Origin of the sequence: Prauserella salsuginis (assembly GCF_024648885.1) — a bacterium.
Classification (GTDB): Bacteria; Actinomycetota; Actinomycetes; order Mycobacteriales; family Pseudonocardiaceae; genus Prauserella; species Prauserella salsuginis.
Genome location: NZ_JANBBF010000009.1, coordinates 1 through 55,177, shown reverse-complemented (window position 1 = coordinate 55,177; position 55,177 = coordinate 1). Strand labels below are relative to the sequence as shown.

The 55,177-nt window shown below is 68.9% G+C and carries 57 protein-coding genes, 1 tRNA gene and 1 pseudogene (1 of these 59 cut by a window edge); 35 read left to right on the top strand and 24 right to left on the bottom strand.

What is annotated here, in order from left to right; all coding sequences use genetic code 11:
* A protein-coding gene (locus LY40_RS07055) for a M20/M25/M40 family metallo-hydrolase (RefSeq protein ID WP_258936310.1) crosses the window boundary here: on the bottom strand, positions 1-1,400 show its 5' portion. It extends 16 nt beyond the left edge of the window; only the first 1,400 of its 1,416 coding nucleotides appear in the window; its start codon is at positions 1,398-1,400; the stop codon falls past the left edge of the window.
* Positions 1,401-1,769: 369 nt separating this feature from the next.
* Here LY40_RS07055 and LY40_RS07050 point away from each other — a divergent pair, with 369 nt between their 5' ends.
* The 3 genes from LY40_RS07050 to LY40_RS07040 are packed head-to-tail and all read left to right on the top strand — an operon-like array spanning position 1,770 to position 5,527.
* Positions 1,770-2,984, top strand: coding sequence for a thiamine pyrophosphate-dependent dehydrogenase E1 component subunit alpha (locus tag LY40_RS07050; protein ID WP_183781293.1), 1,215 nt, complete (start codon positions 1,770-1,772; stop codon positions 2,982-2,984).
* Entirely contained in the window at positions 2,984-4,012 is a 1,029-nt protein-coding gene (locus LY40_RS07045; RefSeq protein WP_183781296.1) for an alpha-ketoacid dehydrogenase subunit beta, read from the top strand. The genes LY40_RS07050 and LY40_RS07045 overlap by 1 nt, the downstream gene beginning before the upstream one ends.
* A 9-nt stretch (positions 4,013-4,021) precedes the next feature.
* A complete protein-coding gene (locus tag LY40_RS07040; RefSeq protein ID WP_258936309.1) occupies positions 4,022-5,527 on the top strand; it encodes a dihydrolipoamide acetyltransferase family protein in 1,506 nt (501 codons plus the stop codon).
* Positions 5,528-5,824: 297 nt separating this feature from the next.
* Here the strand turns inward: LY40_RS07040 and LY40_RS07035 are convergent, their stop codons facing one another.
* The 5 genes from LY40_RS07035 to LY40_RS07015 form a co-directional block, all read right to left on the bottom strand.
* Entirely contained in the window at positions 5,825-6,430 is a 606-nt protein-coding gene (locus LY40_RS07035) for an energy-coupling factor transporter transmembrane component T family protein (protein WP_183781302.1), read from the bottom strand.
* A gap of 196 nt (positions 6,431-6,626) precedes the next feature.
* Positions 6,627-7,295: an energy-coupling factor ABC transporter ATP-binding protein gene (locus tag LY40_RS07030; protein WP_258936308.1), complete on the bottom strand. Its 669-nt coding sequence runs from the start codon at positions 7,293-7,295 to the stop codon at positions 6,627-6,629.
* A 37-nt stretch (positions 7,296-7,332) separates the two neighbouring features.
* Positions 7,333-8,436: a thiolase family protein gene (locus tag LY40_RS07025; RefSeq protein WP_258936307.1), complete on the bottom strand. Its 1,104-nt coding sequence runs from the start codon at positions 8,434-8,436 to the stop codon at positions 7,333-7,335.
* On the bottom strand, positions 8,433-9,758 hold the full coding sequence (locus tag LY40_RS07020) for an AMP-binding protein (protein ID WP_258936306.1): 1,326 nt from the start codon (positions 9,756-9,758) through the stop codon (positions 8,433-8,435). The genes LY40_RS07025 and LY40_RS07020 overlap by 4 nt, the downstream gene beginning before the upstream one ends.
* On the bottom strand, positions 9,755-10,327 hold the full coding sequence (locus LY40_RS07015; RefSeq protein WP_183781314.1) for a biotin transporter BioY: 573 nt from the start codon (positions 10,325-10,327) through the stop codon (positions 9,755-9,757). Before LY40_RS07015 ends, LY40_RS07020 begins: the two co-directional genes overlap by 4 nt.
* 373 nt (positions 10,328-10,700) lie before the next feature.
* Between LY40_RS07015 and LY40_RS07010 the strand changes: the two genes are divergently transcribed.
* The 8 genes from LY40_RS07010 to LY40_RS06975 all read left to right on the top strand — a co-directional run bounded on the left by LY40_RS07010 (position 10,701) and on the right by LY40_RS06975 (position 21,799).
* Positions 10,701-11,573, top strand: a complete 873-nt coding sequence (locus LY40_RS07010) for an ABC transporter substrate-binding protein (RefSeq protein ID WP_258936305.1) — start codon at positions 10,701-10,703, stop codon at positions 11,571-11,573.
* An 81-nt stretch (positions 11,574-11,654) separates the two neighbouring features.
* A complete protein-coding gene (locus LY40_RS07005; protein ID WP_183781319.1) occupies positions 11,655-12,464 on the top strand; it encodes an amino acid ABC transporter permease in 810 nt (269 codons plus the stop codon).
* A gap of 77 nt (positions 12,465-12,541) precedes the next feature.
* Positions 12,542-13,255, top strand: a complete 714-nt coding sequence (locus tag LY40_RS07000) for an amino acid ABC transporter ATP-binding protein (protein ID WP_221213120.1) — start codon at positions 12,542-12,544, stop codon at positions 13,253-13,255.
* Between the two features lie 314 nt (positions 13,256-13,569).
* Positions 13,570-16,518 carry a YML083C domain-containing protein gene (locus LY40_RS06995; RefSeq protein ID WP_258936304.1) on the top strand — a complete coding sequence of 983 codons (2,949 nt, stop codon included), beginning with the start codon at positions 13,570-13,572 and terminating at the stop codon, positions 16,516-16,518.
* A gap of 88 nt (positions 16,519-16,606) precedes the next feature.
* The gene (locus tag LY40_RS06990; RefSeq protein WP_258936303.1) at positions 16,607-17,089 is read left to right on the top strand and encodes an SRPBCC family protein; all 483 of its coding nucleotides are present in this window, start codon (positions 16,607-16,609) and stop codon (positions 17,087-17,089) included.
* 278 nt (positions 17,090-17,367) lie between these two features.
* A complete protein-coding gene (locus LY40_RS06985) occupies positions 17,368-19,269 on the top strand; it encodes an NHL domain-containing thioredoxin family protein (RefSeq protein ID WP_372497723.1) in 1,902 nt (633 codons plus the stop codon).
* A 60-nt stretch (positions 19,270-19,329) separates the two neighbouring features.
* Positions 19,330-19,623, top strand: a complete 294-nt coding sequence (locus tag LY40_RS06980) for a GroES family chaperonin (protein ID WP_183785204.1) — start codon at positions 19,330-19,332, stop codon at positions 19,621-19,623.
* Between the two features lie 22 nt (positions 19,624-19,645).
* Complete coding sequence (locus LY40_RS06975; protein ID WP_258936301.1) at positions 19,646-21,799, top strand: VanW family protein; 2,154 nt, start codon at positions 19,646-19,648, stop codon at positions 21,797-21,799.
* A 108-nt stretch (positions 21,800-21,907) separates the two neighbouring features.
* Here LY40_RS06975 and LY40_RS06970 read toward each other — a convergent pair whose 3' ends face one another.
* The 3 genes from LY40_RS06970 to LY40_RS06960 form a co-directional block, all read right to left on the bottom strand.
* Positions 21,908-22,189, bottom strand: coding sequence for a GlsB/YeaQ/YmgE family stress response membrane protein (locus LY40_RS06970; protein WP_183781330.1), 282 nt, complete (start codon positions 22,187-22,189; stop codon positions 21,908-21,910).
* A 183-nt stretch (positions 22,190-22,372) separates the two neighbouring features.
* Positions 22,373-24,217: an acyl-CoA dehydrogenase gene (locus LY40_RS06965; RefSeq protein WP_258936300.1), complete on the bottom strand. Its 1,845-nt coding sequence runs from the start codon at positions 24,215-24,217 to the stop codon at positions 22,373-22,375.
* A 256-nt stretch (positions 24,218-24,473) separates the two neighbouring features.
* Positions 24,474-25,322, bottom strand: coding sequence for a response regulator transcription factor (locus LY40_RS06960; RefSeq protein ID WP_183781336.1), 849 nt, complete (start codon positions 25,320-25,322; stop codon positions 24,474-24,476).
* A gap of 331 nt (positions 25,323-25,653) precedes the next feature.
* Here LY40_RS06960 and LY40_RS06955 point away from each other — a divergent pair, with 331 nt between their 5' ends.
* Both LY40_RS06955 and LY40_RS06950 read left to right on the top strand, forming a co-directional pair.
* Positions 25,654-25,845 (top strand): hypothetical protein, encoded by a 192-nt coding sequence (locus LY40_RS06955; protein ID WP_183781339.1) that lies wholly within the window; start codon positions 25,654-25,656, stop codon positions 25,843-25,845.
* A 66-nt stretch (positions 25,846-25,911) separates the two neighbouring features.
* Entirely contained in the window at positions 25,912-26,244 is a 333-nt protein-coding gene (locus LY40_RS06950) for an MmcQ/YjbR family DNA-binding protein (protein ID WP_183781342.1), read from the top strand.
* 21 nt (positions 26,245-26,265) lie between these two features.
* On the opposite strand, the gene LY40_RS06945 is transcribed toward LY40_RS06950, so the two are convergent.
* The 3 genes from LY40_RS06945 to LY40_RS06935 all read right to left on the bottom strand — a co-directional run bounded on the left by LY40_RS06945 (position 26,266) and on the right by LY40_RS06935 (position 28,084).
* Positions 26,266-26,826 carry a dihydrofolate reductase family protein gene (locus tag LY40_RS06945; RefSeq protein WP_183781346.1) on the bottom strand — a complete coding sequence of 187 codons (561 nt, stop codon included), beginning with the start codon at positions 26,824-26,826 and terminating at the stop codon, positions 26,266-26,268.
* Positions 26,827-26,895: 69 nt separating this feature from the next.
* Positions 26,896-27,582, bottom strand: coding sequence for an alpha/beta fold hydrolase (locus LY40_RS06940; RefSeq protein ID WP_183781348.1), 687 nt, complete (start codon positions 27,580-27,582; stop codon positions 26,896-26,898).
* A 355-nt stretch (positions 27,583-27,937) separates the two neighbouring features.
* Positions 27,938-28,084, bottom strand: a complete 147-nt coding sequence (locus LY40_RS06935; RefSeq protein ID WP_183781350.1) for a hypothetical protein — start codon at positions 28,082-28,084, stop codon at positions 27,938-27,940.
* Between LY40_RS06935 and LY40_RS06930 the strand changes: the two genes are divergently transcribed.
* The gene (locus LY40_RS06930; RefSeq protein WP_183781353.1) at positions 28,083-28,463 is read left to right on the top strand and encodes a hypothetical protein; all 381 of its coding nucleotides are present in this window, start codon (positions 28,083-28,085) and stop codon (positions 28,461-28,463) included. The genes LY40_RS06935 and LY40_RS06930 overlap by 2 nt on opposite strands.
* Before the next feature lie 143 nt (positions 28,464-28,606).
* Here the strand turns inward: LY40_RS06930 and LY40_RS06925 are convergent, their stop codons facing one another.
* Complete coding sequence (locus tag LY40_RS06925) at positions 28,607-29,257, bottom strand: MBL fold metallo-hydrolase (protein WP_183781356.1); 651 nt, start codon at positions 29,255-29,257, stop codon at positions 28,607-28,609.
* 247 nt (positions 29,258-29,504) lie between these two features.
* Between LY40_RS06925 and LY40_RS06920 the strand changes: the two genes are divergently transcribed.
* Positions 29,505-30,113, top strand: coding sequence for a hypothetical protein (locus LY40_RS06920; RefSeq protein WP_183781358.1), 609 nt, complete (start codon positions 29,505-29,507; stop codon positions 30,111-30,113).
* On the opposite strand, the gene LY40_RS06915 is transcribed toward LY40_RS06920, so the two are convergent.
* On the bottom strand, positions 30,101-30,469 hold the full coding sequence (locus LY40_RS06915) for a hypothetical protein (protein ID WP_258936299.1): 369 nt from the start codon (positions 30,467-30,469) through the stop codon (positions 30,101-30,103). The two genes, LY40_RS06920 and LY40_RS06915, sit on opposite strands and share 13 nt — an antisense overlap.
* Before the next feature lie 299 nt (positions 30,470-30,768).
* On the opposite strand from LY40_RS06915, the gene trpS reads away from it, so the two are divergent.
* The 3 genes and pseudogenes from trpS (at position 30,769) to LY40_RS06900 (ending at position 33,245) form a co-directional block, all read left to right on the top strand.
* Complete coding sequence (gene trpS / locus LY40_RS06910; RefSeq protein WP_258936298.1) at positions 30,769-31,812, top strand: tryptophan--tRNA ligase; 1,044 nt, start codon at positions 30,769-30,771, stop codon at positions 31,810-31,812.
* Between the two features lie 82 nt (positions 31,813-31,894).
* Positions 31,895-32,209 (top strand): annotated as a pseudogene (cmtR, locus tag LY40_RS06905) (Cd(II)/Pb(II)-sensing metalloregulatory transcriptional regulator CmtR); the annotation flags it as partial.
* Between the two features lie 355 nt (positions 32,210-32,564).
* Entirely contained in the window at positions 32,565-33,245 is a 681-nt protein-coding gene (locus LY40_RS06900) for a cation efflux transmembrane domain-containing protein (RefSeq protein WP_372497729.1), read from the top strand.
* 57 nt (positions 33,246-33,302) lie between these two features.
* Here the strand turns inward: LY40_RS06900 and LY40_RS06895 are convergent, their stop codons facing one another.
* Positions 33,303-34,184 (bottom strand): LLM class F420-dependent oxidoreductase, encoded by an 882-nt coding sequence (locus LY40_RS06895; RefSeq protein WP_183781366.1) that lies wholly within the window; start codon positions 34,182-34,184, stop codon positions 33,303-33,305.
* Positions 34,185-34,447: 263 nt separating this feature from the next.
* Between LY40_RS06895 and LY40_RS26350 the strand changes: the two genes are divergently transcribed.
* The 5 genes from LY40_RS26350 (at position 34,448) to LY40_RS06870 (ending at position 37,542) form a co-directional block, all read left to right on the top strand.
* Positions 34,448-34,810: an SAV_915 family protein gene (locus tag LY40_RS26350; protein ID WP_183781368.1), complete on the top strand. Its 363-nt coding sequence runs from the start codon at positions 34,448-34,450 to the stop codon at positions 34,808-34,810.
* Complete coding sequence (locus LY40_RS06885) at positions 34,807-35,094, top strand: hypothetical protein (protein ID WP_183781370.1); 288 nt, start codon at positions 34,807-34,809, stop codon at positions 35,092-35,094. The genes LY40_RS26350 and LY40_RS06885 overlap by 4 nt, the downstream gene beginning before the upstream one ends.
* A gap of 9 nt (positions 35,095-35,103) precedes the next feature.
* Positions 35,104-36,369, top strand: a complete 1,266-nt coding sequence (locus tag LY40_RS06880; protein ID WP_258936297.1) for a WXG100 family type VII secretion target — start codon at positions 35,104-35,106, stop codon at positions 36,367-36,369.
* Positions 36,370-36,530: 161 nt separating this feature from the next.
* The gene (locus tag LY40_RS06875; protein WP_228725990.1) at positions 36,531-37,004 is read left to right on the top strand and encodes a hypothetical protein; all 474 of its coding nucleotides are present in this window, start codon (positions 36,531-36,533) and stop codon (positions 37,002-37,004) included.
* 166 nt (positions 37,005-37,170) lie between these two features.
* Complete coding sequence (locus tag LY40_RS06870) at positions 37,171-37,542, top strand: VOC family protein (RefSeq protein WP_258936296.1); 372 nt, start codon at positions 37,171-37,173, stop codon at positions 37,540-37,542.
* An 81-nt stretch (positions 37,543-37,623) separates the two neighbouring features.
* On the opposite strand, the gene LY40_RS06865 is transcribed toward LY40_RS06870, so the two are convergent.
* Entirely contained in the window at positions 37,624-38,385 is a 762-nt protein-coding gene (locus LY40_RS06865; RefSeq protein ID WP_183781378.1) for a TetR/AcrR family transcriptional regulator, read from the bottom strand.
* Positions 38,386-38,479: 94 nt separating this feature from the next.
* Here LY40_RS06865 and LY40_RS06860 point away from each other — a divergent pair, with 94 nt between their 5' ends.
* The 4 genes from LY40_RS06860 (at position 38,480) to LY40_RS06845 (ending at position 41,680) form a co-directional block, all read left to right on the top strand.
* Positions 38,480-39,424: an ATP-binding cassette domain-containing protein gene (locus tag LY40_RS06860; protein ID WP_183781380.1), complete on the top strand. Its 945-nt coding sequence runs from the start codon at positions 38,480-38,482 to the stop codon at positions 39,422-39,424.
* Complete coding sequence (locus LY40_RS06855) at positions 39,421-40,269, top strand: ABC transporter permease (RefSeq protein WP_183781383.1); 849 nt, start codon at positions 39,421-39,423, stop codon at positions 40,267-40,269. The genes LY40_RS06860 and LY40_RS06855 overlap by 4 nt, the downstream gene beginning before the upstream one ends.
* A 1-nt stretch (position 40,270) precedes the next feature.
* Positions 40,271-40,618, top strand: a complete 348-nt coding sequence (locus LY40_RS06850) for a nitroreductase/quinone reductase family protein (RefSeq protein ID WP_258936295.1) — start codon at positions 40,271-40,273, stop codon at positions 40,616-40,618.
* A 135-nt stretch (positions 40,619-40,753) separates the two neighbouring features.
* Positions 40,754-41,680 (top strand): SDR family oxidoreductase, encoded by a 927-nt coding sequence (locus LY40_RS06845; protein ID WP_258936294.1) that lies wholly within the window; start codon positions 40,754-40,756, stop codon positions 41,678-41,680.
* A 109-nt stretch (positions 41,681-41,789) separates the two neighbouring features.
* On the opposite strand, the gene LY40_RS06840 is transcribed toward LY40_RS06845, so the two are convergent.
* A complete protein-coding gene (locus LY40_RS06840) occupies positions 41,790-42,533 on the bottom strand; it encodes a class I SAM-dependent methyltransferase (RefSeq protein ID WP_258936732.1) in 744 nt (247 codons plus the stop codon).
* Positions 42,534-42,762: 229 nt separating this feature from the next.
* On the opposite strand from LY40_RS06840, the gene LY40_RS06835 reads away from it, so the two are divergent.
* From LY40_RS06835 to LY40_RS06825, 3 genes are all read left to right on the top strand, one after another.
* Complete coding sequence (locus tag LY40_RS06835; RefSeq protein ID WP_183781394.1) at positions 42,763-43,113, top strand: VOC family protein; 351 nt, start codon at positions 42,763-42,765, stop codon at positions 43,111-43,113.
* Positions 43,114-43,175: 62 nt separating this feature from the next.
* Positions 43,176-43,466, top strand: a complete 291-nt coding sequence (locus LY40_RS06830) for a DUF2283 domain-containing protein (protein WP_258936293.1) — start codon at positions 43,176-43,178, stop codon at positions 43,464-43,466.
* Positions 43,467-43,856: 390 nt separating this feature from the next.
* On the top strand, positions 43,857-44,345 hold the full coding sequence (locus LY40_RS06825; RefSeq protein WP_258936292.1) for a hypothetical protein: 489 nt from the start codon (positions 43,857-43,859) through the stop codon (positions 44,343-44,345).
* Between the two features lie 396 nt (positions 44,346-44,741).
* Here LY40_RS06825 and LY40_RS06820 read toward each other — a convergent pair whose 3' ends face one another.
* From LY40_RS06820 to LY40_RS06800, 5 genes are all read right to left on the bottom strand, one after another.
* Positions 44,742-45,341, bottom strand: coding sequence for an LppA family lipoprotein (locus tag LY40_RS06820; RefSeq protein ID WP_258936291.1), 600 nt, complete (start codon positions 45,339-45,341; stop codon positions 44,742-44,744).
* Positions 45,317-47,134 (bottom strand): alpha/beta hydrolase, encoded by a 1,818-nt coding sequence (locus LY40_RS06815; RefSeq protein WP_258936290.1) that lies wholly within the window; start codon positions 47,132-47,134, stop codon positions 45,317-45,319. The genes LY40_RS06820 and LY40_RS06815 overlap by 25 nt, the downstream gene beginning before the upstream one ends.
* A complete protein-coding gene (locus LY40_RS06810; protein WP_258936289.1) occupies positions 47,134-47,451 on the bottom strand; it encodes a type VII secretion target in 318 nt (105 codons plus the stop codon). The genes LY40_RS06815 and LY40_RS06810 overlap by 1 nt, the downstream gene beginning before the upstream one ends.
* A gap of 213 nt (positions 47,452-47,664) precedes the next feature.
* Positions 47,665-47,913, bottom strand: a complete 249-nt coding sequence (locus tag LY40_RS06805; protein WP_258936288.1) for a hypothetical protein — start codon at positions 47,911-47,913, stop codon at positions 47,665-47,667.
* Between the two features lie 258 nt (positions 47,914-48,171).
* Positions 48,172-48,245, bottom strand: a tRNA-Gly gene (locus tag LY40_RS06800).
* 143 nt (positions 48,246-48,388) lie between these two features.
* On the opposite strand from LY40_RS06800, the gene LY40_RS06795 reads away from it, so the two are divergent.
* The 3 genes from LY40_RS06795 (at position 48,389) to LY40_RS06785 (ending at position 51,146) form a co-directional block, all read left to right on the top strand.
* Positions 48,389-49,618, top strand: coding sequence for an oxygenase MpaB family protein (locus LY40_RS06795; RefSeq protein WP_258936287.1), 1,230 nt, complete (start codon positions 48,389-48,391; stop codon positions 49,616-49,618).
* Positions 49,619-49,642: 24 nt separating this feature from the next.
* A complete protein-coding gene (dcd, locus tag LY40_RS06790) occupies positions 49,643-50,224 on the top strand; it encodes a dCTP deaminase (RefSeq protein WP_183781402.1) in 582 nt (193 codons plus the stop codon).
* Positions 50,225-50,342: 118 nt separating this feature from the next.
* A complete protein-coding gene (locus tag LY40_RS06785; protein ID WP_258936286.1) occupies positions 50,343-51,146 on the top strand; it encodes a CAP domain-containing protein in 804 nt (267 codons plus the stop codon).
* A 105-nt stretch (positions 51,147-51,251) separates the two neighbouring features.
* Here the strand turns inward: LY40_RS06785 and LY40_RS06780 are convergent, their stop codons facing one another.
* Together LY40_RS06780 and LY40_RS06775 are read right to left on the bottom strand one after the other, a co-directional pair.
* Complete coding sequence (locus tag LY40_RS06780; RefSeq protein WP_258936285.1) at positions 51,252-52,880, bottom strand: acyl-CoA dehydrogenase family protein; 1,629 nt, start codon at positions 52,878-52,880, stop codon at positions 51,252-51,254.
* Entirely contained in the window at positions 52,859-53,470 is a 612-nt protein-coding gene (locus LY40_RS06775) for a TetR/AcrR family transcriptional regulator (protein ID WP_183781408.1), read from the bottom strand. The genes LY40_RS06780 and LY40_RS06775 overlap by 22 nt, the downstream gene beginning before the upstream one ends.
* Positions 53,471-53,709: 239 nt before the next feature.
* Between LY40_RS06775 and LY40_RS06770 the strand changes: the two genes are divergently transcribed.
* Positions 53,710-54,861 (top strand): choice-of-anchor I domain-containing protein, encoded by a 1,152-nt coding sequence (locus tag LY40_RS06770; RefSeq protein ID WP_258936284.1) that lies wholly within the window; start codon positions 53,710-53,712, stop codon positions 54,859-54,861.
* Between the two features lie 85 nt (positions 54,862-54,946).
* A partial coding sequence (locus LY40_RS06765) for a transposase (RefSeq protein WP_258936283.1) occupies positions 54,947-55,177 on the top strand: 231 nt, incomplete at its 3' end.

Below are 55,177 nucleotides of genomic sequence, written 5' to 3'. Positions count from 1 at the left end.
GCGTGGATGATCCGCGCGACGGCCTCGGTGACGCGTTCGGTCTGTTCCAGGTGCAGCCATTCGTCGGGCACGTGCGCGTTGTTGCCGGGGCCGCGCGGGCCGGTGACGACGAACTGTGCGTCCGGATAGGCGCGGCCGAACAGGCCGAGGAACGGGATCGTGCCGCCGAGGCCGAGCGCACGCCACGGCAGGCCGAACACCTCGTCGCCGACCTCGTCGAGGGTCGACTCCAGCCAGCCGGCGCGCGGGTTCGCGTTCCATCCGGTGGCCGCGTCGGTGCGGGTGATCTCGACCTGGGCGCCGAACGGCGGATCGGTGGTGAGCACCCGGGTCAGCGCGGCCAGTGCGGTGTCGGCGTCGACCGTGGGCGGCAGGCGGAAGCTCAGCTTCACGCTCGTGTAAGGCCGCAGCACGTTGCCGGCCTCCGGCAACGGCGGCAGCCCGTCGGCGCCCGTGACCGACATCGTCGTCGACCACGTGTTCGCCAGCACCAGGTCGGCGACGTCGTCATGCGCGTAGCGCATGCCGTCGACGAGCGGCAGCGTCGGAGCCAGGGCATCGCCCGCGGCGTGGACCTCGGCGAGCCGATCCGTCGGCACCTCGGTGACGAGTTCGGGCAGGTGCAGCCGCCCGGTGCGCGGGTCCTCCACCCGGTCGAGCAACTCTCGCAGGATGCGGAAACTGCTGGGCACCAGACCGCTGCCGTGCCCGGAGTGCACGCCCGAGGTGAGCACCCGGACGGACAGGTCGAACGAGACCATCCCGCGCAGCGACGTGGCCAGCCACAGCCGCTCGTAGTCGACGCCGGAGGTGTCGAGGCAGACGACCAGGCCGACCTCACCCAGTCGCGGCCGGAGGTGTTCCAGGTAGGCACCGAGGTCGCGGCTACCGGACTCCTCGCAGGTCTCCAGCAGGACGACCGTGCGGGCGTGCGCGCCGCCACCCGCGTGCAGCGCTTCCAGGGCGGTCGCCGCGGCGTAGGCGGCGTAGCCGTCGTCGCCGGCGCCCCGGCCGTACAGCCGGCCGTCCTTCACCACCGGCGTCCACGGCCCCAGACCCGGCGACCACTCGCCCGCGGCGGGCTGCTTGTCCAGGTGGCCGTAGACGACGACGGTCTCGTCGGTGCGGGCGTCGCCGGTGGCGGGGACGTCGAGCAGCAGCACCGGGGTGCGGCCGGGCAGTTCGACGACGTCGGTGCTCGCGCCGGGCACATCCAGGGCGTCGAGGTAGCTGCGCACGTGGTCGACGGCGGCGTGCAGCTGCCGCGTCGTCTCCCACTCCGCGTCGAACGACGGCGACAGGGCCGGTATCTCCACCAGTCGCGACAGGCCCTCCAGTGCCGCACCCGAATCGGCCGACCACCGGCCACGGACCGTTTCCCGAATCACCGCCGTATCCATGCCGTCATCCAAACATGCCGCGAAGGTGTGACGCGGGTCGCTCACGTCTCGCACGGCTCGCGACGGTGCGGTCACCGGTCGTCGTGGTGTCACGGGTGCGGTGCTGGCCAGGAGCGCAATGGACGCCAGACTTTCGGCGGCCTCACCGTTGGTAGTCCGAGTATTTTCCCAGTTCACGGCCGCATTCCCGACAAAGATTCGGCCACGGGGCCTCCGCAAACCTCCCCCGTTCGTGCCAGGATGACGACGTGAACCGTCACCGCCGACGGACACCGGCGCGGCCACACCACAGGTACGTGCCGGCGGTGCCGGCGGCGAGTCGCCACGGTCGCCACAAGCGGCCGAGCGGCACGACCTGGAGGAGAAACCATGCCGTCCCCAGAACAGTGGACGCGACCGGACCCGGGCGCCGGCCCCGCCGCGACAGCGGCACAGCCATCCCCGGAGCAGGTGATCGCGGGTTTGCGAGCGACGACAGAAGGCGGTGCCGAGCTGACACAGCTGCTGACGCCGGAAGGTGAGCGGCTGGCCGACAGCCGGTTCGACCCCTATCTCGCCGATATCGATGCCGAGGCACTGCGTGGGCTCTACCGCGACATGGTGCTGGTGCGCAGGGCCGATCGGGAATCCAACGCCATGCAGCGCCAGGGCCAGCTCGGTATCTGGGTTCCGCTGCTCGGGCAGGAGGCCGCGCAGGTCGGCTCCGGCCGCGCGCTGCGGCCCGCCGACATGGCGTTCCCCAGCTACCGCGAACACGGCGTCGCGTACACGCGCGGCATCGACTTCCGTGACCTGCTGGGCATTTTCCGCTGCACCGACCACTCGGGCTGGGACCCGGCCGAATACGGCTTCCACCCGTACACGATCGTCATCGGCAACCAGGTGCTCAACGCCGCCGGTTACGCCATGGGCCAGAAGTTCGACGGCAAGGTCGGCAACGCCGACGACGTCGACAACGAGGCCACGATCGTCTACTTCGGTGACGGCGCCACCAGCCAGGGTGACGTGCACGAGGGCTTCGTGTGGGGCGCGGTCTACGACGCCCCGGTCGTCTACTTCTGCCAGAACAACCAGTGGGCGATCTCCGAGCCGACCGAACGCCAGTCGCGGCTGCCGCTGTACCAGCGCGCCCGCGGGTACGGCTTCCCCGGAATCCGGGTCGACGGCAACGACGTGCTCGCCTGTCTGGCCGTGACGCGGTGGGCGCTCGACGAGTGCCGCCACGGCAACGGGCCGGTGCTCATCGAGGCGTTCACCTACCGCATGGACGCCCACACCACGACCGACGACCCGACGCGTTACCGGCTGTCGGACGAACTCGAGGCGTGGAAGCTGAAGGACCCGATCGAGCGGGTGCGCGTCCACCTCGCGCGGGCGGGCTGTGCCGAGCAGGACTTCTTCGACGGTGTCGACGCCGAGGCGGACGAGTTCGCCGCACAGCTGCGCGACTTCTGTTTCAACATGCCCGATCCGCCACCGGAACGGATCTTCAGCGAGGTGTACGCCGACACCCCGGCCGCACTGGACGCCCAGCGCGAGGAGTACCTGAGCTACCTCGCCGGTTTCGCGGGAGGTGAGCACTGATGGCGGCACCTGTCCAGTCCCCTGTGGACACCCAGTCGGCGAGCACCCAGACCATGACCATCGGTAAGGCGCTCAACAACGGCCTGCGCGCGGCGATGGAGGCCGATCCGAAGGTTCTCGTGATGGGCGAGGACGTCGGCAAGCTCGGCGGCGTCTTCCGGGTCACCGACGGGCTGCAGAAGGACTTCGGCGAACACCGCGTGCTTGACACGCCGCTGGCCGAGTCGGGCATCGTCGGCACCGCCATCGGACTGGCCGTGCGCGGCTACCGGCCGGTGTGCGAGATCCAGTTCGAGGGCTTCATCTTCCCCGCATTCGACCAGATCTCCAGCCAGCTGGCGAAGCTGCGCTACCGCACGCAGGGCAAGCTCAAGGCACCCGTCGTGATCCGGGTGCCGTTCGGCGGCGGGATCGGCGCGGTCGAGCACCATTCGGAATCGCCCGAGTCGCTGTTCTCGCACATCCCGGGGCTCAAGGTCGTGTCGTGTTCGAACCCGGTCGACGCCTACTGGATGATGCAGCAGGCGATCACCTCGGACGACCCGGTGATGCTGTTCGAGCCGAAGAAGCTGTACCACTCGAGCGCGCTGAAGGCCCCCGTCGACACGACGGCCACGCCCGATCCGCTGCACAGCTCGCGGGTCGTCCGCCACGGTGACTCGGCCACGATCGCCGCCTACGGTCCTTCGCTGCCGGTCGCGCTCGACGCGGCCACGGCCGCCCAGGAGGAAGGCCGCAGTCTCGAGGTGATCGATCTGCGCACGCTGTCGCCGCTCGACCTCGGCCCGGTGTTCGAGTCGGTGCGCCGCACCGGAAGGCTCGTCGTCGTCAGCGAGGCATCGTCCGAGGTTTCCCTTGCCTCCGAGGTGGCCGCCCGTGTGCAACAGGAGTGCTTCTACTCGCTCGAAGCGCCGGTGCAGCGGGTGACCGGATTCGACACGCCGTACCCGCCGGCCAAGTTGGAGGAGCATTTCCTGCCCGATCTGGACCGGGTGCTCCACGCCGTCGACAACGCACTGGACTGGTGAGGAGGATCCATGCCTGAGTACAAGCAGTTTCCCCTCGCCGACACCGCGGAGGGGCTGACCGAGGCCGAGATCCTCGGATGGAAGGTGCAGCCGGGCGACGAGGTGACGGTCAACCAGATCGTCGTGGAGGTCGAGACCGCGAAGGCGGCTGTCGAGCTGCCCATCCCGTGGGCGGGCGTCGTGACCGAGCTGCTCGTCGAACCCGGGCAGACGGTCGAGGTCGGCGCGCCGATCCTGACGGTCGACGTCGATCCGCACGGCACCGCTCCGGCCTCGGACGACGCCGCCGCGCAGCCGGCGGCCAACGGTGCGTCCGCGGGCGGTGCGGCTTCGGGCGACGGTTCCGATGCGGGCGACGGCGACGAGATGAAGCCGCTCGTCGGCTACGGCTCGAAGACGACCAGCACGAAACGGCGGCCTCGGAAGCCCGCGGCCGGTTCGGGTTCCGGCGGTGCCGGGGCGAACGGCACGGGTGCGAACGGCGGCGGTGCGAACGGCTCTGCACCGGCGACGCAGGCGCCGGCCCAGTCGGCTCCGCAATCCGGGGCTCCGCAGTCCGGGGTTCCGGCGGCCGCGCAGGCTCCGGCCACGTCGGCCGCCCCGGCGTCGGAGGCGGTGGGGTCGGACGCACGCGGCGGGTACGTGCCGTTGGCGAAGCCGCCGGTGCGCAAGCTCGCCAAGGACCTCGGCGTGGACCTCCGATCGTTGACCGGTTCCGGCGACGGCGGGGTGATCACCAGGGAGGACGTGCAGCACGCCGGTGCGGCCCCGGCGGAGCAGGCCCCCGCGCAGGCCGCGACATCCGCCGATGCGGGTGCGCGTGAGCACCGGGTGCCGATCAAGGGCGTGCGCAAGGCGACGGCCGAGGCGATGGTGCACAGCGCGTTCACCGCACCGCACGTCACGGAGTTCCTCACGGTCGACGTGACGCCGATGATGGAGCTGCGGCAGAAGCTCAAGTCCCACCCGGAGTTCGCGGGCGTGAAGCTGACTCCGTTGGCGTTCGCCGCCAAGGCCGTGTGCCTGGCGGCCAAGCGCACGCCGGAGGTCAACTCGCTGTGGGACGGCGACGCAGGCGAGATCGTGTTCAAGGACTACGTGCACCTGGGGATCGCCGCGGCGACGCCGCGCGGACTCGTGGTGCCGAAGGTCCGCGACGCCGACGGCATGTCACTGCCCGAGCTGGCCGGTGCCATCGAGGAGCTGACGGCAACGGCCCGTGACGGCAAGACGCAACCCGCGGACATGCTGAACGGGACGTTCACGATCACCAACGTCGGCGTGTTCGGCGTCGACACGGGAACGCCGATCATCAACCCCGGTGAGTCGGCGATCCTGGCCGTCGGGGCGATCCGCGACATGCCGTGGGTCGTCGACGGTGAACTGGCCGTGCGCAAGGTGATGCAGTTGTCGCTGAGCTTCGACCACCGCGTCATCGACGGCCAGCAGGGTTCGCAGTTCCTCGCCGACGTCGGAGCACTGATGTCCGACCCGGCGATGGCGATCACCTTCTAACGCCGAACCCTCCAGGAGGCGAAGCCCAAGATGCCCCCAAGGTGCCGCCAAGGGCACCTTGGGGGCATCGAACACAGCCACGTGCCAGCGAGGGGTGGTGGCCGGGCCCGGGGATGCGCCGGGCGCGTGTCCTGCACTCAGCACGCCGTGTCCTGCACTCAGACCCGCGTGTTCCGCTCCCGCCCGACCACCACCCCTACACGACGCTCGGGGCGCGGCTGTCTCTTCGTGCGTGTTCTGCGTTCGCACCTGTGGATCGGTGCACATCACGGGTACCGAACGCGTCCGAAACCGTACTCAGCGGTCTCCGGTGCCGCGGGCGGCGAGGGCTTCGCCGAGCTGGTCGGCGTGCCGAAGGGTGCGGACCAGGAACGGCACGACGAACGCCGTCGGGCTGCGGTCGGCACCGCGTGCCTTCGCCGCGGCCCGTACCTCCCCTGCGATGCCGGACAGGGCGGCGATCGCCTGCACCGTCAGCCCGACGAGCAGTCCCACCATCTCCGGTCGCACGCCGAACCGCCGCAGCGGCCGCATCACGCGCTCCACAGTGGACACCACATCGTCGACGCGCGTCGTCAGCGTGAACAGGCTCGCCGCCGCCAGGGCCGTCACGAGCCGCAAGCACACGGTCGCTGCCGTCATCGCGCCGAGCAGCCACCACTGCACCGCGAACACCACGACCGACACGATCACCAGCGTTCGCACCAGCGGCCACCACCGGCGCCGCGGCACCCGCGCCACGACGTAGCCGGCCAGCACCACCGTCAGCAGTCCGCCCAGCCACGACGGTGAGTCGAGGACGACGACCGCGGCGGCGAGCGCGACCACGGCGAGCAGTTTCGGCCCGGCGGGTGCGCGGTGCAGGACGCTCCCGCCCGGTTCGTACAGCCCCAGCGGTGTCACGCCGACCACCTCACGGCAGCCCCGAAGGGCACCTTGGGGACAGAAAACGCAGCCACGCGCCAGCGTGTCGATGAGGGGTGGTGGTCGGGCCGGCGGGCGGGGGCAGCCACGCGCCAGCGTGTCGATGAGGGGCGGTGGCCGGGCCGTCGGGCGGGAGCACCGAATGTTCCTTTGATCAAGTGCTGCGTCGGCCCCGTCATGACACCAGCCGCCGGTAGTAGTGGACCGCGGCGGCGGGTTCGTCGTCGGCGACCACTCGGCCGTCGTCGAACACGAGCACGCGGTCGAAGCCGTCGAGCAGATCGAGATCGTGGGTCACGAGCACGACCTGTTGCCGCAGTCCGGCCAGCAGGTCGGTGAACCGGCGTTTGTTGCGCAGGTCGAGCAGTGTCGTCGGCTCGTCACAGACGAGCACGTCGGGGTCGAGCACGAGCATGGAGCACAGTGCGAGGAGTTGCTTCTGTCCGCCGGAGAGCTGGTGTGCGGGGTGTTCCGGGTCGAGATCGTACTCGGCGAGCACCTCGGCCGCCCGGGCAGCACGCTCCTTTTTGGACAACCCGCTGCCGCGCAACGAGAAGGCGACGTCCTCGCCCGCGGTCGGCATGACGATCTGCGAATCCGGATTGGTGAACACGAATCCGACGTGTTTGCGGACCTTGCGTCCTTCCGATGCGGTGTCGAGGCCGTTGACGCGCACGTGACCGCGGGTCGGCACGACGAGGCCGTTGATCATCCGTGCGACGGTCGACTTGCCGGAGCCGTTGGCGCCCACGAACGCCACTCGGCGCTCGTCGAGTTTCATATCCACATCGGACACCACGGGTTTCGTGTCGTACGTGTGCCCGACACCCTCGAATTCGATCACCGCGCACCCGTCCACATCACGGCGTCCTTCGTCCACATCACCGCACGACCGTCCACATCGTCGCCACTCCGACTCCGCCGCCCGCGGACAACGCGGCCAGTCCCGTCGAGCCCATGCCCTGGCACACGAGCCGCGAGAACAATCGCACCACGAGCACCGCGCCGGACGCGCCCCACGGGTGGCCGAGCGCGATCGCGCCGCCGTCCGGGCTCACCGCCGGTTCGTCGATACCTACGGCGTCGATGCAGGCAAGTGTCTGCCCGGCGAACGCCTCGTTGAACTCGACGACGTCTGGCACGGAGCCGAGGACGTCCCGCATCGCAGGCACCGCACCAAGGCCGAGACGGGCCGGGTCGCATGCCCTGGTCGCCGACGCCACGAGCCGCAGTCCGGGCACGCCGAGTCGCGCGCGCAGGCGTTCGCTCACCACGAGCACCGCCGCGGCGCCGTCGTTGACCCCGCACGAGTTGGCCGCCGTCGCCGTGCCCCCATCGGTGAAGGCGGGCCGGAACCGTGCGAGGCGTTCGACCGTGAATCCGGAGCGGGGACGTTCGTCGGCGGCGATACCGCCGACGGGAACGAGTTCCCGGTTGAACCGACCTTCGCTGCGGGCGGCGACGGCGCGGGCGTGGCTGCGCGCGGCGAAGGCGTCCTGACGTTCGCGGGAGATGCCCGCTTCGGCCGCGACGAGGTCGGCAGCGGGACCCATGTCGGGATCGCCGAACTCCGGCGGTGCGAACGGTGCGCGCGAGTACGGCGTCGGCGGATCGGTGCGCCACGCGCGCTGCGGCGCGGTCGACGCGCTTTCGACGCCACCCGCCAGGTAGGCCTCGCCCTCGCCCGCGCGCACGGCCGCGGCCGCCTGCGCGATGGCGGCGAGCCCGCTCGCACACTGCCGGTCGACCGTCACGCCGGGAACGCCGACGCCCAGTCCGGCTCGCAGCGCAGCCACGCGCGCCGGGTTGCCGCCGGGGCCGAACACGTTGCCGAGCACGACGTCATCGACCGTGTCGACACCCGCGTCGTCGAGCGCGGCCCGCAACACCGGCGCGGCGAGCTCGTCGACGGTGTACTCGCGAAGGCCACCGCCGTCCCGGCCGATCGGGGTGCGCCGCGCGGCGATGACCACCGGCTCGGTCACGACTCGGTCCCCGCGATCGGTCCCGGTGAACCGGTATCCGGCACCGCTGTCTCCGGGGCGGTCAGCGGGACGCCGTCGAAGGTGCCGTCCTGCAGTTGTCGCTGCGCAACGTCCCGGGCGGTCTTGCCGGACGCGGTGCGTGGCAGCGACGTGGTCCACAGCCACCGCCGTGGCCGCAGCTCGGGGCGGAGGGCGTCGCGCACGGCGGCGCGCAGTTCGGCCAGTGCCGGCGGCTGCCGGGCCTGCACGACCGCGGTCACGAGCAGGCCGAGCCGCGGGTGCGGGGTGCCCGTGACCAGCGCGTCGTCCACACCCGCGACGGTACGCAGCGCGTCCTCGACGGGTTCGGCGGGCACCTGCGTGCCGCCGCTGGCGATGACGGCCGATCCGCGCCCGTCGACGACGAGGCCGCCGCTGCGGGTCAGTTGCCCGTGGTCGCCGTTGCTGAGCCACTCGGCTGCGGGTTCCAGGGTCCCGCCGCGCAGGTAGCCGCTGAAGGCCAGCGGCGACCGCACCCACAGCACGCCGTCGGAGACGTCGACGTCGACACCGCCGGCCGGGCGCAGCTCGCCGTCACGGCGGATCGCGATCAGGGACAGTTCCGCCGAGCCGTAGTACTCGACCAGCCGTGCCTCCGGGAAGGCGCGGGTGAAGCGGTCACGCAGCGCATCGCCGAGGTGAGCGCCGCCGCAGACGACGGTCCGCAGCGCCGAAGGGCCCGGCCTGCGTTCGGCGTCCGCGACCAGCTCGGCGAGCATCGCGGGCACGAGGTGCACCGTGGCGGCCTCGCGGGCGTCGGCGGGCCGCCACTGGTCGTGGAGGCGCAGGTCGGCGCCGCACCACGTGGCGTGCAGCGCGCCGAACAGGAACAGCGACGAGCTGAGCGGACCCGCCACGAGCACGGGCCCTTCGACGGGACCGAGCGCCTCGAAGCTGCGGATCCAGGAGGAACGCGTGCGCAGGCCGACCTTGGGCGTGCCCGTGCTGCCGGAGGTGGTCGGCAGGTAGAAGTACGGATCGCCGTCGCCGCCGGTGTGGCCACTGTCGAACACGTCGTCGCGGGCGATGGGTTCCGCGGGATCGGGGCTGCCGTCGACGATCAGCGCAGGCCGTGCGTCGGCGAGGACGGCGGCGCGGTCGGCGGCCGTCCACGTCGGTTCGAGCACGAGCGTCGCTGCGCCGAGGAGATCGGCTCCGAGCAGCCACGACAGCACGTCGCCGGTGCCCTCGACGGCGATGCGGGTGCCGACCCCCACGCCGCGTTCCGCGAGGGTGCGGGCGGCAGCGTGGGCCGTGGCGGGAACGTGGGCCGTGAGGGTCACTCGGAGCGGGCCGTCCGGGGCAGGGTTCCGGGCAGGGCGCGGTGGACGACGGCCGCGATCACCGCCGTCGCCGCGACCTTGCCGAGGTCGCCGGGCACGAACACGAGCGACTGGACAGCGGCCGCGCCGAGGTCGCCGATGTAGGCGCCGAGGAACGGGATACCGATCAGGTAGTCGGCGAGCAGCCCCGCGAATGTGGCGAGCCCGATGACCGGCAGGTTCGGCTTGGCGGCGCGGCTGACGATGAGGCCCGCGACGAGCGCGGACAGGATCCAGCCGAACAGGAACCCGCCGCTCGGGCCCACGAACGGTGCCAGCCCGCCGCGCCCGCCGGACAGTAGCGGCAGGCCGATGGCCGTCAGCGCCAGGAACAGGACGACGGCAGCGGTGCCGCGGCGGGCGCCGAGCAGCACGCCCGCGAGCAGCGGACCGGCGTTCTGGATGACCACGGGAACGCCGGACGCGCCGAAGTAGATGCCGGGGAAGATTCCGAGCACGGCGATGAACGCCGCGAAGACGACGATGCGTGCCAGGTCGGCTGCGGGCAGCGAGACGCGTGGTGCGGGCATGCTGGCAAGGTAACGCCACCGCGGTCCGAATGGCGGTAGACGTAAGTCACTCCCAGGTCCCCGGCGGAGGGACGGCTCCCCGCGCGTCGAGGGGCGGTGGCCGGGTGACGGGTGAATGCAGGACAGCGGGTCCGAGTGACAGCGGGCCCGAGTGCGGGACACGGCTGTCTGAATGCAGGACACGCGGGTCGGAGTGCAGGACACGCGGGTCTGAGTGCAGGACACGCGGGGTAGTCGGTGGCGGGTGTCGGGCGGGCAACGCGGGCGTGATCGGTATCGAAACCGCTATGTAACGACCCGGCTAGTGCCAACTACCCATATGGAGTGGCACTATTCCCTCACCGACCAGTGCCCACTACTAGGAGTGAAGATCGTGGTGCTTAACCCCCGGCGTAAACCCACGCAGCGCAAGCTCCGTTCGCTCGCCGTGCTTCCCGTGCTGGCGCTGGCCGCTACCGCGGCCGGCTGCGCCGAGGAGGTCAACACCGCCGGTGATAGCCAGGCGGGCGACAAGGTCGAGCTGATCAACGATGGCCAGCTGACCGTCTGCGCCCACCTGCCGTACGAGCCGTTCCAGTTCCGCAAGGGCGGCGACACCGTCGGCTTCGACGTCGACCTCGTCGACCTCGTCGCCAAGGACCTGGGCGTGAAGCAGAAGCTGGTGGACACGAGCTTCGAAGGCATCGAGACCGGCCAGGTGTTCGAGGCCGGCGACTGCGACCTCGCCGCCGCCGCCATCACGATCACCGACGAGCGCGACCGCGTCATGGACTTCTCCAAGGGCTACTTCGACGCCGACCAGGCGCTGGTCGTGAAGTCCGATTCCGACGTCGCCGGCCTCGACGACCTTGAGGGCAAGGTGCTCGGCGTGCAGCAGGGCACCACCGGCGAGGAGTACGCGACCGAGAACAAGGACAAGTACGGCTACGAGACCCGCCAGTACGAGGACCTCGAGCTGCTGCAGCAGGGTGTGCAGAACGGTGCCGTCTCGGCGGGCATCAACGACAACTCCGTGCTGCTGTACGCGACGAAGTCGAAGGACGCTCTCGAGGTCAGCGCCGAGTTCGACACCGGCGAGCAGTACGGCATCGCCGTGGCCGACGGCAACGGTGCGCTCCAGGCGAAGATCGATGAGGTCATCGACGCCGCCAAGCAGGACGGTCGGTACGACGAGATCTACAAGAAGTGGTTCGGGGAGGCCCCGCCCGAGGACGACGGCGAGGGCTCGGACGAGAGCGGCAAGTAGGCACAACTATCGTTCCTCGAGGGGCCGGCCTCCGTCGTGGGGCCGGCTCCTTGCGATGGGCAACGTGTGAGGAGTCGGTTCATGCCGATGTCGCCGCGCAAGCGGGCGCAGGCCTTCCGTGGCGTGCAGTACGGGATTCTCGTGCTGGTCGTGGCGGCCGTGGCGTTCTTCGCCGACTGGGGAACGCTCGGCAACGCGTTCTTCAATCTGGAGGCGATGAGCACCCAGTTCCCGGGGATCATCACCACGGCGCTGGTCAACACGATCATCTACACCGGGCTCGGGTTCGCGCTCGGGCTGGCCGTGGGGCTCGTCCTGGCGTTGATGAAGCTGTCCCCGGTCGCGCCCTACCGGTGGATCGCCACCGCGTACATCGAGTTCTTCCGCGGGGTGCCGGCGCTGCTGGTGTTCATCGCGCTCGGGTTCGGTGTGCCGCTGGCGTTCCAGATCCAGTTCGACACCTACTCGACGGCGGCGATCGCGCTCGGCCTGGTCGGGTCGGCCTATATCGCGGAGACGCTGCGCGCCGGCATCCAGGCCGTGCCGAAGGGGCAGGTCGAGGCGGCCCGCTCGCTCGGCATGTCGCAGTCGCGTGCCACGTTCACGGTCGTCATCCCGCAGGCGTTCCGCATCATCCTGCCGCCGCTGACCAACGAGCTGATCCTGCTGACGAAGGACTCGTCGCTGATCTACCTGCTCGGCCTGCTCGGTACGGAGTACGAGCTGGCGAAGTTCGGCCGGGAGGGCATGAACGCGACCAACTCGATGTCGCCGATCCTGCTGGCCGGCCTCTGCTACCTGCTCATCACGGTGCCGCTCGGCTACCTGTCGCGGTACCTCGAACGCCGCGCGGGCCGCAAGCGCGACGAAGGACTGGAGGTGACGGCGTGAGCGCCGACACGGGTGACGCGCCCGCCGCGAGCGGCGGGCCGATCGTCGAGATCACCGGCCTGCACAAGGCGTTCGGCATGCTCGAGGTGCTCAAGGGCATCGACGTGAGCGTCGAGCGCGGTGAGGTCGTGTGCATCATCGGCCCCTCGGGTTCCGGCAAGTCGACCCTGTTGCGCTGCGTGAACCTGCTCGAGGAGCCCAATTCCGGCCGCGTCGTGGTGAACGGCTTCGAGCTGACCGACCCGGACGTCGACATCGACAAGGCGCGGCGTTCCATCGGCATGGTCTTCCAGGCGTTCAACCTGTTCGGCCACCTGTCGGTGCTCGACAACCTGACCGTCGCGCAGCGCAAGGTGTTGAAACGGGAACAGGGCGAGGCCGAGCGGATCGCGCGCGAGAACCTCGAGAAGGTGGGTCTGGCGGAGAAGGCCGGGGCGATGCCCGAGCAGCTCTCCGGTGGGCAGCAGCAGCGGGTGGCGATCGCGCGGGCGCTGTCGATGCAACCCGCGGTGATGCTGTTCGACGAACCGACGTCGGCGCTCGACCCCGAGCTGGTCGGCGATGTGCTCGGGGTGATGCGCCAGCTCGCCCACGAGGGCATGACGATGCTCGTGGTCACGCACGAGATGCAGTTCGCACGCGAGGTCGCCGACAAGGTGCTGTTCATGGACGGCGGCGTCATCGTCGAATCGGGCCCGCCGTCCAAGGTCATCGCCGACCCGGTCGAGGACCGCACCAAGACGTTCCTCAGCCGCGTCCTCAACCCGGTCCACGCCTCCGAGGTCGAGTGACACCACTGACCGGGTGAGCCCCTCTGATGCCCCCGAGGGCACCCGAGGGGCGCCCGAAAGGGCGCCCACCCGCCCACCTCTCATCGCCACGCTGACGCGTGGCTGCGTGCGCCGACCACCGTGGCCTTGGTTAGTCCCTTGTGCGGGGCGGGGCTGCGAGATCGCTGAAACAGGTGATGTTTCGGGCGGTTGCGCGGTAAGTTGTCGCTCTGCGCGGTCGCATCGGTACCGGGTGTCGCCTCCCATCTCGGCCGCCCGCACCGTGATCGGGGGCCGGCTCCGGTCGGCAGGTGACCAGAGAGGGGCGTTGCGCAATGCCGAGCATCCGCCGACGAGGTGGTCGCGACGAGGGCGACGACCATCCCGACGAGGAGTCCCGTGGCCGCCTCCCCGACACGTCGGCCGACGACTCCGACACACCCGACTCCGATACACCGGGCTCCGACGACACCCCGGACTCCGACACCTCATACGCCGACACCTCGACCATCGACCACCCGACCATCGACCACCCGGCCGCCGACCACCCGACCATCGACCACCCGGCCGCCGGCGCCATGGATGGTCACGTCGACATCACCTCCACGCGCTGGGTTCCCGCTCCGGACATCGATCGGCGCGACGTCCCGTCGCCCTCCGCATCGCCTGACTCCACGCCACGCCACGCCACGTCCCGCGACGCCCCCGGCACCGGAAGCCCCGGCACCGGAAGCCCCGGCACCGGAACTCCCGGCGCCAGAACTCCCGACGCCAGAGTCCCCGACGCCAGGACGCCGGGATCGGGCTTGCCGATTCCGCCGAAGCCGGCGTTCGGTGTTCCCCGCGCCCGCAGACCCGGCAGGACCGCCAACGCCGGAAAGCCGGGCAGGCCGGGCAGGTCGGGTGCCCCGGACGAGGCTGCCTCGCCCGACGACGGCGATCGCTACGACCCGTTCGACCCCGACTCCGAACCGGATCACGTCGTCGATGCCTCCGAACTGGTCCCCCAGGTCCTCGACAGCGGCCTCAGCGGGCTGTTGCGCTGGCGGAAACAGTCGACGAACGCGCCGATCGTGCAGGTCGAGAACGCCTACATCACCGGGCGCCTGGATCTGCGCGGTGCCGACCTGCGCTACCTGTTCCGGTTCGAACGCTGCCGGTTCGAACATGCGCCCGATGTGCGTGAGGCCAAGCTCCTCGGCCTGGTGTTCCAGCGTTGCCGCCTGCCCGGGCTGCTGGCTCGCAACCTGCGTACGGGCAACGACCTCCGGCTGATCAAGTCCTACATCGAGGCGGAGGCGGGCGGCACCGACGGCGAGACGACGATGCGCCGCGCCGACGGGGTCGACCGCGGCATGCCCGACGCGGCCGTCAACCTGACCGACGCCGTCATCGAGGGTTCGGCGGTGTTCACGGCGACGCGGATCGTCCATCCGCAGGGCAAGGCGCTGCATGCCGACCGGCTGCTCGTCACCGGTGCGCTGCTGGCGTACCGGCTGGACGCGGAGGGCGAGGTGCGCATCCCCGGGCTGCGGACCGGCGGCAACGTCAACTTCTCGGGTGCGCTGTTGCGCAATCCCGACGGGTTCGCGTTGAACGGGAACGGCGCGGTCGTCGGCGGCAGCCTGTTGTGCGAGGTAGACCGGACCGGCGGCGAGCTCGGCGAGCAGCGTTTCCGCACGCGTGGGCTGCTGTACCTGCCGAGCATGCGTGTCTCCGGTGATCTCAACTTCCGCGGCGCGGAGCTGAAGGTCAAGCAGGGCGGGGTCGGCGTCGACACGTGGAAGACGGGCGATTGGTACGTCGATCCGTATCCGGCGCTGATCGCCGACCGGCTGCACGTCGAAGGCAACGTGGAGCTGTCGGACGGCTTGGATGTCGACGGTACGCTGCGCATGGTGAACTCGCGGCTCGGCGGTTCACTGCGGCTGGCCGAGTCCCACATCCGCGTGCTGCCGAGTCGCAAACCGCCGTTCCGGGACCGCGCGGTGCACCTCGACGGCAGCGAGATCAGCGGCGATCTCGACAGCAAGGGCATCCGCGCCAAGGGGCAGGTGCGCATCGCGGATGTGACGATCCGCGGCAACGTCCACCTCACCGACGGCACGTTCAGCCACCCCGGCCGGGACGTGCTGTCGCTGCGCCGCAGCAGCGTGTCCGGCAACCTCAAGATCCGGCGGTGTCACGCCGAGGGCACGTTGCGGCTGATGGGCATCACGGTGGGCGGCAGTATCGATCTGCAGGGCACCGAGGTCGGCAAACCGGAGCGCAAGGACGACGGCAGCTGCGACTGGGCCGTGGACCTGCGGTCGGTACGGGTGGCCCGCAGCGTGCTGCTCACGGCCGAGGAGAAGCGCCCGTTCACCGCTCGCGGTGGGGTGACCATGGACGGGGCGCAGATCCAGCGGCAGCTCGACGTCACCGGTGCGCAGTTGTGCGGAGCGGTCGACGGCACGGACGATCCCGCGACGGTCGCGTTCGACGCCGGTGACACTCACGCCGACGAGTTCGTCCTCGCCCCCGGCAGTCCGCCGCTCGGGAAGGTCGTGCTGCTGCGGGCCCATTGCGGCACGCTCACCGAGGACGCCGATGCCACCGACACGGGCGCCACCGGTGCCGAGGGGAGCCTGTGGTTGGCGACCGGTGGGCTGGACCTCGAGGACTTCCGCTACGACAGCCTCGGCACGCCGATCGGGATCGACGACACCGCGGAGGTGCGGCGCAGGCTCCGGCTGTTGCACGACGCGATCGGCGGCTACCGGCCGGGCCCGTACGACCAGTTCGCGGCGATGCTCCGTTCGTCCGGCAACGAGGAGCATGCGGACTGGGTGCTGGCCAAGAAGCAGCAGTACCGGTACGAGTCGCTCGCGCACGGCAAGCCGGTCGTGGGCCTCGGGGTGCGGCTGTGGAGCCTGCTGCAGCGGTGGACGGTGGGCTACGGCTACCGCCCGATGCGGGCGGTCGTGCTGCTGCTGTTGCTCCTGGTCGCGGGCAGTGTGTGGTTCGGCGTGGGGGTCGACGGCTGCATCCGGGACGGGGAGCTGCTGGCCGTGGACGGCAGGCGGTGTGCGGTCAACGCCGACGACACGGGCCTGAACTGGAACCCGGTGTTGTTCACCGTCGATCTGCTGGTGCCGATCGTCGACTTCGGCAACAAGGGCAGGTGGCATCTGAGCGGGGCCGACATGTGGGTCGCGACCGGTTTCACGGCGATGGGCTGGGTGCTCGCGACCACCGCGGCCGCCGGTATGGGCCGTGCCCTGCGGCGTAACAACGTGAAATGAGCTGCGGGTCGCACGGCTGCGCTATGGCGACGGGCGCAGGGTGGCCGGTAGACACTCCCCGGTACGTCGTCACGCGAGAGGAGCGGCCATGTCGACCGCGAAGGAGCCCGACGCCTCCGGTTCGATCCACATCGACGCCTCGTCGGAACAGGTGTATTCGCTGGTCAGCGATCCCGGCGTGCTGGCCGAGCTCGCGGGCGAGTACGAGGGTTTCCGTTGGTTGGGCGGGGCGACCGAGTCGGTGCCGGGCGCCCGGTTCCGCGGCCGCAATCGGAACGGTTTCTTCCGGTGGAGCACGACGGCGACGGTGACCGACGCCGCGGAGGGTGAGAAGTTCGCCTTCGACGTCGCGGTCGGTCCGCTGAAGGTGGCCCGGTGGCAGTACGACTTCGAACCGGACGGTGACGGTTGCCGGGTCGTCGAGAGCACGTGGGACCGCCGCCCCGGCTGGGCCAGGGTGGTCACGGGCGTGGTCGTCGGCACGATGGACCGAGCTGGTATCAACAAGCGCAACATCGACAAGACGCTCGCGGGCGTGAAGCGGCGTGCGGAGTCCGTGACGGCCGGTTGACCCCTGGCGCGAACCTGCGGGAGGTGAGCCCGCCGGAGGTTGAGTCCGGCGGGCTGGTGTCGCCGCGCCCGCCTACTCGGCCGAGGTGACCAGCCGGCGGTCGCGGATGACCGCGCCCGGTGATGGCCGGTGTGTGTGGCCCCCGTTCGGCCCGCGCCCGATCGGCGCAGTGCGGCCGTGACAGCTGACGTGCGGAAACACCCTCCGCATTCCCTCACTCGAGGGTGATCGCTCTCGCGGGTGTAATGCCGCACGCGGGGGCTCACCTTTCCGGTCCGATGACGTTCACTGGAAATGTGAGTGACACCGACCCAGTGCCCGCGAGCAGCGCCGCGCGGCAGCATGTCCGCGCGCCCGAGCTCGCCGGCACCGACTGGCTGAACACGGGTGGCGAGCGGCTCCGCCTCGCAGGCCTGCGAGGGAGGATCGTCCTGCTCGACTTCTGGACGTCGGGGTGCATCAATTGTCAGCACGTGATCGACGAACTCCGCCCCATCGAGGACGAGTTCGCCGACGTGCTCGTGACCATCGGGGTGCACTCGCCGAAGTTCACGCACGAGGGTGAGCGCGACGCGATCGCTGCGGCCGTCGAGCGGTACGGCGTACACCACCCGGTGCTCAACGACCCGGACATGACGACGTGGCGGCAGTACGCGATCAAGGCGTGGCCGACCCTCGTGATCGTCGACCCCGAGGGTTACATCGCGCATGTCGCCGCAGGTGAGGGTCACGGCGAGGCGCTGCGCCGCGTCGTCGGCGAGCTGGTCGAGACCCACGACGCGAAGGGCACGCTGCGCCGCGGCGGCAACCCGTACGTGGCCGACGAGACGGCCGACACCGAACTGCGCTTCCCCGCGAAGGCCGTCGCGACGTCGGGCGGCCGGCTGCTCGTGGCCGACACCGCGGGGCACGGCGTCGCCGAGTTCGCTTCGGATGCCGAGACGGTCGTGCGCCGCTTCGGCAGTGGCGAGCGCGGCGGCCGCGACGGGGCGTTCGACGTGGCGTCGCTGGCCGAGCCGTCGGGTCTGACGTTGTTGCCGGAGGCGGTCGCCCAGCGGGTCGGCTACCACCTGGTCGTCGCCGACACGGCGGGTCACACCCTGCGGGGCGTCGACCTGTCGAACGGCGCCGTGACGACCGTGGCCGGCACCGGTGAGCAGTGGCGGGACGGTGACGACGCGGGCAAGGCACTCGACGTCGACCTGACCAGCCCGTGGGACGTGTGCTGGTGGGACGAGGCCGACGGCGGCCCCGGCGGTGTCGTCGTCGCGATGGCGGGCAACCACACCCTCGGCCTGTTCGACCCGGTCGATGCCACGGTGCGCAGGCTGGCGGGCACGACCACCGAGGGGCTGCGCGACGGCCGCGCCGACGAGGCGTTCCTCGCGCAGCCGTCCGGACTGGCCGTGGGCCGCAACCGGATGTGGTTCGTCGACGCCGAGACCTCGGCGCTGCGGTGGATCGAGGGTGACGGCCACGACGGCTACGCCGTGTACACCGCCGTCGGCACGGACCTGTTCCACTTCGGCCACCGCGACGGCAAGGCCGCCCACGCGCTGCTGCAGCACCCGCAGGGGGTGGCCGTGCTGCCTGACGGCACCGTCGGCGTCGCCGACACCTACAACGGTGCGATCCGCCGCTACGACCCCGCGACGGGTGAGGTCGTCACGATCGCGTCGGGGTTGGCCGAACCGGCCGGCCTCGTCGTCTCCGGCGGCGTGGTGTTCGTCGTCGAAACGGGCGCGCACCGGCTGACGCCGCTGGAGATGTCGGACGCCGATCAGGTCGCGGGCGAGGCGCTAGAGGTGCGCAGGCCCGCGACGGTGTTGGCTTCGGGAGCGGTGCAGCTGAACGTGGTGTTCACCCCGCCGCCGGGACAGAAGCTCGACGAGCGTTACGGCCCGTCGACCCGTCTCGAGGTGAGCGCGTCCCCGCCGGAACTGCTCATCGAGGGCGACGGCGCCGACACCGACCTGTCGCGCCTGATCCGCCTCTCGGACGAGGTGACCGAGGGTGTGCTGCAGGTCGTCGCCCAGGCGGCCAGCTGCGACATCGACGCCGAGCACCCCGTCTGCCGGGTCACCCGCCAGGACTGGGGTGTGCCGATCCGCGTCGAGCGCGGTGGTGACGGCGAGCTGAGCCTGGTGATGTCCGGGAACCCGGGTCCGTCGGGGGCTTAACATGAACGCGTGGTGGAACCCCGGAACAACGCGGATTCGAACGCGAAGCTCGAAATCCAGATGCTGCACGACCGGCTGCTCGTGCGGCAGCCGTCGGACGACGGTGAGCGGCGCAGCAGCAGCGGCATCGTCATCCCGGCGACCGCGCAGATGGCAAGCCGGCTCTGCTGGGGCGATGTCCTCGGTGTCGGCAACAACGTACGCAACATCAAGATCGGTGACCGGGTCCTGTTCAACCCCGAGGACCCGCTCGAGGTGGAGATCCAGGGCGACGCCTATCTGGTGATGCGTGAGCGTGACATCCACGCGATCGCGAGTGAGCGGACCGAACAGGGCACAGGCTTGTACTTGTAACGCCGACCACGCGGGAGGGCTGGTGCGCGACGAGTTGGACCGGCCGTGGGAACACCCGGCCCACCCCGAGGGCGGCTCTGCCCACTCCCCGCGTGAGCACGGCGAGGCCGGTCACGGCGGGTACGAGGTCCATGAGGACGACGGTTCGCTGAACCTGCCGGACAACTGGCTGCTCTCGCACGACCCTGCGTGGCCCGCCGACAACACCGACCCGGAGGCCACCGGTACGGACCTGCCCGCCGCGGCGTTCTCGGCGTATCCGAGCGTGCGGTACCGCGACGAGGTCGCCGCGGGCAGTGGCGAGGTCGGCCTGGCCGATGAGCTGCTCGGACCGGCCGACCCCCGCAAGCCGCCCGCACGCACGCGGATCCAGCGCGGCATCGGCAAGGCGTTCATGATCTTCGGCGGCACGGTCGTCGCGCTGCTGTTCGTGTACTTGGTGGACCTGATCACCAGCTTGGGCGACGTGCCGCGCGGGGTGACCGTGGCGGGCGTCGAGGTCGGTGGGTTGAATCGCGCCGACGCCGAGGAGAAGCTGCGCGATGAGCTCGGCCCGCAGCTGACGGACCCGCTGCCCGTGCGAGCCGGTGACGTCACGACCCGTCTCGACCCGGCCGACGCGGGCCTCGGCCTCGACTGGGCCGGCACGGTCGAACGTGCGGGCAACCAGCCGATCGATCCGCTGTCACGGCTGACGTCGCTGTTCACCACGAGGGAGATCGGCGTCGTGTCCTCGGCCGACGACGACGTGCTGCGCGAGGCGATCAACGGTCTGGCCGCGGGCGAGATCAACCACGAGGTGCGCGAAGGGGACGTCGGGTTCCGCACCGTGGAAGGCAGCGCGGTCGAACCATTCCCGATCATGCCGCGGCAGGGGCAGCGCCTCACCGACGTCGACGGCGCGATGAAGCAGATCAAGGCGGACTGGCTGGCCGACAAGGGCGTGACGCTCGACGTCGACGTCACGCCGGCGAAGACGACCGAGGAGGCCGTGCGGCGGGCACTCGAGCAGACGAAACCGCTCGTGTCCGGCCCCGTGACGGTGCGCGCCGACAAGACGACGGCCACGCTCACCCCGCGGCACATCAGTGACGCGATGCAGCACGAACCGTCGGACGAGGGCGCGCTGCAGGTGACCCTCGACCGGGCGAAGCTGCAGGACGTGCTGATCCCGCGGCTGGGCGAGACCGAACGGCGCGCGTCGAACGCCGAGCTGGTGTTCGCGGGCTCGCGGCCCTCGGTCGAACCGTCGAAGGAAGGCAGGCAGATCGACTGGCAGGAGACGTTCGCGCCGTTCTTCACCGTGGCGGGCAAGCAGGAGGGGCGCACGCTCGAGGTCGTGTACCAGGTGCAGGCGCCCGACGTGAGCACCGAGGAGCTGCGCAAGCTGGGCATGAAGGAGGTCGTCGGCGAATTCACGACCGGCGGGCTCTCCGGTGCCGCAGCGCGGAACGTGTCGACGATGGCCGCCGCGGTGACGGGTTCCGTGGTGCGCCCCGGTGACACGTTCAGCCTCGAGGCGGCGACCGGCCCGCGCACGTCGTCGAAGGGCTACGTCGAGGCGCCGCTGTACTCCGGCGGCACCGGCCCGCGCGTCATCGGTGGCGGCGTGTCACAGCTGACGAGCACGCTGTACAACGCCGCGTACGAAGCCGGGTTGAAGGACGCGGGCCACAGGGCGCACCCGACGTTCGTCGACCGCTACCCCGCGGGCCGAGACGCCGTGTCACACCTGCCCGACGGCTCGTCGGTCGACATGTCGCTGACCAACAACCTCGACAGCGGTGTCGCGGTGCAGGCCTGGACATCCGGCGACAGCGTGACGGTGCGGTTGTGGGGCACGAAGCAGTACCGCGTCAGCGGGTCGACGAGTGACCGCACCGACGTGAAGTCCCCGCCGGTCAAGCGGGACCGCGGTCCGGGCTGTGAGGAGACGTCGGGTGCGGAGGGCTTCACCGTCACCGACACGCGCGTGGTGAAGGCACTGCGCGGCGACCGTGTCGTGGACCGGCAGTCGACGACCGTGACCTACCGGCCGGTGCCGCGCGTGGTCTGCAAATCGGGTGACGGCGGCGGCAACGACGGGGGCGACGACGGCGGCGACCCGCGACGCCCCGGGTGGCCGTTCCTTCCGGGTGACGAGCGTTCGCAGCAGGTCGACCGCAGTCGAGGCTGAACAGCCGGCAGGCCGGGCCGGGCCTCGGCAGCGTCACGACCCGCGTCGTCTACTCGTCTCCGTTGCCGCCGAGGCCCCTGCCGCCGCCCGCGTGAGCTCGTGGACGGCTCAGCGGTCGACCTTCTTGCGGTCCTTGCCCGCGAAGCCTGCGACGAGGGAAACGCCGATGGCGGCGACGACGACCTGGGTGATGAGTTCGAGCCAGTCCCAGCCGTCGGTGTCGGCGTAGCCGAGGCCGCGGGCGATGGCCGTCCCGACGAACGCCGCGACGATACCGACGAGCAGGGTCAGCCAGATGGCGATCTTCTGCTTGCCGGGTGCGACGAGCCTGCCGAGCGCGCCGATGATGAGCCCGACGACGATCGCCGAGATGATGCCCGAAATCTCCATGCCGAGCCTCCTGCGTGTCTGCGTGCGCTCCCGCCCGCCGACGGCGGGCGGCAGTCTGTGCGTACCCAATGATCGCACTGCCAACCCGCAGTTCAGGCGAACGAACACGAAAAGGGCACCCCGGCGCGCGAATCGAGTCGCGGCCGGGGTGCCCTTTTCGGTCGTGGTGTTCGATCGCGGGGATCAGAACGCCGCTTCGTCGACCTCCATCAGGTCGTTGTCGGCGGCCTCCGCGATGGCGCGGCGGGCCGTGAGCTCCGGCAGCACCTGCTTGGCGAAGAACGACGCCACGGCGACCTTGCCCTCGTAGAACGACTTGTCCTTGCCGCTCGCCTCGTCGAGCTTGCCCAGCGCGATCTCGGCCTGCTGCAGCAGCTTCCAGCCGACGATCAGGTCGCCGGCCGAGAGCAGGAACCGCACGCTGTGCTGGCCGACCTTGTAGACGTTGTTCACGTCCTCCTGCGCCGAGGTCAGGTTGCCGATCATCGAGCCGAGCATGCCCTGGACGTCGTCGAGAGCCTGCTTGAGCAGCTCCCGCTCCTTCTTCAGGCGCGAATCGGGCTCGGACGCTCCGCCTTCCACGAACTTCGAGATCTCGCCGGCGATGTAGGTCAGCGCCTGGCCCTTGTCGCGGACGATCTTCCGGAAGAAGAAGTCCATCGACTGGATGGCCGTGGTGCCCTCGTAGAGCGAGTCGATCTTCGAGTCACGGATGTACTGCTCGATCGGGTAGTCCTGCAGGAAGCCGGAACCGCCGAACGTCTGCAGCGACTGCACCAGCTGCTCGGTGGCGCGCTCGGAGCCGACGCCCTTGACGATCGGCAGCAGCAGATCGTTGACGCGCTCGGCGAGCTTGATCGACTCCTCGTCGGAGCCAGGGTCCTCCTGCGTCCACACCTGGTCCTGGAACGACGCCGTGTAGAGGTACACGGCGCGCATGCCCTCGGCGTAGGCCTTCTGCAGCATGAGGCTGCGGCGCACGTCCGGGTGGTGCGTGATCGTCACGCGCGGGGCGCTCTTGTCGGTCTGCTTGGTCAGGTCCGGACCCTGCACGCGCTCCTTGGCGAACTCGAGCGCGTTGAGGTAACCGGTCGACAGCGTCGCGATGGCCTTCGTGCCGACCATCATGCGCGCGTACTCGATGACCTGGAACATCTGCGCGATGCCGTTGTGCACCTCGCCCAGCAGCCAGCCCTTGGCGGGCGTGCCGTGCTGGCCGAACGTCAGCTCACACGTGGTGGAGACCTTCAGGCCCATCTTGTGCTCGACGTTGGTGACGTAGGCGCCGTTGCGCTCGCCGATCTCGCCGGTGTTGGTGTCGAAGTGGTACTTCGGCACGAGGAACAACGACAAGCCCTTGGTGCCGGGGCCGTGACCCTCGGGGCGGGCCAGCACCAGGTGCATGATGTTCTCGGTCATGTCCTGGTCGGCCGAGGTGATGAAGCGCTTGACGCCCTCGATGTGCCAGGAGCCGTCCTCCTGCTGCACGGCCTTGGTGCGGCCCGCGCCGACGTCCGAACCGGCGTCCGGCTCGGTCAGCACCATCGTGGCGCCCCAGGCGCGGTCGATCATGAGCTGCGCCCAGCGCTGCTGCTCCTCGGTGCCGTTCTGGTCGACGACCATCGCGAAGTTCGGGCCTGCCATGTACATGTACAGCGCCGGGTTCGCGCCGAGGATCAGCTCGGAGGCGGCCCACTGCACCGTCGGCGGAAGGCCGAAGCCGCCGAGCTTGTTGGTCAGGCCCAGCCGCCACCACTCGCCGTCCCACAGCTGCTGGTAGCTCTTCTTGAACGACTCCGGCAGCGTGGCGGAGAAGGTCTTCGGGTCGTACACCGGCGGGTTGCGGTCGGCGTCCTCGAACGACTCGGCCAGCGGTCCCGTCGCGAGGTTGTTCAGCTCGGACAGCACGCCGCGGGCGGTGTCTTCGTCGGACTCGGCCAGTACGCCTTTGCCGAGCCGGTCCTGGATGCCGAGGACCTCGAAGAGGTTGAACTCCAGGTCCCGCACGTTGCTCTTGTAGTGGCCCATGTCGTCGCTCCGTACGAAGGTTGTTCGGGTGTGGCGGCCGGGGCGCTGTTCGTACGTCCATACACAGCCCGTGTTGTGGACAGCTCCGGACAACACGGCCCTACTCGCCGGTAACTTAAGGATATTACTACTAAGTAATCGGCGGCAAGTCGTAGCGGTGTTTTCTGGGTCTCGTCTCCGCTCTTCCGTCCTTTCGGATGGTCGCGACAGCGTGACTCCGGGTGAACCGCGAGTGGCCCGGGGCGCGGTGGCCGCGTCAGGCCGGTGCGGTCGGCGGTGCCGACGACGTGTTCGCCGCCGGGGCGTGCTGGGGCGGAGTGTGCGCCTGCGGGGCATGTTGCGGCGGCGGTCCCGGCGAGCTGTCGGCCGACGGCGCCGTGTTCTCCTCGGGGCGCGGGATGAGGATTCCCGACCGGAACGCCTTCGTCACCGCGTGCGTACGGTCTCGCGCCGACAGCTTGCGCAGGATGCTCTTGACGTGCGTGCGCACGGTTTCCACGGACAGGAACAGCGTCTTGGCGATCGCCGAGTTCTCCAGACCTTCAGCCACCAGCTGCAGCACCTGGTACTCGCGTCGCGACAGTGGCATCTGCTGCTTGCCGCCCGTGCCCGTCGCGTCGGCCGCAGGCTGCCGCTTCGGACGCGCCGTCAGCGCGGCGAGCGCCGGATCGGTGTAGCGGCGGTCGATGTGTGCCCGCCGGATCGCCTCCGCGAGGCGGCGGGGCTCGGCCGTGCGCGGCACGGTCGCGTGGGCACCCGCGGCCGATGCAGCCGACAGGAACTGCGGGGTGCGGTGCGCATCCCGAACCAGCACCACGACGACCAGCGTCGGATCGCCGTCCCGGAGCAGTCGCACCAGGTGGCAGTGCGGATCGAAGCCCGAGTCCAGGATCACGATGTTCGGCCGCAGCTGTTCACACAGCTGCAGCGACGCGTGATGACTCGCTGCGTGGCCCGCCCACTGCAGTCCCGGCGTCTTGCTGACCAGGACGTTCAGGCCTTCCCGGAAGACCGGGACCGGGTCGAGGGCCGCGACCGTGAGGGTTCGCGTTCCCGAAGGTCCCAGGCCGCCTGCTGGGCGGCTTCTGTCGATGCTTTGCGCCATAACCACTCCGTCTCCGCACGTCCTCGCGGACGTGTTCGCCGCCGTGTCGCCACGGTCCCCCGGCGAGATCTGCTCGCTGTCGTTCGCAGCTGTGACTGGCGAGCCTCGACCTCATGACGCGATGAGCCGATGTTTTATTCAGTTCCTAGGCGGAGTGTGCCCTTTCGGTCGGCTACGCGCTGGTTGCGGCGCGCAAACGGTTGATACATCGCTGGTCACAGCCGGTTCGTGGAGACGTTCCGTAGCGATCCGGGCGGTGGGGTGGCGCCGAGGGTGACCGATTGCCTATGCTGTGTGATCTGCCACACAGGCCGGCATCAAAGGAGATGGCGTGTACTTGGCATCGGTGCTCGGGCTTTTCGTCCTGCTGCTTGCTGTCGCCGCGGTCATCGTGACGTGGGAAGACCGCCGCGCTGACCGTCAGCGTGCCCGCAGCAGGGACGCGCAGCTCGCGGCCCTCGGCGAGGTCGACCCGCTTGCGCCCGCGAGATTCCAGGCCGAACTGCGGGAACGCTCGTCGTAGCCGGCCACGCCCGGTGAGCGGGTGCCGGCAGGAACAGACGCCGACCGGTAAGAGGGGTGTGCCGGGATGCCGAAATGGGCCGACGTGGTGACGTTCGCGACCGCGTTGCCGGAAGTCGAGGAGTCGACCTCGTACGGCACGCCCGCACTGAAGGTCAACGGCAAGAGCTTCGCGCGACTGCGCACCGACGCCGAGGGCGGGCTGGTGCTGCTGTGCGGCCTGGACGAGAAGGAAGCACTACTGGCCTCCGGTGAACCGGCCTTCTACACCACGTCGCACTACGACGGTTACGGCGCGATCCTCGTCGACCTCGACATCGTCGACGAGGCGCAACTGCACGAACTGATCGAGGAGTCCTGGAACCGCAAGGCACCCGAACGGGCGAAACGCCGACGTTGACCCGCCGGCCGAGCTGCGGTTTCAGCTCGGGGTGTGGCAGGTGTAGGTGATGCCGCCGGGGAACGACTTCATGTCACGCAACGCCATTCGGGGCAGCGTGAAGCCGTCGGGGAACAGCCTGCGCCCGCGCCCCTGCACGACGGGATAGCCGAAGAGGCGGTACTCGTCGACGAGGCCTGCCCGGATGAGCGAGTGGCAGAGCGTGATGCTGCCCGTGACGACGATGTCCGAACCCGGTTGTTCTTTGAGCTCGCGGATCGCCGCGACCGGGTCGTCGGTGCCGATGAGGTGGGTGTTCTGCCAGCCGGGGTCGGTCAGCGTGCCGGTGACCACGTACTTGTCGACCCGGTCTAGGAAGTCGGCGACCTCGCCGGTCTGGTTCGGCCAGAAGCCGCGGAAGTCCTCGAACGTCTGCCTGCCGAGCAGGACCGCGTCGCACCGGTCCTGATGGCGGCGATTCTCCGCGACGAGCTCGGTGTTGTCGGCTGTCGGGTCGAACTCGACCGTCGGGTCAGACCAGGAATCGAGCATCTCGACGCAGCCGTCGAGCGTCATGTTCTGCGTGATGGCGAGCGTGCGCATGATGGCCCCAGGACGTCGGCGTCGGCGGCGGTGCGTGGCTCGGCCCAGGATGCCCGACGGGTCCGACCTTCAGTCGAGGGCGCGGGCCAGCGTTTCGACGGCCGCTGCGACCGGTTCGGGATCGTCCACCGTGGCGAGGTGACTCGCCGGGAGTGACCGGACGGGCAGGTGGCGGGCGCGTGCGTGCTCGGCGGCACTGTCGTAGGGGGCCGACAGCCGCAGGTAGGCGCTCGGTGGCTCATCGGTGTGGGGACGCGGCTCGCGGAGGAACCGCACGGGCACGCGCGGTTCGTCGGGCAGGACGGCGTCGCGGAGGGCCTCGCTGGTGAGTGGGCTCGGGTCGAACCACGTGTGCCAGGGCTGCAGGAGCAGTTCGGTGCGGTCGCCGGTGTCCTCGACGGTGGCGCCGCTCGCCAGGGTGTCGTAGAGCTCGGCGGGTGCGGTGTCGTGCCAGCTCCGGCCCGGAGTGGGCAGGCCGGCGTCGACATAGACGACGTGACTGCCGGGGCGGGGCCGCGCGAGATGTGGCAGGAGCGGGCCTGCGCCGCTGTGCCCGGCGACGAGCAGTGGCTCGCCGGGAACCTGGGCCGCGAACCGGGCGGCGATGCCGTCGTGGCACGGCGTGGCCCGCAGGCCGTCGCGTAGATCGGGGACGACGACGCGATGTCCGCGTGCGACGAGCACGTCGGCGAGCGGGCGCATGCTCCCCGGCCCGAGGAACGGACTGTGCACCAGCGCAATCGTGCGCATACCCATGCACGCCTCCTGTGGCGGACGAACCCCGTGGACCCCGTGGTTGCGTCCACCCGTCTCCCATCGCCACCCGAAGGGGAACGCTCCGCGTGGCGGTGTTCGATCGGATTCAACCAGGTTGCCCCGGGGAACGGGTTCGTCGCACGGGATGGGCACGAACGGCGCCGGCCGGTTCGGGGCTACCGGTCCGGCGCCGTTCGTGTCCGGTCACCGACGGCCTGCATCGCCTGCGACGTCGCGGACTCGTCACGATTCGGGACGGAACCGGGGAGGTTCCTTCGTGGCGATCGGGGGTGTCCGCGGCGCGCGCCCGGGGTTGGCGTGCTCGGCCGACGTGTACGTGGTGCCTGTCGCGGTGTTACCGCGAGGGGCTCGGTGACAGCACCACGAGCGAAAGCAGCAGCAGGAACGCCAGTCCTGCCACCAGGAATGCGGGCACGCCCGTGACCGACCATGCGGCCAGTCCTGCGATTCCGAGCGCACCCGCCGAGGCAGATGTCCACATGGGCCATCTCCATCTCGCGTCGGGGATGTGTATGGGGTCATCCGGCGTATCGCCGCACTTCCCCTGTCCGTTATCACGCCGTGACATCGAATGGCATGCATCACCCGAATGGTGGCTGTGGTCGGGTCCTCTTGTGCGCTTCGCCTGCTATATCCCGATTCTCGTGCGCGCGATCGGTCGTCACCCGGATGGTTCGGACGTTGCAGCGGTGGGGATGGGTGCGGCGGTCGAGGTTGGGGCGGTGATCGAGGTTGGGGCGGTGATCGAGGCGGGTGTGGCGGTGTGGCGCGCCGCGGTCGCAGCGCCGTGCTGGAACCGCGGCGCCGTGGCACTAGAGCTGTCTGGGCGTGACGCCGTGGCCGTGGCGCCGCCGTGGTGACACCGCCGTGGTTCCGCCGCCGCGGTTGTGGTGCCGCCGCGGTCCCGTCGCTACGGCGGCCCCGCCACGACCCCGTCGCCGTGACGCGGCAGAGCACGGCGTCCGGACGCTCGTGTATCGCCCGGGCGTCCGGACACCGTGTGTCAGCTGCTGCTCGCCGCTTGTGGTTCGAGCGCGGCCAGTGCCTCCTGTACGCAGTCCGCCCACCTGCGCTCCCCCAGTTCGGTCACTCCGGAGTCGCCGGCGAACGCGCTGGAGACGACGACATCGGGTTCCAGCGTCGCCAGGTCGCCCAGGCTCGACGTGAGCTGAGCGTGGTCGCTCATGCCGGGGATGTAGCCGGCGCGCCAGTGGCCGTTCGGGTCGACGTAGAGCGTGTCGCCCGTGAACAGATACGTCCGACCGGAAACGGGCACTAGGAAGCAGGCGCTGCCGGGGGTGTGTCCCGGTGTCGGGATCACGTCGATTCCCGAGGCGGTCACGTGCCTGCCTTCGAAGGCGTCGTCGACCGGGGTGACCTCGCTTGCCAGGTCGGCTTCGGTCGCGTGGGTGTGCAGGGTCGAGCCGAAGCGTTCCTTGATCGTCCGGAGCGACGGTGCGATCTCGTCCTGGTGGCTCAGGTAGTGGTCGGCGACTCCGCCCAGCTCGGCCATGCGGTCGAACTCGGTGTCGTGGGTCGTGTTGTAGAACAGCACGTTGCCGGCCGGGGCGAGCCAGAGGTAGGCGTGGGTGCTCAGCCCGGGGAACGGGTACTCGGGTTCGGTTTCCCACAGGTCGTCGGCGATCTTCCTCATCTCGGTTCCCTTCTCTCGTTTGAAAGGAACGCTAGGACTTCGAGTTAACTTGAAGTCAACACTCGCCGATCCCAGCACCCGCCGTCCCATACTCGCCGGCCCCGGTGCCCACGACGCCGACCGTCCACACGGTGGCGGCCGCTCGTGCCGCCGCGAGCCGGTGCCGGTGCGGGAACGCGGAATCCGGCACCACCGACGTGTCGGTTCTCGTAGGATCCGCGGTGCTGCCCGACGTCCGAGGAGTGTCATGACTGACCCCGTTCGTGCCCCGGCCATGCCGCCCGCCCAGCGGCACGGCGAGATCTACCGTCATGTCGCCGACTCGTCGGCACAGAACCGCCTCGCGACGACCTACCTGTACACGGGCGTGTTCGAACTGCTGGTCATGGGCGTGCTCGCGTTCTTCCTGGAGCCGCCGGTGCGCTGGCTGCTGCTCGCGTTCGGTGTGGCCGGATGTGCGATGTTCACGCTGGTGCTGTATCCGCGGGCGAAGCGCAGTGCGAATTACGCGGGCGACGACCTGATCGACCTGATCGTCACGCCGTCGGGTCCGATCACGCGTGGCGGTTTCCAGCTCTCGTGGCGTGAGTTGTCCCAGTTCCGGTTGGAGGTCCTGACCAATATGGGCGGGAAGGGCAAGGTCGGTATGCACGCCCTGCTCGTACTCGCCGACGGTGCGGCGGTGAAGGCGCGCACGACGACGGAACCGCAGCGGAGCGTGTTCACCGGGCAGAAGATCAAGGCCAACCTGGGTGTGCCGGACAAGGCTGAGGCCGAGCGGGTGCGGGACCTGCTGGAGCGGGCGTGCGCCCAGGGCGGTGTGCCGTTCGACTACCGCGAACGTCACTCCAGCTGACCTCCCCCGCCGCGGCGGGGGACGATGCCCGCCCGGCAGAGCGCGATGACCACCAGCGCCGCGAGCTGCATGGCGACCGCGATGGCGGCGTGCACGGCCCACGCGCCGACGAATGTCGGGCCGCCCCACGTGCCGGCGCCGAGCGCGTCCGCGAACGGATGTGCGAGGTGCTCGATCGTGTCCGGTCGCAGTGGATACAGCCACCCCGCCAGGATCAGGTACACGATCAGCACGGCGGCGACGACGGCAACGGCGGAAAGTCCATAGTGGACTATCTTGCGGTCGAAGCCGGGACTTCGCGCGGGCAGGCGCCAGGCCGTGAAGCCGAATCGCAGTAGCTCATGTGGACGAGTCATGCTCCGACGATCCACAACCACGCGGGTGTCTGCCATGGGGACAACCCCCGGAATCCGGCCGTGTCGGCTCTCAGCCGTGCCCCGGTGCGCCGTCGTGTTGCGTGGGCGTCGTCGGCGGATCGGCAGCGCGGGTCGGATATCATCGACGTATGCGCACTCGAATCGCCATGTGGTGGGCCGCCGACCGGCGGCCCTGACCCTGCGCATGTTCACCACGGCCGCCCGGAGGGCGGCCGTTTTCGCGTTTCCGTGACGGTGCGTCCGCGGGTGGTCTCCGACTCGACCGTGGAGGCACCGATATGTCGCACCCGTCCCGTCCCCGTCTGCTCACCGGTGATCGCCCGACCGGCAGGCTCCATCTCGGCCACTACGTGGGCAGTCTCGCCAACCGGGTCCGGTTGGCCCGCGAGTACGAGACGTTCCTGATCCTGGCCGACCTGCATCTGCTCACGACGGAGAACTCCCCCGACGCCATTGCGCGGATTCCGCAGCACGTCCGGGAGCAGGTGCTCGACGCGCTCGCCGTGGGTGTCGACCCGGAGGGCGTGACGTTCTACCTGCAGTCCGCGATCGGTGAGGTCGCGGAACTGAACACGTTGCTGCAGAGCCTCGTATCGGTATCGCGGCTGCAGCGCATCCCGAGCCTGAAGGACATGAGCCTCGGCGGCGAGATGGGCTACGCGCTGCTGGGGTATCCGGTGCTGCAGGCGGCGGACATCCTGTGCGTCAAGGCCGGAGCCGTCCCGGTGGGGCAGGACAATAACGCCCACGTCGAGGTGACGCGGGAGATCGCACGGCGGTTCAACGGCCTGTACGGCGAGGTCTTCCCGGTGCCTGCTGCCGTCACCAGCGACGTGCCCAGCCTGATCGGCACCGACGGGCAGGCGAAGATGAGCAAGTCGCTCGGCAACGCGATCTACCTGTCCGACCCGCCCGAGGACGTCGACCGCAAGGTGGCCCGCATGTACACCGATCCGCAGCGGGTGCGCGCCGATGTACCGGGCACCGTGGAGGGCAATCCGGTGTTCGAGTACCACCGTGCGTTCAACGACGACCGCGCTGAAGTGGCCGACCTGGAGCAGCGGTATCGCGAGGGGCGCGTCGGCGACGTCGAGGTCAAACAGGCCCTGGCGGCGGCGCTCAACCGGTTCCTCGATCCGGTGCGGGAGCGGCGCGCGGAGTACGCCGCGCGGTCCGGATACGTCGACGAGCTCATCACCTCCGGTACGGAACGCACGCGCACCGTGGTCCGCGAGGTCGTCTTCGAGGCGCGTAGGGCGATGGGGCTGACCGGCGCGTACAACCGGTTGCGCCGCAAGGCCGCCCGTTCGGCGACGCGTTGACCGGGCGTGCCCGTGTGATGTGTCCCGCCGGTGATGGTTCAGCGATTGCTGAATGATCAGCCTCCGCTGTACTGTTCGATGCATGCTGACGAGTGAGACGCGCGAAGCCGCGTTGTCGCGCCTGGGGCGGGCGTTGGCCGACCCCACTCGGTGTCGGATCCTGGTGGCGCTGCTGGACGGGGTGAACTACCCGGGGCAGCTGGCGACGAAGCTCGACCTGACGCGCTCGAACGTGTCGAACCATCTGGCGTGCCTGCGCGGTTGTGGCCTGGTCGTGGCCGCCTACGAGGGCAGGCAGGTCCGGTACGAGCTGGCCGATCCGCACCTCGCCGGCGCACTCGGCGAGTTCGTGCAGGTGGTGCTGGCTGTCGACACGGGCCAGCCGTGCGTCGACGACACGCGGCCCGCCGCGGCACCGGCACCGGAATCCGCCGCACCGGAATCCGCTGCACTGGGAGCCGCCGCACCGGAAGCCGCCGCACCGGAAGCCATTGCGCCGCCGTGCACCGACGAGGTCGGCACCGGTCGGAGCGTCGTCGGTGAGGGCGCCACCGCTGTCACGGACGGGGAGGTCGCCACCGATGGCTGACGACTGCTGCGGCCCGAGCGATTCGCGGGCCACCACGTCCGCCGACGCCGCGTCCGCCGACGCTGCGTCCGCCACCGGGGCCACCGCCGCAACCACGGGCATCGCGGTCTCCGCGGGTTCGCCCGACGACACGGCGACGGCGAACACGGCCGGGCCCGCCGACGTGGCGGCGTGCGGTGACGGGTGCTGTTCGACGGAGGCTGCGCCCCCACGGTCGGGAGGCGCTCTGACCGGCACGGCGCAGCCGGACGATCACCGGCGCACGGTGTTGTCGCGTCGCGTGCGACTGTTCGTGGCCGCGACGATCACCTACAACGTCATCGAGGCCGTCGTCGCGATCACCGCGGGTGCGATCGCGTCCTCGGCGGCGCTGATCGGGTTCGGCCTGGACTCGACGGTCGAGGTCGCGTCGGCCGCGGCCGTGGCGTGGCAGTTCGCGGGGCGTGATCCGGAGCGGCGCGAACGTGTCGCGCTGAAGGTCATCGCGGTGTCGTTCTTCGCGCTGGCGGCGTATGTGACGTTCGAGTCGGTCACGACGTTGGTTGGTGGCGAGCAGGCCGACCACTCGACGGTGGGCATCACGTTGGCGGCGGTGTCGCTGGTGATCATGCCGGTCCTGTCGTACGCGCAACGCCGTGCCGGGCGCGAGCTGGGGTCGGCGAGCGCCGTGGCCGATTCGAAGCAGACGCTGCTGTGCACCTACCTGTCGGGTGTCGTGCTGGTCGGCTTGCTGCTGAACTCGCTGTTCGGCTGGGCGTGGGCCGATCCGGCGGCCGCGCTGGTGATCGCCGCACTCGCCGTGAAGGAGGGGCGCGACGCCTGGCGCGGCGACCACTGCTGCTGAGCAGGTCGCCGCGCCCGGCCCGGCCACCGGGCAGGGCCGCCGACTCCACAGTGGACGTCAGATGTCGGCGAGTCTCGGCCGGATGTCGCCGACGAGGCTTGTCGCCCACGGCACCGGATCCTGGTACGCGGGCGGCACGAGGCTGACCAGCGAGACGCCCAGTTTCCGGTAGGTCTCCATCTGGCGGAGGAATCCGTCGGGGTCGGTGATCGTGTCGCCCTGGTACAGGATCGTCTTCTCGATGGCGTCGTAGTCGGTGCCGAGCGCTTCGCAGTGCCCGCGCAGTACGTCCAGCTTGTGCCGTACGGCCGCCACGGCCTCCTCGCTCGCGGCGCTGAACAGGTTGCAGGCCTGGCCGTACTGCGCGACGAGCCGGAGCGTCTTGCGTTCGCCGCCTCCGCCGATGAGGACGGGGATCGTGCCGTTGGCGGGCTGGGGCAGGCTGATCGTCTCGGTGAGCCGGTAGTGCTTGCCGTTGTAGGCGCCGTCGTCGTCGGACCACATCTGCCGGCAGATCTGCAGCGTCTCCTCGAGGCGTTCGAACCGTTCGGCAAGCGGCGGGAACGGCACGCCGAGGCCCGCGTGCTCCCGTTCGTACCAGGCCGCGCCGAGACCCAGCACCGCGCGGCCGTGCGACAGCGTGTCGAGGGTCGTGACGGTCTTGGCGAGCAGGCCCGGGTGCCGGTAGGTCACGCCGGTGACGAGCAGTCCGAGGCGGACGTCGGTGGTGATCCCGGCGAGGTAGCCGAGTGCCGTGTACCCCTCGAGCATCGGTTCGTACGGACCGCCGACGTTCTCCATCTGGAACCAGTGATCCATCAGGGTCAGCAGGCTCACGCCGCCGTCGTCGGCGACGCGGGCGGTCTCGGCAAGGCGATCGGCGAGCGTCGTTTCCCACTCCGGGTGGGTGAACGTGTAGTAGTGCAGTCCGAGCTCCATGTGACCGACCCTACGTCCGTGCGGTGGTCATCGCCCGGTGGTGACTGCCGCCTGGCAGCGGCTCCCGCGAGTCTTCGGTACCGCGGGAGCGCATGTGTACGGAGCCGGAACGACGACGCGAACGCCCGTGGCTTCACGCGGCCGACTCCGGTTCCGGGCCTCGAGCATCACGCCGTGTTACTTTTCGCCACACGCCGCCATAGTCGCTGGTCAGGACGTTTTGGTGGTTTCGTGTGAACCGGACACGACGTTGGGAGGACGGCGTGCCTGAAGAACGATTCGGGGCTCAGGACGCCCCTGCACCTCCGGTGATCGGACCGGAGTTCGCCGATGCGGCCGACGACCAGCCCGACGAGGTCTACCTACCCTCCGAACGCTTTCACTACGGCGATGAGGAGGCGACGGTCGAGTTGCGGCGACTGGAGGACGAGCGTCTCGTCCTGCTCGCCTTCACCTCACTGGAAGCTCTCGTCGAGGGCTGTGGCGAAGGCCAGCCGTGGTTGTCGGTGCGAAGTGACTATCTGAACCGCATCGCGGCCGACAGTGGCGCCACCGAGGTCTTGTGGAACGCCGTTCTTCCGGACGACCAGCGTCAGGAGGTAGCACCTACCGGAGGCGTGTCGTGAGTGGATACGGCGCGGGTACCGGTTCGCTGGACGGGATCGCGTCGAAACTGCGCAACGGCGCGAGTTCGCTGGAACAGGCCGCGGGGCAGCGTCCGCCTGCGCCGAACGCGGGTGAGATCAGTGGGGTGGTCCAGGGGCTCGTCGGTGCGCTGTCGACCTCACTCGCCGGTGTTGTCGAAGGTTGTGGAGCCGCCGGCGATGCAGTGGCCTCCGGACGCGATGCGTACGAGAAGGCCGAGCAAGACGGTCGCACCGACGTGTCCAACGCCAGCGGTGGGCTGTGAGGGGGAGCCATGCCGATCGACACCGAGGTCAAGGCGGATGCGGCGAGCATCCGGAGCGTCGCGCAGTGGTTGCAGGGCAGGTCCCAGAACGCGGACACGGCGGGGACGCAGGTGTACGGGGCGCGCGGCGATTCCGAATCCACGTGGACGGGCGAGGCTTCGGACGGGTTCCGAAGCACCATGACGAAGTTCGGTGGGCAGATCGACGGCCTCAGCACGGACCTGTCCCGCACGTCGTCCCAGTTGAACTCGCACGCCGATGACATCCATACGGCGAAGTCACGCATGTCGCAGGCGCTGGAGATCGCGCGCAACGGCGGCCTGACGATCAGCGGAAACATCATCCAGGAACCGGGTCCTGCGCCGGCAGCTCCGGCGCCGTTGCCGACCGATGAGAAGCCGAGTCCACGCCAACAGCAGATCCACGACCAGGCCACGCAGGCGCAGGCGGCGCACGAGAAGCAGGTCAAGGCCTACGTGGAAGCGGAGCGGTCAGCGACTCCGGCTCGTGAGGCGCTCATCAAGTCGCAGCAGACGTTCGTTAGGTTCGCGAAGGGGTATGCGGAGAAGGCGCCGATCAACATCGCCGACATCAGCACAGGCCTGGCGGGAGCGGTCGCCCAACGCACGAGTCAGTACCGGGCGGCGGCGAAGGCGCTGGACCCGGCGATCGAACGTGCGGCCGCGTACGCGAAGAGCGGCAGGACGAACCCGTACGCACAGGCACGCGCGGATGCCTTGGAGATCGAACGCAGGCTCGCCAAGCAGGCAGAGCTGAACCGGGCGACAGCCACACGTACCGCCCGCATGGTGGACATGCTGCCGAAACACCTGAAAACAGCGCTCACGACGAACTTCGACTTCGGGAAGGCGGAATCCGCGAAGGCTGGCTCAAATCCGGCACTCCGTGGTGCGACGAAGTTTGCCAGCAAGATCCCGGTTTTCGGGGCCGGTTTAACCGCGGTCGGTGTGGGAATGGATATTCGCGGTGGTAAGGACCCGGGAAAGGCCATTGCATCGGGTGCCGGCAGCTTTGTCGCTGGCTCATTGGCAACAGCGGCTGTGGCAAGCGCAGGCGGGCCGGTCGGATGGGCTGTGGCCGGAGGTGCGGTCGTGTCTGCGGGAGTCGGGCTTGCCATTGACGAATGGGGCGATGACGTCGCTGACATGGCGGGCGACGCGGTGGACTGGACTGGCGACCGTTTGTCCGACGCGGGAGAGTCGATAGGTAAGGCAGGACGGGCGGTCGGTGATTTCTTTGGTGATCTGTTTTAGGCGGGTATATGGATGTTTCTAGGCTTCCGCCCAAGCCTGATTTGTATACGGGCGAACCTCGTCCCCCGGGTGCCCCGCTGGAATCTGAGGGAGAACGACCGGACGACCGGCGAGAACTGAGCGCGGATCGTGTACCTCGTTCTCCTGTGGATGAAGGCCCGATGCTGGAGTGGTTCTACCCCACGCGCACAGGTCGAGTGATGGCTGGCGCATCCATGTCGGCGATACTGGTCGTCTTCGGCGTAATTCTGGACGGCGGATTCTCCTGGATGGGCGTGTGGTGGTTGTGGATAATTATTTTGCCATGGCCATTGGTTTTCCTCGTCTCGGCTGGTTCTGAGCAGGTCTGCGCGGGTGTTGACTGGCTCGCGTTGGATGGTTACGCGTACGTAAAAACGTACGACCTCGTCACCGTTAAAGTACACCTTGATGGGGCTGCGCACGCGATTGAAATGGTTGACAGCCAAGGACGTTCCCTGCGTCCTAAAATAATCAGGCTCCAGCGAAACCATCGGCTCTGGGATCTGGTGTACAACGGAATTCTGCATTCGGTGCACGTGGGTGGTGCGGAGACGAACAAGCGGGCTCGGGACTACCTCCTGCTCGACCATCCACCGACTCTTCGCCCGCAGTAGCGCCGCCACTAGTCAGCGCCGCCACTGGTCAGCGCCGCCACTGGTCAGCGCCGCCACTGGCCAGCGCCGCCACTGGTCAGCGCCGCCGCTCGCCGTGCGGCGGGCTCGGGCGCTGCCGCGGGCGGTGGCGCCCGAAACTGTCGTGGGTGGCGGGCAGGATCGGTGCATGGCTGATTTCGCGAGGAACACCCATCACGCGCTCGACTACGTCGAGCTTCCCGTCACCGACTTCGACGCGGTGAAGACGTTCTACGGCGACGCGTTCGGCTGGCAGTTCACCGATTACGGCCCGGGGCCCGCGTATGTCGGAATCCGTGGAATGTCCGACGACGAGGTCGGGGGCTTCCGGAAGGAGGAGCAGGTCACGCCGGGCGGACCGCTGGTGCTGTTGTATTCGACGGATCTGGAGGCGAGTCTTCGCGCCGTGCGCGAGGCGGGCGGTGAGATCACCCAGGAGCCGTTCGACTTTCCCGGTGGGCGGCGTTTCCACTTCCGTGATCCGGCCGGCAACGAGCTCGGTGTCTGGACTGCCGCATGAGATGAACGGCGATCTCGCGGGCCCGGTGCTGCGCTCCCGTCGACGATTCGCTGCGGCTGTGCTCCGTTCGTGCGGCTGCGCCTACTGGTCCAACGACCAGCGTGCCTGTACGCCGTCGAGGAAGGCGTCGAGGGCGAAACGCATCGCCTCCCGACCCTGGAAACTCCAGGCATCTTCCTCGTTGCTCACGGCAGCGAGCCGCGGGTAGTCGCCGCTCTCGGAGGCGCGGATGAGATACGGCTCCTGTGCGGCCCACCATTCGCTTTCGGTCGTGGGCGGCGGGGTGTCGGACGAGTCGGCGATCAGGTGATCGCGCGCGGCACCGATGACGATGCTCATCACGCCGGTGATGATCAGATTCTGCTCGCGGCCCGGGATGTCGTGGCCCTCGAACGCGCGCAGTGCCCAGTCGAACCCGGCCAGCGAACCGGGGCCCAACACGGGACGACGTTGGTTCAGTTCGAGCAACCACGGGTGGGCGGCATAGCCGTCCCAGGTGCCCTCGGCGAGGAGGGCGAGATGCTCGCGCCAGGTCTCGCCGGTCACCGCGAGCTCCTCCGGTGACGGTTCCGTCGCGCGGTCGACCATGAGATCGACCAGCTCGGCCTTGCCCGGTACGTAGCGGTACAGGGTCATCGGGCCGGTACCGAGCTCGTCGGCCACCGCTCGCATGTTGAGCGCGGTCACGCCGGAACGATCGGCGAGCGCGATCGCGGTGGCGACGACCTGGTCGAGGGTGAACCGCGGTTTGGGTCCCGGCCGCCCCTCCTGGGCGCCGCCCTCGCGCCACAGCAGTTCGAGGCTGCGACGTGGATCGCCTGCACCGGTCTGGGGAGAGCTCATGGAACGAGAATCCTAACCGCCCCGGCACTGGCGAACCGGGTACGTCGTACGCTATAACTGAGTACATCGTACTCGGATACCTTCTGGAGTTCTGATGAGTAGCTCCGTCATTGAGGCTCACGGCCTCACCAGACGATTCGGGGAAACCGTCGCCCTGGACGATTTCGACCTCGAGGTGGCGCGCGGCAGTGTCCACGGGTTGCTGGGGCCAAACGGCGCGGGCAAGACGACGGCGGTCCGGATCCTCACCACGCTGCAGCGGCTGCACACCGGCACGGCGATCGTCGCCGGGCACGACGTCGTTCGGGAGGCGCGACAGGTCCGTCGCCGCATCGGGTTGACCGGGCAGCAGACAGCCGTCGACGACCTGCTCAGCGCGCGGCAGAACCTCGTCTACTTCGGACGCCTGTTCCGGCTCGGCAAGGCCGATGCCCGCAAGCGCGCCGACGAACTGCTCGCTCAGTTCGGTCTCGCCGGTTCCGCACACCGGGTGCCGAAGAAGTTCTCCGGTGGCATGCGCCGTCGGCTCGATCTCGCCGCCAGCATGATCCTGGCACCGGACGTCCTCTTCCTCGACGAACCGACCACCGGGCTGGACCCGGCCGGGCGCAGGGAGGTCTGGGAGGCCATTGCCGGGCTGACGGCCGGTGGCACCACCGTGTTGCTCACGACCCACTATCTCGACGAGGCGGACCGGCTCTGCGACCGGATCTCCGTGGTCGACCACGGCCGCAACGTCGTCGATGACACGCCCGACGGGCTCAAGCGGCGGATGGGGGCCGAGCGGCTCGAGGTGATGGCGACAGCGCCCGAGGCGCTGGAGCCGATCACCGCGGTGGTCGCGTCGGTCGCGACGGGTGAACCGTCGGTCGAGCCCGGCACGTTGACCGTGTCGGCGTTCGTGCACGACCCGGTGGACGCACTGGTGACCGCGGCGGCCGCGATCCGCGAGCAGCGGTTGGAGGTCGCCGATCTCGGGCTTCGGCGGCCCACGCTCGACGAGGCGTTCCTCGAGCTGGTGGGAAGGGAGACGGCATGACCCACGGCACGACACCTCTGAAACCGGCCACCGACGACACCGTCGGCCACCGGATCCGCTGGACCCTCAGCGACTATCGGGTCGTGGTGGGGCAGGAGTTCGCCCACCTGCTGCGGCAGCCGGCCAACTTCGCGTGGCAGCTCGGCTTCCCGGTGGTCATGGTCCTGCTGTTCGTCTACGTGTTCGGCTCGGCGATGGACGTCACCGGTCAGGGCGCGGGTGTGGGCTACATCGGCTACGCGATGCCGGGCCTGTTCGCGATGACGATGGCGTTCGGGTTCATGAACACCGCCTTCGCCGTCGCGGACATGAAGGAGAAGGGATTCATCGACCGGGTGCGGTCGATGCCGATGGCCTCGTCGGCGATCGTGGTGGGCCGAAACCTGGCCGACACCATTCACGCTGCCGTCGACCTGGCAGTGCTCGCCGTGATCGCGTTGCTGATCGGTTGGAGCTCCGACGGTACGGCCCTGGAGACGCTCGCCGCGTTCGCGTTGCTGCTGTGGCTGCGCTTCTCGCTGATCTGGGTCGGGATCTGGCTCGGCCTCCTCGTCAAGGGCACCGAGCAGGCGGGCAATCTCTTCGCGCTGGCGTTCCCGTTCGGGATGATCTCCTCGGTGTTCACGCCGCCGGAGCTGATGCCCAGCTGGCTGCAGCCCGTCGCGGAGTGGAATCCCGTTTCGGCGACCGCCACGTCCATCCGAGAGTTGTTCGGCAACCCGGTTCCGATCGGCGATGCGTGGCCGGAGGTACACGCGCTCGCAGCGGCGATCATCTGGCCGTTGGTGATCACTGCGGTGTTCCTGCCGCTCGGGGTGCGCCGGTTCCGCAATCTCGGTCGCTGACGTGGCGTGGGATCCGAAGGTCAAGACCATCCGGATCGTCACCCGGGGGCGTGTGACGGGCAGGGTCCACCCGGTCACGACGTGGTTCGCGGGCGCGGGAGGCGCGGTCTACGTCGCGGCCCGGCACGGGTTGCGGAGCGACTGGCTGCGGAATGCGGTGGCGGCATCGGCTGTCGAACTTCGCCGGGGTCACCTGTCCTGGACGGCCGAGGCCGCGCTCGTCCACGACGCCGAGGAGGTGGATCACGCCCTCGATGCGTTCGCGGGCAAGTACGCAGAACACCGCGCGATCATCAGCACCTGGCGAGCTGATCCGCCGACCTTCGTGCGATTTCGGTGGATCGAGTAGTGCGCGTTCGAGACGTGGCTCGGTGCCAGGGCGGCGCGCGAGGACTCGATAAATCCGTCGCGACTCTCGACTAGAGAAGCGCACTCGGCCGTCGCTAGCTTCGGGTCGAGCGAACGGTCTGCACGGGGAGTTCCGATGATGCTGTTGACGGCGATGCCCGCCTCCCGGGCACCGGGAGCCGTACCGACCGTGCCGGTGGTCCGGACTCTGGCGGAACGGCTGTCCGAACGTGGGCAGCGGGTTCGTGTGCTCGTCCCGGAATCGGAGGCCGGCGATTGGCCTGATGGCGTCGAGCTGCATCTCGGCCGGGTCACCGACCCGGCCGAGTTCGCCGCGGCCGTTGCGGATGCCGAGCTGGTGTTCCTCGCCGGCCTCGTCGGTGAACCCCTCGCGTCCCTGCGCGAGCTCACCACCACGCTCGTCACGGGACGGGTCAGGCGGGTCGTGGTGCTCGGCTCACACGGATCCGATTTCGACGCCGGGATATCGGACGAAACGTGGCAATGGTCGGCGTTCGAACGGTGCCTGGAAAACGGCGGGATCGGCCGGTTGTGGCTGCGGCCGACGGCGGTGATGGCCAGCGCGGACGTCGGCGGGTACCCCATTCCGGGTTCCGCGGTGGTGGACAGGATTCGACGCGGTCAACAGGTTCACGAGTACCTGCCCACTGCGCCGTACGCATTCATCCACGAGGACGATCTGGCCGAGATCGCCGCGACCCTGCTGCTCGGCGACCGGCGCAGCGGGACGGTCGATGTCAGCGGGACGACCGTGAGCGCGGTGGAACGGCTCGCCGCCCTTGGCGCTGCTCTCGGTGTCGAACCGCAGCTGGTCGAATTGACGGCGGACGAAGCGGCGGAGCGGTGGCGGCAGGCAGGCTGGCCCGAGGACACGATCGGCGTGATGCTGTACGCGTTGCCCGCTTTCGCCGCGCAGCCCGACAATCCGGCGTTGCGAGAGCAGGAGGAAACGGCCCGGACGCTACTCGGCCGACCACCGCAGACGTTTCGGCAATGGGCGGCGCGGCTCGCCGACCGAGTGGCAACACCGGACGGGTCTTGACGACACCCCCGATGACGGGAGTGGCTTGGCGATCAGGGTGCGGCAACCGGGTGTGCGCGAACTATCGCTGTTGACCGTGGTTTACCGGCCTGCTGACCAGGGCAGGAAGCTAGTCCTGAACCGCTTCGAGCGCGAAGAATAGGAATACGGGTGCGGTCGAGACGTGCTCGAAGTCCTGGGGGAACAGCTCGCGTGCCTCCGGCGCGGGTTGCGGTTCGTTGATGCTTGCGACACGGAAACCGGCGGACGTGAACGCGTCGAGCATCGACTGCAGCGACTTCCTCCAGAACCGCATCGGGACACGCCGGCCACCGAATTCCCATTCGAACTCGTAACTCGTGTTCGCGAAGTAGTTCGGTCTGGGATCCTGGATGGTGTAGGCGACGAAAGGGTGGTCGACCGACGCGAAAAGCCTGCCGCCGGGCTTCAGCACCCGCCGCATTTCGGCCAGGGCCGCAGTCCAGTCCTCCAGGTAGTGCAGCACCAGCGAGGCGATCGCGTCATCGAAGGTTTCGTCGTCGAACGGCAGTGGGTCGTTCAGATCCACCAGCAGCAGCTCGGTGTCGTCGCCGAGGCGTTGCTCGGCCAGTTCGAGCATTCCGGCGCTGGCGTCGATGCCGGTGACGGTGGCGCCGCGGTCGCGTAACGAGGCCGACAGCTTTCCTGAACCGCACCCGACATCGAGGACGCTGTGGCCCGCGACGTCTCCCACCAGCGCCAGCATCGCGGGGCGCTCGTAGTAGGCGTTGGCGAGGCTGCCGTCGTTCTCCGCCGAGTAGGCTGCGGCGAAAGCGTCGTAGTCGTTTACTCGTCGCCGCTCTTGGACCCCTGTGTTTTCCTGTTCGTCTGTCACATGGTGAATCCTGTCAAGAAGTAGCTGCGCCGCTTGATGTTGCTGGCACGTTGTTGGCGAGCCGAGCAAGCTCCGGCGCCGGAGCGGATGACGGAATCGGCCCGCCGCTCGGGAATCAGGCGGGACGTCCCTGGAAAGTGGCCTCGACCTGCTGCAGGTGAGGGTGTGCGCCGGGTGCCTGTCGGTGACTGCTGTTGCTGGTTGGCGTGGGTCGGTGGATCCTGCCGTCATGGTGATCAGGTGGGAGGCGTTGACCATCGATGCGCGCGACCCGTTCTCCCTCGCGCAGTGGTGGGCGGAGACGCTCGGCTGGAGGTTGACGGATCCGGTCCCTGGAGGCGTCGAAGTGCAGGAACCAGGTGGACGCGCGCCTTCCCTGTTCTTCGTGGCGGTCGATGACCCGAAGTCGGTCAAGAACCGGTTGCATCTCGACCTGTATGCCGGTGACCACGAGGCGACGCTGGATGGGCTGCTCGCACGGGGAGCGTCTCGGGTTTCCGTGGGACAACCCGCCGAGGCCGAGTGGACCGTTCTCGCGGATCCTGAGGGCAACGAGTTCTGCCTGCTCGAACCACGTTGACGGTCACTGAGCCGGACGTGTCCTTGCCGTAGGGCGCAGAACGCGATGGGCACCAGGGCCTGATGGGTCACCATGCTCAGGGGCGCATCGAATACGCCCCTGAGGTCGACGCCGCCTACCTCTACCTCACCGACGCCCGGCTCACGCCTGGCCGGGAATCAATCGAGTTGGAAACACCACCGGACTCCCCGGCGACGGTCGTCATGGACTGGAAGGACGGCAAGATCACGGGCCTTGAAGTCCTCGAGGCCTCGGCCCTCCTGCACCCGGATCTGCTTGCGCAGGCCATGCCACCCGGGGACGACCCTGATCTACCAGCGGGCTCCCAGCGAGGCCGACCGGATGATCGCTGACCGGACTCAGCTCCGGTTGACGAGCACCGGGGAGAGACGCTCGGAGGCGGATTCCGAGGAGGGTGGGGACGAGACGTCCGCCGACCGATGTTGTTGGCGGGCTCGTTCGGCCCCGGCACGACGAAGGCCCAGGTCCGAAGTGGATGCCTTCTGACCTGGGCCTTCGTGGTTGGAGCGGATGACGGGAATCGAACCCGCGTTCTCAGCTTGGGAATCAGGCGGACGCGCCTGGAAAGCGGCCCTGACCTGCGGGTGACCGTGCGCGTGGGGTGTCTCTGTTGACCCTGGTTGACCGCCCTTAATGGCCCGCTAATGGCCCGAGTTGTCGTGTACGCGGAGGGGGCCAGCTGGCTAGAGTTTCCTAGCTATACCTGTCCGATTGGACGTGCAGTGACCTCTTCGGAAGATGCCGGTGACGGCGAGTGGACCGACGGCCTTGAGATACGGTCGCCAGAGGCACGTCGTGTGGCTGATCTTGCTTCTGTCGGCGAGGACCTGTCGTTCGTGATGCGTGCGGCCGAGCGCTTGTTGGTGGAGATGGAACTCCCGGATAACGAGGGCGATTCCGTCGTTATCCGCGCACTATGGTCTGCGGCGCTGGTTGCCTACCAGCGGTGTTTCACGGACGGGAAGCGTGCAGGTTTGGCGCTCGCGGATGTCGAGGGGCTAGGGCTGGAAGGCGACGCCCTTGAGGCGGTCGGCGCGGTGTCAGACGATCTACCGGGCGTGAAGGGGCCGACTCGTGGTGAGAGGCGGCTGCCTGGTTGCTCTGAGGGTCGGGTGGCGTCGTTCGTTGTGCGCGCCGGGGCCGCCGGCCGGGAGCGCCAGCGGGAGGCCGGGCGTGCCCCGGCGGCGGCGCGCGAAGCGCGCAGCCCTTGATCTCTTAGAGGGCAATTCGGCAGCAGTCCCACTGCACCGCGGTGGCTCGGCTATAGTTCATACGGGTGAGACGCTCTCGGCCGACGCGGGGGCTGCTCCACCGTGGCGCTGTGACGGAGCTGCGATGTCTGAGGGGTTTACCTCTACTGGACGAAGGGCTCGACGGGATGGATCTTGACGTCCACTAGGGCAGCTGGACTCGGTCGCTCCGGGCCTGGAAATGATGCGGGGCCTGGAAATGATGCGCGACCAGCTTCCCCTCGACCAGCATGCGGCATGCGAACGGTTCGTAGAATTCGCACTCAGGTGTGACGTCTCGTAGGCCGAGCTGGAAGCGAGATTATCCTACGGGACCACTCTTGCTATCGAGCGTTAGCGGAGTTCCTACGTTCTGCCCTAATCAGTTTCGGAGGGTGCGCCGCGCTGGCGAGCCTGCTCCAGCAGGAAGCAGCCGGAGGTGATAGCCATCGATGTGTTGGATTCCGTTCCGAAGGAGAATTCGCCACCGTAGGAGTCAGAGAAACTGATTTGATGGTTCTGCGGCTTGTCGTGAAACACCTGTTGACTCTCAAATCCGTAGCGTTGAGCGATTTGAGTGACGCGGTCAATCACATCTGGCCAGCGATTTTCGGGGATGGGGCCCTTGGACAAGCCCCCGCTGATTTGTCGGGTTCCGCCATCCCCTCCGATGTCGGGGAAGTCGAAACCGCACCTAGCCCCGCTCACAGGAGTGCGGCCCTCTGGGATTTCCCACTCTGGGATGCCAGCGATGTTGACTGTGGCGTCTTGTACTTCTTTGATCATTTGTTTGTAGCGTTCGGTCATGTCTTCGAAGCTTGGCCGTTGCATCAGTGTGTTGAACTGGTCCTGGACCGTGCCGGCGTTCGGGTCGTCGTTGATGTCCCCACCCTCCGTTCCGCATGCGGAAGCAAGCATGAGGACCACCAGGCTCGATGCGATCACCGCAGGCTTCACCAACCGGTGACGAACTTCCATGCTGCTTCTGCTCCCTCTTTGATGTCCGATGCGACGTTACGGCCGGCTTGGCCTGCGACGTCGCCCATGTCGGCGTTGTTTCCTTGTACGATTTGACCGTCTTGCTCGTCTGGATCGTGTTGTCCTGCGACGACAGCTGCCATATTGTGCTGGCTCGTACTGTCGGGCGTGAAGTAGCCACTGTGACCTTCGACGCCTTTGAGGTCTCGGCCGGTCGGCGACTGCTCGGCGGGTACCGCTCCGGTCTCGCCGTGTTGCATCCCGGGCATCGAGGACGGGTCTTCGCCGAGGTGCCCGCTGCGCCCGATGTCGGCTACCGGGTCGTTATCGGCTTCCAAGGACATGACGTGCCCATCGGGAACATTCAAATCCCCGGTATCGCCGGTGCCGAGACCGGGCGAACCAAACATGACTGCATCGTCAACACCCGTACCGCCCTGCAGCGCGTAGCTTGAAGTCAGCGAACCATAGGAGTGGCCCAACGAGGTCAGATGCGGCGGATTGTCTCCCCGGCTGGCATCGATGCCGTTCAGGAACGAATTCAACTCCTTGCCGCCTTCTTTTGCGGCGGTATCGTTGGCCACACTCCCGCCGGGGCTAAACATGCCTTCGTCTGCTTGTGGAGCTTGGTAGCCAATATAGGTTACCGTGGCGAAACTGTCGCCGCCATTTCCGGCACGGTCGGCCAGTTGTTCGGACTTTGTCTTAAGGTCCGCCATGTTTTGGTCGTAGTTCTCGAGGCTGCCGTCGACGGTGGATGTGAATCCGGGGGTGAACACGGCGACGTGGTCGGCGTTGTCGACGTCGCCGTTGGCGACCGCGGCTTCGGCGCGCGTTTTGGACAGGTCGAGTTCGAGAAGGTGTCGGTTGGGAAGGGTAGGGTCGTTGATTAGGCCTTCCACCTTTTCGACCGATGCGATCTTGGCTTCCAGCTCTCCGATGTTGGAGTTCTCTAGGCCAAGAATGTCCTTGTATCCGGGGTTGTCCTCTTTCGCTTGTGCGAGCTGGGTTTTCAGATCTTGTTTGCTTTGTGCGAGGATGTCCCGGTTGGCGATGTCGCGGTACTTGGCCGAAACGCCGTCGCGGTTGCCGATCAGTTTCGGGTAGTCCTGCGTGAAGCGGTCTCGTTGGGCTTTGGACAAGCTCGCCCACCATGCCGCATTTTGGGCTGGTGTGGCGTCGCCCGATGGCGGTGTGGGGATGCTGAGGGAGCCGAGAGCTGTGCCGGCGTTTCCTGCCGCAGCCAGGGTGACGGAGTCGTTGCTCATCGCGCCGGCGTCGACGGTGTCTGCTGCCAGGACGCGGTCGAGTACGGTGCAGAAGTCTTTGTCTACGTCGTTGGCGCTGCGCAGGACCTGCCGCACGCGTTCTTGGATTTCCTTGGCGAGGGACGCGCGTTCGTTAGCGACTGATTCCTGTTGACCTTCCGGGACGTCCGGTGGCGGCCCCTCGTCGATGACGGAACCGTCATCGCCGATGCGAAAGTGGTTTGCGCTGGCGAGCTGCTCTGCTTCCTTGACACCGTTCTTGACGCCGCTTACTGCGTCCGCGGTGGCGGCTATGGCACGCCTGGCTGCGGCGATTTCAGCGGTCCACTCTTGGAGGCTATCGATGATCTGGTTCCCGCGCTGAGCGGCTGCGGTAGCGGTTTCGCCGGTCCAGCCGTCCGGCGCGTTCACTTTCCCGAGGTCTTCACCAGCGGTAGTCAGCTCGTTGTACTCACGATTCAGCGGACCGATGGCATCGGAGAGAGGTTCGCCGTCCCATCGGGTCACATCGCCCCATGTGACCATCAGATCGGCTCCTGTCCGCCGGAGTGGCCGGTCCGCGGAGTGAGATCCTCCTCGGCCGCAGCGTCACTACTCCGGTACTGCTCGGCGGCTGTCGCCAGGTTCTGTGCGTACTGTTCCAGCGCGCTCGCGGTCTTCACGCCCTTGCCCTTCCAGGATTCCTTGACGCGGGCCAGCTTGGCCGTTGCTTCAGAACCGGGCATCCCCGCATCGCCGCCCGGCAATACCGACGCGGGGTCCACCTTCCGCACCGCTGCTGCGACGTCCCCGGCGGCTTCGCTCGAGCTGGCGATCTCGCCGATCTTCGCTTCGAATCCCATGGCGGCCCCCTCCCACCGTAGCTGTGCTGTCGCAGCGTGGCACCGGGTAAGCGACGATTCAACGACCGGGTTCAAGGTCAGGGGTTGTCACTCTCGACGATGGTGTCGCCTACGCGCACCGAAAGTGAGTAGTTCTACTCATGGACAATAGTGTCGACGTGGCACGGAGCAGCAGTGATTGCGCGAGCCCAGCTGAGCGACGGCCAGGGATGGTTAACGCCACCAGGTTGTGCCGGGTGCGACGTTGTACTTGGCGGCTTCGCCGATGTCGAGGTCGAAGTCGCGGCGCGGTACCGGCTGGCCGTTGAGGTTTAGGCCGACCCGGGACAGGGCGTGGATACGCTGCAACGCGATCTGTCGGCCGGTCTGGCTGTGCAGCCTGGACGTGTCGGTCTTCTGGGTCTGCTGGTCGTGAATGCGATACAGCCACGTGACGGGGCCATGACGACATGCGGGCGGCACTGATCTATCAGCGGGCTACGGATGAGGCCGGCCAGCGGATCGCCGATCAGCTCTCGGCCCTCGTGGAGAAGCACCGCAAGGGCTCTGGTGCTAGCTCTGAGTCGGCCGACGATGACGGTGATGAGCCCGGCGACGGCGAGGCCGGGCAGCCCGCTCCTGTCGGCTAATGGCCCACTAATGGCCCGCGAGTCGAGTCGATCAAGAAACGACGAAGGCCCAGGTCCGAAGTGGATGGCTTCTGACCTGGGCCTTCGCGGTTGGAGCGGATGACGGGAATCGAACCCGCGTTCTCAGCTTGGGAAGCTGATGTTCTACCATTGAACTACATCCGCCTGCTGCCGACCGATCTTACAACGTCCGCGCGGCTCGTCACCCCCACCCCCGGTCAACTTCAGTCCCGCTTTGCTTGACGTCTGCCCGGAGAGTGACAACACTTGTTGTCATCACCTGAACGGGTCGTGCGAAGGAGCATGCGATGAGTGGCGACCAACGGCTGCCCGAGCCCGACTTCCTGCGCACCGGTGGGTTTCGCCTGGCCACGCTGCTGTATGCACCCGGTGATGTGCGCGGCACCCGGCGTCAGCTCGACGCCCTTCGCGAGTACGCCCAGACGGCCGATCCGCTCGCCGACGACCTCGTCGCCCTGATCGAACGCCTCCCGGACGGTGAGGGCCGCGCCCTCTTCGAGCGTGCGCTCGCCGACGGCATCGACGCCGTACCCGACGCGCCCGCCGAGCTCGACGCGTTCTTCCGCCACACGGAAGCCACGCCGTACTGGGTCGACCACGCTCGCCTCGACGCGGGTGCCCGCGCCATCGTCCGCACCGGCCTGCTCGGCCTGTTCCCCCTCGGCGACATGGCCCTGATGGGCGGCTACCTGTCGTCCAGGGCGACGAAACCCCTGGTCGGCACCGGCGCCCTCATCGAGGACATGGCCCCGAAGAGGCTCGTCGAGACCACGCACTGGTGGCTCGACGTCACGACGCCCGGTGCGCTGCGCACCCACGAACACGGCTACGCCGCCGTGCTGCGCGTCCGCCTCGTCCACGCGCACGTCCGCGCCGCCATGAACCGCCGCCCCGACTGGGACTACGGCGCCTGGGACCGGCCCATCAACCAGATCCAGACCGTCGGCACGCTCCTGCTGTTCTCGCTGGTCTACGTACTGGGCATGCAGCTGCTCGGCGTCCGCTACACCGACGACGAACGTGCCGACATCCACCATCTGTGGCGCTACATCGGCTGGCTCATGGGCATCACCGACGGACTCCTCCCCGCCACCGAGGACGACTCCTGGCGCCTGCTCTGGCTACTCGCCACCAGCGAATTCATCCCCGACGACGACTCGAAACGCCTCGCCGCCGCGCTGCTCGCCGCACACGAAGGCGTCGGCCAGGGCCGCGGCGCCCTCGGCAAGGTGCTCGCACACACGTCGGTGCGGCTACACGGCTCGGTCAGCAGGCTCGTGCTCGGCAAGGACAACGCCGACTTCCTCGGTCTGCCGAACGACCCCGTCGCGCAGGGCGCAGTGCTGGCCGGTGCGGCCGTCAACTTCGCGGCCGAGAGTGTGCGACGCGCCGTACCAGGCGCGACAGTCGCGGCAGAACGCATCGGCGAGCTCGGGCGCAGGCAGTACCAGCGCAGGCTCGGCTCCCTGTTCCGCATCGACCGCACCTACGCACGGCACATGCGGACCGCGGCCTGAACCCCGCGGCGATAGGGTGGGTCCGTGCTGCTCAGTGACCGCGACCTCCGCAAGGAGCTCGACGCAGGCCGACTCGCCGTCGACCCGTACGGGCCGCAGATGCTCCAGCCGTCGAGCATCGACGTGCGCCTCGACCGGTTCTTCCGTGTCTTCGACAACACGAAGTACACGCACATCGACCCGTCGTTGCAGCAGGACGAGCTCACCTCGCTCGTCGAGAAGACCGACGGCGAGGCGTTCGTGCTGCACCCCGGCGAGTTCGTGCTCGGATCGACGTTCGAGATCTTCAGCCTGCCCGACGACCTCGCCGGCCGGCTCGAAGGCAAATCGTCGCTCGGCAGGCTCGGCCTGCTGACGCACTCGACCGCCGGGTTCATCGACCCCGGGTTCGACGGGCACATCACGCTCGAACTGTCGAACGTCGCCAACCTGCCGATCACGTTGTGGCCTGGCATGAAGATCGGCCAGCTGTGCCTGTTCCGGCTCACCAGCTCCGCCGAGCACCCCTACGGTTCCAGCGAGGCAGGCTCCAAGTATCAGGGCCAGCGCGGCCCCACGCCCAGCCGCGCGTACCGCAACTTCGACCGGGTCGACACCGCGCGCTGAAGGTCGAGACCACGTTCGAGCTCGATCCGCGGACAAATGCGACGGCGTGCGGACGCGTGACTGATCCGTCTCACAGAACGGTTCGATAAGTCACCCGTTGGTGGTAGCTTGCCCGGTCGTGGCTACCCCGACCTCCCGATCCCGCGCCGCGCTGGTGACGCTCAGCGTGCTCGTCGGCGTCGCGGGCGCGGTGGGCGGCCACCTGCTGTGGCCCGACACCGACTCCGCCGACACCGCGCAGATCGCAGGAACCGCCAGTGGTCTGGAACGGCAGTCGTCCGAACCGCCGCTAGCCGGTCCGGCGGGCCAGCCTGGCGGGCCGGGCGCCGAAGCATCCGCGACCCCCGCGCCCACGACGTCGTCGGTCTCGCTGCCCGGCGACGCTCCCACCACGACCAGCGCCGAACCCGCACCGCCCACCACGACGTCGGCCTCGCCGGAAACCAGCGGCGCACCCGACGTCTCGACCACACCGACCACCAGCCCGCAGACCTCGACATCGGACACCACGACGTCGCCCGCCTCACCCACGACCACCGAGGAGGACCGCAGCGGACGGCTGGTCGAAGAGCTCGCGCGGTACGTCAACGAGGAACGCAAGCTCGCGGGCTGCCCGGCCGCTCGCCTCGCCTCGTCGCTCGACGAGTCCGCGCAGGCGCACAGCGACGACATGTCCCAGCAGGGCCGGTTGTCACACGAATCGTCCGACGGCACCTCGTTCGAGGACCGCGTCGAATCGCACGGCTACGACGACCCGGCGGCCGAGAACCTCGCCATGGGCGTCACGTCCGCGCGCGCCGTCGTCGACAACTGGATGAGCCAGGACGCCCACCGGGCCAACATGACCGACTGCGACGTCACCTCCCTCGGCATCGGCCTCAACGAGGACGGCTGGTACTGGACTCTCGACCTGGGCTACTGACGGTTGCCGGGCCGTGGGGCGGGCAAAGCCCCCAAGGGCACCTTGGGGGCTCTCAACGCCACCAAAGTGCCCTTGGGGGCACGAGGGCCTCACTCGGATGGGTGGTCACTCGGTCGGGGTGATGCGGCTGAGGATGCGAGTCGTGTCGACGCCGGTCGGCAGGGTGCCGAACGCCGCGCCCCAGCCGCCGGCCAGGCGTGACGCGCAGAACGCGTCCGCCACCGCCTCGTCGCCGTGTCGCACCAGCAGCGACCCCTGCAACACCAGCGCGAGCCGCTCCACGAGCCTGCGCGCGCGGTACTCCACATCGGACAGGTCGGCGAGCTCCTTGCGCACTCCGGCGATCGCCTCGTCCAGGCGTCCATCCACACCGGACGCCGCGTCGAGTTCGGCCATCAGCGCCTCCACCGAGTCCGGCTGTTTCGCCATGGCGCGCAACGTGTCCAGTGCCGCCACGTTGCCCGAACCCTCCCAGATCGACGACAACGGCGATTCGCGAAACAGTCGCGGCATGCCCGATTCCTCGACATAACCGTTGCCGCCGAGGCATTCCAGCGCCTCAGCCGCGTGCGCGGGCGCGCGCTTGCACACCCAGTACTTCGTCACCGCCAGTGCCAACCGCCGGAAGGCGGCCTCGCCGTCGTCGGCTGCCGCGCGGTCGCTCGCACCGGCCAGTCGCATCGCCACCAGCGTCGCCGCCTCGGATTCGACGGCCAGGTCCGCCAGCACGTTCGCCATCGCCGGGTGGTCGGCCAGCCGGGTGCCGAACGTCGACCGGTGCCGCGCGTGGTGCGCCGCCCGCACCGTGCCGTAGCGCATCCCCGCGGCCCCGCCGATGACACAGTCCAGCCGCGTGTTCGACACCATCTCGATGATGGTGCGGACCCCGCGGCCTTCCTCGCCGACGAGCCAGCCGACCGCCCCGTCGTACTCGATCTCGGCCGACGCGTTCGACTTGTTGCCCAGTTTGTCCTTGAGCCGCTGCAGATGGATGGCGTTGCGCGAACCGTCCGGCAGTACGCGCGGCAGCAGGAAGCACGACAGCCCGCCCGGTGCCTGCGCGAGTGTCAGGAACACGTCCGACATCGGCGCCGACGTGAACCACTTGTGGCCCGTCAGCGTGTAGGTGCCGTCGGTTGCCGGGGTCGCGGTCGTCGTGTTGGCGCGCACGTCCGAGCCGCCCTGCTTCTCCGTCATCGACATACCCGCGATGAGGCCACGCTTGCCCGTCGGCACGCGCAGGCCGTAGTCGTACTCGCGGGCCGCGAGCAGCGGTTCGTAGACATCGGCGAGCTGCGGGCTGTGCCGCAGCGTCGGCACCGCCGAGTACGTCATCGAGATCGGGCACGTGTGGCCGGCCTCGTTCTGGCTCCACACGTAGAACTTCGCCGCGCGCGCCACGTGCGCGCCGGACCGCGAGTCCCGCCACGGCGTCGCGTGCAGCCCGTGCGACACGGCCACGTCCATCAGGTCGTGCCAGTGCGGGTGGAACTCCACCTCGTCGATCCGATGGCCCACGCGGTCGTGGGTGCGCAGCACCGGCGGGTTCTCGTTCGTCAGCCTGCCCCACTCCTGCACGCGTTCGCTGCCCGCGAGCGTGCCGAGCTCGTGCACCTCGTCGGCGGCCCAGTCGGCTCCCTCGCGTTCCAGCGCGGCGAGCAGTGTCGGGTCGTCGGCGACGTCGTGGCCGGTCAGTTGCGGCACCTGGTTCGTCACGTCGTGGGTTGCTGGCATCGCCGATCTCCTAGGGCTCGCAGGGTGAACGTGGACAGCTCGCCGACGGCGTCCTCGCCGCCCGAGGTCAGCGGTCCGATCATGACCTCGGCGACGGCGCCGACGACTGCGGCGGCGGTGAGTTGGGCTTGTTGCGGTGGCAGTGTCCCGTCGCGCACGCCCTCGGCGATCCGTTCCGCGATGACGTCGCGGAACGCGCGGCGGAACACGATGCGTTCGGCTTCGACGGGCGCATCGACCGGCTCGGCGAGCAGCGCGTACGCCAGCCGAGGCGCCTTGAGTGCGCGGGCGGCGAACGTGTCGACGACGGCGACCACTCGCTCCCCCGCCGACCCCGGCCGCTGCGCCGCGCGTTCGACGGCCTCGACCTCCCGCGTCACCAGTTGCCGGAACAGTTCGGCGACCAGTTCGCCCTTGCCGGCGAAGTGCCGGTAGACGCTGCCGGTGGCGACGCCCGCACCGTCGGCGACCGCGGCCACGGAACAGCCCGCGTATCCGCGAGTGGCCAGCAGCTCCACGGCCGCGTCGAGGATCGCGGCGCGCTGGGAGTCCATGCGTGCCTGGATCTTCGGGGTGCGGCGGTACACCATGCCAAGTAGTGAACCACCATTCACCCCTTGGGGCAAGGTGCCCGGTCACGGACATCGGTATGCGGCGTTCGCGTTGTGTTCAGCCCGGCAACACACGAACGGGCTACAAAGCTCGGGTGCGAAACAAAAACCGACTCCTCGCCTGTGCGGCCACCGCGGCGCTTACGGCCACGCTGGCGCCGACCGCCACGGCGAGCCCCGCCGGCGACAGGCCGCCTCACCCCGGGTCCGCTGAAGCCGTGCCGTCCCACCCCGGTGAGCACTTCGTGCGCACGGCGACGATGCCCGTCCACGAGAACTCCTCGCCCGATGAGGAGACCGCGGCCGAGATCTCGGCCGTCACCCCCGACGGCCGGACCGTGGTGTACACCGATTCGCCCGGTGAGCGCATCGGCTTCGCGAACCTCGTGCGGCGTGACTCCGTCGAACCGGCGGGCACCCTCGACATGCCGGGCGAGCCCACGTCCGTCGACGTCGTCGGCGGGCTGGCGCTCGTCGCCGTGAACACCTCGGAGAGCTACACGGAACCGTCGGGCGTGCTCGAGGTCGTCGACATCGACGCGCGTTCCGTCGTCGCGAGCCACGACCTCGGCGGCCAACCCGATGCGATCGACATCTCCCACGACGGCCGCCACGCCGCCGTCGCCATCGAGAACGAGCGCGACGAGGACTCGGGCGACGGTGCGATCCCGCAGCAGCCGGCCGGGTTCCTCGACATCGTCGACCTCGACGGTTCCCCCGCGGACTGGCAGGTGCGCAAGACCGACCTGACCGGCCTCGCACACGTCGCGCCGAGCGACCCCGAGCCCGAGTACGTCTCGATCAACTCGCGCGGCGAGGTCGCCGTGACGCTGCAGGAGAACAACCACATCGCGGTCGTCGACCTCGACAGCGGCGACGTGCGCAGCGACTTCAGTGCCGGCACGGCGACCGTCCGCGGAGTCGACACCACCGAGGACGGCGCGATCGAACGCGACGGCACCGTCACGGGGCCGCGCGAACCGGACTCGGTCGGCTGGCTCGACGACGACACCCTCGCGACCGCCGACGAAGGTGACTACGAGGGCGGTACCCGCACCTGGACCGCGTTCGACGCCCGCACCGGCGACGTCGTGTACAGCTCGGGCGCCGACCTGGAGGAACTCGCCATCTCGTACGGGCAGTACCCGGAGCACCGCGCCGAGAACAAGGGCGTCGAACCGGAGGGACTGGCCGTGGCCACATACGGCAAGCACCGCTACGCGTTCGTCGCGCTCGAACGCGCGAACCTCGTCGCCGTGTACAACGTGGACGATCCGCGACGGCCGAAGTTGGTGCAGGGACTGCCCACCGGCGTAGCGCCCGAGGGCGTGCTGCCCGTGCCGCAGCGCGGCGGGCTAGGAGCTGTTTAGGAACGAGGGGTGCTGTAGGTAAGAGGAGAGGTCTCCGGTAGATGGATCAACGACCAAGAAGATCAACATCTATCCGGAGACCTCGATGGGAAGCGTATCGAGCGGTGCTCGTAAGGATCTGACGGACCGGCAATGGGTGGCGTTGCAGCGCGTGTTGCCGTCTCGGCCGGTGGTGGGTCGTCGGCCGAAGTGGACGCGGCGGCAGTTGCTGGATGGGATCCGGTGGCGGGTGCGGGTGGGTGCTCCGTGGCGGGACGTGCCGGAGCGGTATGGGCATTGGCAGTCGATCTACCAGCTGTTTCGCCGCTGGCAGCGG

What these genes read in the sequence shown, in the direction of transcription:
- LY40_RS06865 (WP_183781378.1), bottom strand. Translation starts at nt 38,385, where the DNA reads ATGAGCTCTCCCCAGACCGGTGCAGGCGATCCACGTCGCAGCCTCGAA.
- LY40_RS06960 (WP_183781336.1), bottom strand. Translation starts at nt 25,322, where the DNA reads ATGGCGCAAAGCATCGACAGAAGCCGCCCAGCAGGCGGCCTGGGACCT.
- LY40_RS06935 (WP_183781350.1), bottom strand. Translation starts at nt 28,084, where the DNA reads ATGTGGACATCTGCCTCGGCGGGTGCGCTCGGAATCGCAGGACTGGCC.
- LY40_RS06870 (WP_258936296.1), top strand. Translation starts at nt 37,171, where the DNA reads ATGGCTGATTTCGCGAGGAACACCCATCACGCGCTCGACTACGTCGAG.
- LY40_RS06810 (WP_258936289.1), bottom strand. Translation starts at nt 47,451, where the DNA reads ATGGGATTCGAAGCGAAGATCGGCGAGATCGCCAGCTCGAGCGAAGCC.
- LY40_RS07015 (WP_183781314.1), bottom strand. Translation starts at nt 10,327, where the DNA reads ATGCCCGCACCACGCGTCTCGCTGCCCGCAGCCGACCTGGCACGCATC.
- LY40_RS06915 (WP_258936299.1), bottom strand. Translation starts at nt 30,469, where the DNA reads ATGACTCGTCCACATGAGCTACTGCGATTCGGCTTCACGGCCTGGCGC.
- LY40_RS06815 (WP_258936290.1), bottom strand. Translation starts at nt 47,134, where the DNA reads ATGGTCACATGGGGCGATGTGACCCGATGGGACGGCGAACCTCTCTCC.
- LY40_RS06930 (WP_183781353.1), top strand. Translation starts at nt 28,083, where the DNA reads ATGGGCCATCTCCATCTCGCGTCGGGGATGTGTATGGGGTCATCCGGC.
- LY40_RS06880 (WP_258936297.1), top strand. Translation starts at nt 35,104, where the DNA reads ATGCCGATCGACACCGAGGTCAAGGCGGATGCGGCGAGCATCCGGAGC.
- LY40_RS06780 (WP_258936285.1), bottom strand. Translation starts at nt 52,880, where the DNA reads ATGCCAGCAACCCACGACGTGACGAACCAGGTGCCGCAACTGACCGGC.
- LY40_RS07045 (WP_183781296.1), top strand. Translation starts at nt 2,984, where the DNA reads ATGGCGGCACCTGTCCAGTCCCCTGTGGACACCCAGTCGGCGAGCACC.
- LY40_RS06775 (WP_183781408.1), bottom strand. Translation starts at nt 53,470, where the DNA reads ATGGTGTACCGCCGCACCCCGAAGATCCAGGCACGCATGGACTCCCAG.
- LY40_RS06855 (WP_183781383.1), top strand. Translation starts at nt 39,421, where the DNA reads ATGACCCACGGCACGACACCTCTGAAACCGGCCACCGACGACACCGTC.
- LY40_RS06995 (WP_258936304.1), top strand. Translation starts at nt 13,570, where the DNA reads ATGCCGAGCATCCGCCGACGAGGTGGTCGCGACGAGGGCGACGACCAT.
- LY40_RS07050 (WP_183781293.1), top strand. Translation starts at nt 1,770, where the DNA reads ATGCCGTCCCCAGAACAGTGGACGCGACCGGACCCGGGCGCCGGCCCC.
- LY40_RS06965 (WP_258936300.1), bottom strand. Translation starts at nt 24,217, where the DNA reads ATGGGCCACTACAAGAGCAACGTGCGGGACCTGGAGTTCAACCTCTTC.
- LY40_RS06875 (WP_228725990.1), top strand. Translation starts at nt 36,531, where the DNA reads ATGCTGGAGTGGTTCTACCCCACGCGCACAGGTCGAGTGATGGCTGGC.
- LY40_RS06950 (WP_183781342.1), top strand. Translation starts at nt 25,912, where the DNA reads ATGCCGAAATGGGCCGACGTGGTGACGTTCGCGACCGCGTTGCCGGAA.
- LY40_RS06940 (WP_183781348.1), bottom strand. Translation starts at nt 27,582, where the DNA reads ATGGGTATGCGCACGATTGCGCTGGTGCACAGTCCGTTCCTCGGGCCG.
- LY40_RS06835 (WP_183781394.1), top strand. Translation starts at nt 42,763, where the DNA reads ATGGTGATCAGGTGGGAGGCGTTGACCATCGATGCGCGCGACCCGTTC.
- LY40_RS06990 (WP_258936303.1), top strand. Translation starts at nt 16,607, where the DNA reads ATGTCGACCGCGAAGGAGCCCGACGCCTCCGGTTCGATCCACATCGAC.
- LY40_RS07005 (WP_183781319.1), top strand. Translation starts at nt 11,655, where the DNA reads ATGCCGATGTCGCCGCGCAAGCGGGCGCAGGCCTTCCGTGGCGTGCAG.
- LY40_RS06895 (WP_183781366.1), bottom strand. Translation starts at nt 34,184, where the DNA reads ATGGAGCTCGGACTGCACTACTACACGTTCACCCACCCGGAGTGGGAA.
- LY40_RS06860 (WP_183781380.1), top strand. Translation starts at nt 38,480, where the DNA reads ATGAGTAGCTCCGTCATTGAGGCTCACGGCCTCACCAGACGATTCGGG.
- LY40_RS06970 (WP_183781330.1), bottom strand. Translation starts at nt 22,189, where the DNA reads ATGGAGATTTCGGGCATCATCTCGGCGATCGTCGTCGGGCTCATCATC.
- LY40_RS06945 (WP_183781346.1), bottom strand. Translation starts at nt 26,826, where the DNA reads ATGCGCACGCTCGCCATCACGCAGAACATGACGCTCGACGGCTGCGTC.
- LY40_RS06845 (WP_258936294.1), top strand. Translation starts at nt 40,754, where the DNA reads ATGATGCTGTTGACGGCGATGCCCGCCTCCCGGGCACCGGGAGCCGTA.
- LY40_RS06820 (WP_258936291.1), bottom strand. Translation starts at nt 45,341, where the DNA reads ATGGAAGTTCGTCACCGGTTGGTGAAGCCTGCGGTGATCGCATCGAGC.
- LY40_RS06920 (WP_183781358.1), top strand. Translation starts at nt 29,505, where the DNA reads ATGACTGACCCCGTTCGTGCCCCGGCCATGCCGCCCGCCCAGCGGCAC.
- LY40_RS06925 (WP_183781356.1), bottom strand. Translation starts at nt 29,257, where the DNA reads ATGAGGAAGATCGCCGACGACCTGTGGGAAACCGAACCCGAGTACCCG.
- LY40_RS06985 (WP_372497723.1), top strand. Translation starts at nt 17,368, where the DNA reads ATGACGTTCACTGGAAATGTGAGTGACACCGACCCAGTGCCCGCGAGC.
- LY40_RS07040 (WP_258936309.1), top strand. Translation starts at nt 4,022, where the DNA reads ATGCCTGAGTACAAGCAGTTTCCCCTCGCCGACACCGCGGAGGGGCTG.
- trpS (WP_258936298.1), top strand. Translation starts at nt 30,769, where the DNA reads ATGTCGCACCCGTCCCGTCCCCGTCTGCTCACCGGTGATCGCCCGACC.
- LY40_RS06830 (WP_258936293.1), top strand. Translation starts at nt 43,176, where the DNA reads ATGGGTCACCATGCTCAGGGGCGCATCGAATACGCCCCTGAGGTCGAC.
- LY40_RS07000 (WP_221213120.1), top strand. Translation starts at nt 12,542, where the DNA reads ATGCTCGAGGTGCTCAAGGGCATCGACGTGAGCGTCGAGCGCGGTGAG.
- LY40_RS06795 (WP_258936287.1), top strand. Translation starts at nt 48,389, where the DNA reads ATGAGTGGCGACCAACGGCTGCCCGAGCCCGACTTCCTGCGCACCGGT.
- LY40_RS06980 (WP_183785204.1), top strand. Translation starts at nt 19,330, where the DNA reads ATGCTGCACGACCGGCTGCTCGTGCGGCAGCCGTCGGACGACGGTGAG.